Source organism: Bacteroidales bacterium (assembly GCA_012517825.1).
In the GTDB taxonomy this organism is placed as follows: Bacteria; Bacteroidota; Bacteroidia; order Bacteroidales; family JAAYUG01; genus JAAYUG01.
In genome coordinates this window covers 1-51672 of sequence record JAAYUG010000092.1, presented here as the reverse complement: position 1 = coordinate 51672, position 51672 = coordinate 1, and the positions used below count along the sequence as shown (strand labels likewise).

44 protein-coding genes are annotated in these 51672 nt (G+C 41.0%); 18 read left to right on the top strand and 26 right to left on the bottom strand.

The annotated features are described in order from the left end of the window. A partial coding sequence (locus GX419_06425; protein ID NLI24320.1) for a hypothetical protein occupies nt 1–213 on the bottom strand: 213 nt, incomplete at its 3' end. Between the two features lie 201 nt (nt 214–414). Here GX419_06425 and GX419_06420 point away from each other — a divergent pair. Next, nucleotides 415–1272, top strand: coding sequence for a cation transporter (locus GX419_06420; protein ID NLI24319.1), 858 nt, complete (start codon nt 415–417; stop codon nt 1270–1272). A 9-nt stretch (nt 1273–1281) separates the two neighbouring features. On the opposite strand, the gene asnB is transcribed toward GX419_06420, so the two are convergent. Continuing rightward, entirely contained in the window at nt 1282–2949 is a 1668-nt protein-coding gene (gene asnB, locus GX419_06415; GenBank protein NLI24318.1) for an asparagine synthase B, read from the bottom strand. A gap of 256 nt (nt 2950–3205) precedes the next feature. Here asnB and GX419_06410 point away from each other — a divergent pair, with 256 nt between their 5' ends. From GX419_06410 to GX419_06390, 5 genes are all read left to right on the top strand, one after another. After that, nucleotides 3206–4252: a DUF4271 domain-containing protein gene (locus GX419_06410; GenBank protein NLI24317.1), complete on the top strand. Its 1047-nt coding sequence runs from the start codon at nt 3206–3208 to the stop codon at nt 4250–4252. 19 nt (nt 4253–4271) lie between these two features. Then, complete coding sequence (locus tag GX419_06405; protein NLI24316.1) at nt 4272–5030, top strand: uroporphyrinogen-III synthase; 759 nt, start codon at nt 4272–4274, stop codon at nt 5028–5030. Nucleotides 5031–5068: 38 nt separating this feature from the next. Next, on the top strand, nt 5069–5458 hold the full coding sequence (rnpA, locus tag GX419_06400; GenBank protein ID NLI24315.1) for a ribonuclease P protein component: 390 nt from the start codon (nt 5069–5071) through the stop codon (nt 5456–5458). After that, nucleotides 5442–5663, top strand: a complete 222-nt coding sequence (gene yidD / locus GX419_06395; protein ID NLI24314.1) for a membrane protein insertion efficiency factor YidD — start codon at nt 5442–5444, stop codon at nt 5661–5663. Before rnpA ends, yidD begins: the two co-directional genes overlap by 17 nt. 151 nt (nt 5664–5814) lie before the next feature. Then, the gene (locus tag GX419_06390; protein NLI24313.1) at nt 5815–6225 is read left to right on the top strand and encodes a DUF2541 family protein; all 411 of its coding nucleotides are present in this window, start codon (nt 5815–5817) and stop codon (nt 6223–6225) included. A gap of 102 nt (nt 6226–6327) precedes the next feature. On the opposite strand, the gene GX419_06385 is transcribed toward GX419_06390, so the two are convergent. The 4 genes from GX419_06385 to GX419_06370 form a co-directional block, all read right to left on the bottom strand. Beyond that, nucleotides 6328–6561, bottom strand: coding sequence for a MoaD/ThiS family protein (locus tag GX419_06385; GenBank protein NLI24312.1), 234 nt, complete (start codon nt 6559–6561; stop codon nt 6328–6330). Between the two features lie 13 nt (nt 6562–6574). Beyond that, a complete protein-coding gene (gene polA / locus GX419_06380) occupies nt 6575–9418 on the bottom strand; it encodes a DNA polymerase I (GenBank protein ID NLI24311.1) in 2844 nt (947 codons plus the stop codon). Nucleotides 9419–9804: 386 nt separating this feature from the next. Continuing rightward, nucleotides 9805–10254 (bottom strand): 6-carboxytetrahydropterin synthase, encoded by a 450-nt coding sequence (locus GX419_06375; protein NLI24310.1) that lies wholly within the window; start codon nt 10252–10254, stop codon nt 9805–9807. A gap of 38 nt (nt 10255–10292) precedes the next feature. Continuing rightward, complete coding sequence (locus GX419_06370) at nt 10293–10643, bottom strand: helix-turn-helix transcriptional regulator (protein ID NLI24309.1); 351 nt, start codon at nt 10641–10643, stop codon at nt 10293–10295. Nucleotides 10644–10863: 220 nt separating this feature from the next. Here GX419_06370 and GX419_06365 point away from each other — a divergent pair, with 220 nt between their 5' ends. Next, on the top strand, nt 10864–11838 hold the full coding sequence (locus GX419_06365; protein NLI24308.1) for a polyprenyl synthetase family protein: 975 nt from the start codon (nt 10864–10866) through the stop codon (nt 11836–11838). 24 nt (nt 11839–11862) lie between these two features. On the opposite strand, the gene GX419_06360 is transcribed toward GX419_06365, so the two are convergent. From GX419_06360 to GX419_06305, 12 genes are all read right to left on the bottom strand, one after another. Continuing rightward, the gene (locus tag GX419_06360; GenBank protein NLI24307.1) at nt 11863–13092 is read right to left on the bottom strand and encodes a hypothetical protein; all 1230 of its coding nucleotides are present in this window, start codon (nt 13090–13092) and stop codon (nt 11863–11865) included. A 161-nt stretch (nt 13093–13253) separates the two neighbouring features. Then, nucleotides 13254–15059, bottom strand: coding sequence for an excinuclease ABC subunit C (locus tag GX419_06355; GenBank protein ID NLI24306.1), 1806 nt, complete (start codon nt 15057–15059; stop codon nt 13254–13256). 9 nt (nt 15060–15068) lie between these two features. Next, the gene (gene ade, locus GX419_06350; GenBank protein ID NLI24305.1) at nt 15069–16703 is read right to left on the bottom strand and encodes an adenine deaminase; all 1635 of its coding nucleotides are present in this window, start codon (nt 16701–16703) and stop codon (nt 15069–15071) included. 87 nt (nt 16704–16790) lie between these two features. Further along, nucleotides 16791–18665 (bottom strand): tRNA uridine-5-carboxymethylaminomethyl(34) synthesis enzyme MnmG, encoded by a 1875-nt coding sequence (gene mnmG, locus GX419_06345; protein ID NLI24304.1) that lies wholly within the window; start codon nt 18663–18665, stop codon nt 16791–16793. Between the two features lie 102 nt (nt 18666–18767). Further along, the gene (ybeY, locus tag GX419_06340) at nt 18768–19187 is read right to left on the bottom strand and encodes an rRNA maturation RNase YbeY (protein NLI24303.1); all 420 of its coding nucleotides are present in this window, start codon (nt 19185–19187) and stop codon (nt 18768–18770) included. Further along, nucleotides 19184–19585 (bottom strand): ATP-binding protein, encoded by a 402-nt coding sequence (locus GX419_06335; GenBank protein ID NLI24302.1) that lies wholly within the window; start codon nt 19583–19585, stop codon nt 19184–19186. The genes ybeY and GX419_06335 overlap by 4 nt, the downstream gene beginning before the upstream one ends. Before the next feature lie 57 nt (nt 19586–19642). Beyond that, complete coding sequence (locus GX419_06330) at nt 19643–20845, bottom strand: peptidoglycan DD-metalloendopeptidase family protein (protein ID NLI24301.1); 1203 nt, start codon at nt 20843–20845, stop codon at nt 19643–19645. Then, nucleotides 20823–21518: a DUF4292 domain-containing protein gene (locus GX419_06325; protein ID NLI24300.1), complete on the bottom strand. Its 696-nt coding sequence runs from the start codon at nt 21516–21518 to the stop codon at nt 20823–20825. The genes GX419_06330 and GX419_06325 overlap by 23 nt, the downstream gene beginning before the upstream one ends. Nucleotides 21519–21582: 64 nt before the next feature. Then, a complete protein-coding gene (locus tag GX419_06320) occupies nt 21583–23307 on the bottom strand; it encodes a tetratricopeptide repeat protein (GenBank protein NLI24299.1) in 1725 nt (574 codons plus the stop codon). After that, a complete protein-coding gene (dut, locus tag GX419_06315; GenBank protein NLI24298.1) occupies nt 23276–23713 on the bottom strand; it encodes a dUTP diphosphatase in 438 nt (145 codons plus the stop codon). Before dut ends, GX419_06320 begins: the two co-directional genes overlap by 32 nt. Next, nucleotides 23688–25193, bottom strand: a complete 1506-nt coding sequence (locus tag GX419_06310) for an oligosaccharide flippase family protein (protein ID NLI24297.1) — start codon at nt 25191–25193, stop codon at nt 23688–23690. Before GX419_06310 ends, dut begins: the two co-directional genes overlap by 26 nt. A 1-nt stretch (nt 25194) precedes the next feature. Next, nucleotides 25195–26064 carry a TIGR01777 family protein gene (locus tag GX419_06305; protein ID NLI24296.1) on the bottom strand — a complete coding sequence of 290 codons (870 nt, stop codon included), beginning with the start codon at nt 26062–26064 and terminating at the stop codon, nt 25195–25197. A 180-nt stretch (nt 26065–26244) separates the two neighbouring features. Here GX419_06305 and GX419_06300 point away from each other — a divergent pair, with 180 nt between their 5' ends. Genes GX419_06300 through GX419_06290 form a run of 3 tightly spaced genes read left to right on the top strand, consistent with a single transcriptional unit; the run spans nt 26245 to nt 28710 of the window. Beyond that, the gene (locus GX419_06300) at nt 26245–26943 is read left to right on the top strand and encodes a peptidylprolyl isomerase (protein NLI24295.1); all 699 of its coding nucleotides are present in this window, start codon (nt 26245–26247) and stop codon (nt 26941–26943) included. Between the two features lie 8 nt (nt 26944–26951). Further along, the gene (pheS, locus tag GX419_06295) at nt 26952–27986 is read left to right on the top strand and encodes a phenylalanine--tRNA ligase subunit alpha (GenBank protein ID NLI24294.1); all 1035 of its coding nucleotides are present in this window, start codon (nt 26952–26954) and stop codon (nt 27984–27986) included. Nucleotides 27987–27990: 4 nt separating this feature from the next. Further along, nucleotides 27991–28710: a Crp/Fnr family transcriptional regulator gene (locus tag GX419_06290; protein NLI24293.1), complete on the top strand. Its 720-nt coding sequence runs from the start codon at nt 27991–27993 to the stop codon at nt 28708–28710. 190 nt (nt 28711–28900) lie between these two features. Here GX419_06290 and ruvB read toward each other — a convergent pair whose 3' ends face one another. Further along, nucleotides 28901–29923, bottom strand: coding sequence for a Holliday junction branch migration DNA helicase RuvB (gene ruvB / locus GX419_06285; GenBank protein NLI24292.1), 1023 nt, complete (start codon nt 29921–29923; stop codon nt 28901–28903). Between the two features lie 6 nt (nt 29924–29929). Beyond that, complete coding sequence (locus GX419_06280) at nt 29930–31528, bottom strand: hypothetical protein (GenBank protein ID NLI24291.1); 1599 nt, start codon at nt 31526–31528, stop codon at nt 29930–29932. Between the two features lie 497 nt (nt 31529–32025). On the opposite strand from GX419_06280, the gene rpiB reads away from it, so the two are divergent. Beyond that, nucleotides 32026–32466 carry a ribose 5-phosphate isomerase B gene (gene rpiB / locus GX419_06275; GenBank protein NLI24290.1) on the top strand — a complete coding sequence of 147 codons (441 nt, stop codon included), beginning with the start codon at nt 32026–32028 and terminating at the stop codon, nt 32464–32466. Nucleotides 32467–32469: 3 nt separating this feature from the next. Next, nucleotides 32470–32886, top strand: coding sequence for an Rrf2 family transcriptional regulator (locus GX419_06270; protein ID NLI24289.1), 417 nt, complete (start codon nt 32470–32472; stop codon nt 32884–32886). Nucleotide 32887: 1 nt separating this feature from the next. Here GX419_06270 and vanZ read toward each other — a convergent pair whose 3' ends face one another. Continuing rightward, nucleotides 32888–33280: a VanZ family protein gene (vanZ, locus tag GX419_06265; GenBank protein NLI24288.1), complete on the bottom strand. Its 393-nt coding sequence runs from the start codon at nt 33278–33280 to the stop codon at nt 32888–32890. A gap of 68 nt (nt 33281–33348) precedes the next feature. On the opposite strand from vanZ, the gene hemW reads away from it, so the two are divergent. Beyond that, a complete protein-coding gene (gene hemW / locus GX419_06260) occupies nt 33349–34500 on the top strand; it encodes a radical SAM family heme chaperone HemW (GenBank protein NLI24287.1) in 1152 nt (383 codons plus the stop codon). Nucleotides 34501–34749: 249 nt separating this feature from the next. On the opposite strand, the gene GX419_06255 is transcribed toward hemW, so the two are convergent. The 5 genes from GX419_06255 to GX419_06235 all read right to left on the bottom strand — a co-directional run bounded on the left by GX419_06255 (nt 34750) and on the right by GX419_06235 (nt 43707). After that, nucleotides 34750–36999 carry a BamA/TamA family outer membrane protein gene (locus GX419_06255; protein NLI24286.1) on the bottom strand — a complete coding sequence of 750 codons (2250 nt, stop codon included), beginning with the start codon at nt 36997–36999 and terminating at the stop codon, nt 34750–34752. 104 nt (nt 37000–37103) lie between these two features. Next, nucleotides 37104–40523 (bottom strand): efflux RND transporter permease subunit, encoded by a 3420-nt coding sequence (locus tag GX419_06250; GenBank protein ID NLI24285.1) that lies wholly within the window; start codon nt 40521–40523, stop codon nt 37104–37106. A 28-nt stretch (nt 40524–40551) separates the two neighbouring features. Then, entirely contained in the window at nt 40552–41658 is a 1107-nt protein-coding gene (locus GX419_06245; protein NLI24284.1) for an efflux RND transporter periplasmic adaptor subunit, read from the bottom strand. A gap of 28 nt (nt 41659–41686) precedes the next feature. Beyond that, on the bottom strand, nt 41687–43075 hold the full coding sequence (locus tag GX419_06240) for a TolC family protein (GenBank protein NLI24283.1): 1389 nt from the start codon (nt 43073–43075) through the stop codon (nt 41687–41689). Further along, a complete protein-coding gene (locus GX419_06235) occupies nt 43072–43707 on the bottom strand; it encodes a TetR/AcrR family transcriptional regulator (GenBank protein ID NLI24282.1) in 636 nt (211 codons plus the stop codon). The genes GX419_06240 and GX419_06235 overlap by 4 nt, the downstream gene beginning before the upstream one ends. 240 nt (nt 43708–43947) lie before the next feature. On the opposite strand from GX419_06235, the gene GX419_06230 reads away from it, so the two are divergent. From GX419_06230 to GX419_06210, 5 genes are all read left to right on the top strand, one after another. Continuing rightward, complete coding sequence (locus GX419_06230; protein NLI24281.1) at nt 43948–46935, top strand: DEAD/DEAH box helicase; 2988 nt, start codon at nt 43948–43950, stop codon at nt 46933–46935. Between the two features lie 380 nt (nt 46936–47315). Then, nucleotides 47316–49703 (top strand): hypothetical protein, encoded by a 2388-nt coding sequence (locus GX419_06225; GenBank protein ID NLI24280.1) that lies wholly within the window; start codon nt 47316–47318, stop codon nt 49701–49703. A gap of 290 nt (nt 49704–49993) precedes the next feature. Further along, nucleotides 49994–50491, top strand: a complete 498-nt coding sequence (locus GX419_06220; protein ID NLI24279.1) for an RNA polymerase sigma factor — start codon at nt 49994–49996, stop codon at nt 50489–50491. 128 nt (nt 50492–50619) lie between these two features. Then, nucleotides 50620–51291: a hypothetical protein gene (locus GX419_06215; protein NLI24278.1), complete on the top strand. Its 672-nt coding sequence runs from the start codon at nt 50620–50622 to the stop codon at nt 51289–51291. 103 nt (nt 51292–51394) lie between these two features. Then, a partial coding sequence (locus GX419_06210) for a hypothetical protein (GenBank protein NLI24277.1) occupies nt 51395–51672 on the top strand: 278 nt, incomplete at its 3' end.

Genomic DNA, 51672 nt, shown 5'->3' with positions numbered 1-51672 from the left:
GAAAGGGGTGGATGCATGAATGAGCCATGGCCAGCGGTATCCGTTGTTCCGGTTCAGCATTTCGAGGTAAGCCAATAATATAATGACTGCCGCAATCAGAAAATAGCCCGAAAGAACCCGGTCAGATACCGTCCTGTTTTTCTTTGTAAGAAGAAGTACAGCAAGGAAAAAGGAAAGGAAAAATGCAGGAAGAATAAGATTAATAGCGGGCATGAAAGCATATTTTTTAACAAAGATAAAGTATATAATGCTATAAGCGCGATGAATCCATTCTTTTAAAAAACAGAAAACCGATAAAGAGGAGGTAAAAAGGAGAATGTAAAACAACTTAACCATCTTACAATAAAAAATAGCTACATTTTCATAATTTTGCGTTTTATATCCGGCGGTGAACCGTCCGGTTATGCAGGGTTTATGAATACACGAAAAACAAAGGTTGCAAGGCTGTCGGTAGCCTCCAACAGCTTTCTTATCATTATTAAAGTGCTGGCCGGTATTGTCACAGGATCGGTCAGTATTTTATCTGAGGCGATTCATTCTTCCATTGATCTGGTAGCTGCCGTAATAGCCTTTTTCTCGGTAAAAGTTTCCGATACTCCTCCCGACAGGAACCATCCTTATGGTCATGGCAAGTTTGAGAATGTGTCGGGAGTGATTGAAGCGGCCCTGATTTTTGTGGCAGCGGTATGGATTATCATCGAAGCCGTTAAAAAACTGCTTGGCGAAAGCACGATTGAGGCCATCGGATGGGGTGGGCTGGTAATGTTCATTTCCGCCCTGGTTAATTTTATTGTTTCGCGCCAGCTTTATAAGGTAGCAAAAGAAACTGACTCAGTGGCTCTTGAAGCTGACGCCCTGCACCTTAAAACCGATGTGCTTACTTCGCTTGGCGTTGGTACCGGTTTGTTGCTCATCTGGATAACCGACGTGCATTTGCTCGACCCCTTCATTGCCATTGCGGTGGCTGGCCTTATTATTTTCGAGGCCTGGCAGCTTTTGCGCAAAGCTTATTCCCCTCTGCTTGACAGTTCCCTTGGTGATGAGGATATCCGTACCATTCATAAGGTTGTTAATGAACACTCCTTTGAACTGCATAACCTTCGTACCCGCAAGGCAGGAAATTACAAGTTTGTTGACATGCATATTGAGATGGCGGGAAACAAAACACTGGATGAGGTGCATGAATACTGCAACCAGATTGAAGAAGACCTTAAGAAACGCATTCCGCACCTTGATGTGCAGATTCACGTGGAACCGCCAGGCAATAAATGAAATATCACCCTATTTGTAGGCATCCTTATGAACGTTTTTCACCGCTCTTCCTGAGGGATCAATATTTTTGCGCAGATCCTCATCCCAGGCCAGGGCTTCGGCCGTACTGCATGCTACCGAAGGAACCGAAGGAACGCAGGAAGCAGCCGAATCGGACGGAAAATGTTCACTAAAGACCGAGCGGTAAAAGTATTCCTCCTTGCTCATCGGGGTATTGATGGGGAAACGGTATCGGGCATTGGCCAGCTGCTGGTCTGAAACGGCTTTACTGGTCATATCTTTCAGGGTGTCAATCCAGTTGTAGCCAACCCCGTCGGAAAACTGTTCTTTCTGTCTCCAGGCGATATTTTCAGGAAGAAGATCCTCGAAAGCCTTTCTGAGGACCCATTTTTCCATCCTGCCCTCTTTGGGACGCTTGTCTTCAGGGTTCAGCCGCATGGCTACATCAAGAAATTCCTTGTCGAGAAAAGGGACACGACCTTCCACTCCCCATGCAGCCAGTGATTTGTTTGCCCTCAGGCAGTCATAAAGATGCAGTTTTTTCAGCTTCCTTACGGTTTCTTCATGAAATGCCCGGGCATTGGGTGCTTTATGAAAATAGAGATAGCCACCGAAAACTTCGTCAGCACCTTCACCGGAGAGCACCATTTTAATGCCCATTGATTTGATTACACGGGCCATCAGGTACATTGGCGTGGAAGCCCTTACGGTTGTTACATCGTAGGTTTCAATATGATAAATAACGTCCCTGATGGCATCAAGCCCTTCTTCAATGGTGAAGTGGATTTCATGGTGAATTGTTCCGATATGTTCTGCAGCTCTCTGCGCCGCAGCCAGGTCAGGCGATCCTTTCAGGCCGATTGCAAAGGAATGCAGGCTGGGCCACCAGGCATCTTTCAGGTCGTTTGTCTCGATACGCCGTGCGGCAAATTTTTTGGCCACTGCTGATACGATGGACGAGTCAAGTCCTCCCGAAAGCAATACTCCGTAAGGAACATCGGTCATTAACTGACGGTGCACAGCATCTTCAAACGACCTTCGCAAATCGCCAATGCTGGTTTCATTGTTCTGCACTGCTTCATACTCTTCCCAATCGCGCCCGTACCAGCGCTTGAGCTGGCCTTCCCTGCTGAAAAGATAATGGCCCGGAGGAAATTCCTTGTAGCTTGTACATACTCCCTCAAGGGCTTTCAGTTCGGAGGCCACATAGAAATTTCCGTGTGCATCCCAGCCCATATACAACGGTACGATACCAATGTGGTCACGGGCAATCAGATATGCGTCCTTCTCTTTATCGTACAGGGCAAAAGCAAATATTCCGTTCAGTTCATCCAGAAAGTCCGGCCCTTTGTCCCTGTACAAGGCAAGAATTACTTCACAGTCTGAATTGGTAAGAAAGGGGTAACTGTCTTTGTAACGGTTCCGGAAAGACTGATGGTTGTATATTTCTCCGTTAACGGCAAGAACCAGGTTACCGTCTTTACTGTACAGGGGTTGTTTCCCAGACTGAGGATCAACGATAGCCAGTCGTTCGTGTGCCAGCAAAGCCTTGTCACATACAAAAATTCCTGACCAGTCGGGACCCCTGTGCCGCAGCTTCTTTGACATGTTTAACACCTGCTGGCGCAGATCCTGAGAAGGAATTTTGAGGTCAAATACTCCAACAATACCACACATTTTGCAAATTTTTATTCTATCGGACAAAAATAATATTTTTTCAGTACAACCCCTCTGTTATTATTAATTTTTCAAATGAAATATATATTATTCTCCTTCTTTATCCCTATTTATTTGCATTTTCTTTTAAAGAATGTAAATTTATGCAATTGACAAATGAAGACAGGAGAGAAATCCTGATGGGATTTTCAGGGCCAATATTTGTTCTGTATTGAATTAATTTTTCTTTGTACCTTTGCGCAAAATTTAGCGGGTGATGGGTCAGGGAACGTTTTATATGAATATTCTTGATTTTCAATACCTTGCCCAAAATTCCGATACACTGGAAAAGGCTGAATCATTGCCTGCAAAACAGGTTTCTTTTGCCACCAAAGGAAACGACACTTCTCTAAAAAACACGTTACGGGACACAACCTATGCAGGATGGAAGGCTGTTCTGAAACAATCATCGGTTACGGTTCCTGCAAAGCAACCAAATACAGATACTCCTGTTCCGATTGAAAAGTATGTTCCTGAACTGCCGGAAGCCTTGCCTTCCGGTGCATTGAAAGACTGGATGGGATTTACCGATGGGCATTCCGCTTCGTCAGGCCTGCAGGTCTTTTCTTCTGTAAGTAGCGGACAGCCTTCTTTCAGAAAGGAAATACAAAGGAATCAGATACTTCCCGACTGGTTTTTTCTTTTGTTTCTTGCAGGACTTCTGGTGCTCAGCACTGCCAGAATGTTGTATGAACGTTATTTTAACCGTGTTCTCATGGCGCTTACCAACGAATACCAGGCGCTCAGCCTTTACAAAAGCCGGAATCTTTTCACCAGCCAGGTATTTTTTCTTCTGCTGCTGAACTTTATTCTCATTACTCCCCTGGCCATTTATCTTCTGCTGAACGGTGAAGGGGGAGAATACACCGGGCGGGTTGTCACAGCACTTGGTTTATCGGCCGTTGCTGCCGGAATCATTGTCCTGAGGCGCATTTTGCTGTATGTTACCGGAGAGCTTTTCCAGAGCAACAAGGTTTTCGGAGAGTATTACTTTTTTGTAAGGAATTTCTACATCAAAACCGGATTGGTTCTTCTTCCCTTTGTATTGCTCGGAGCTTATTTCCGGGGCATTTCTCCCGGAGTGTTTCTTGCTGCAGCAGGCGTACTGGTTGGAATCCTTTACATTGAGCGGCTTTACAGAGGCCTGCGCACCGCTTCCCGGTATCATGTACCAAAATTTTATCTGATTTTGTACCTTTGTGCCCTTGAAATTTTACCTGTTCTTTTAGGATATAAGATAGTCCGGGATCTAACCGGAATGTAAACCTTAAAAACAGAAAGCCTTGAAAATCAAATCCATTTTAGTCTCACAGTCCCAGCCAGAACATGAGAAGTCGCCTTATCAGGAACTGGCTGTGAAACATAACATTAAAATTGACTTCAGGCCTTTTATTCAGATTGAGCCTGTGACGGCCAAAGAATTCCGTCAGACACGGATCAACATTCTGGATCATTCATCTGTTATTATGACGAGCCGTACGGCGGTCGATCATTTCTTCCGTATTTGCGAAGAAATGCGGATTACTGTTCCGGAAACCATGAAGTATTTCTGTCTGACCGAATCCATTGCTTTTTATCTTCAGAAATACATTGTTTACCGGAAGCGAAAGATTTTCTACGGTAAAACCTGCTTTGCTGATCTGATGGATGTGATTCTGAAGCACAAAGACGAGAAATTTCTTCTTCCCCTGTCGGCAGAACATAAGAAAGATATACCGGAAACCCTGGAGAAGAACAAAATCAACTTTACCAAGGCGATTTTATACCGGCCTGTGAGCAATGACCTTTCCGACCTTTCGCTGTTGAATTACGACATTATCGTCTTTTACAGTCCTTCCGGCATAAAGTCGCTGCTGCAGAATTTTCCCGAATTCCAGCAGAATGAGATTAAAATTGCTTCGTTTGGAGCTGAAACCGCAAAAGCTGTCAAGGAAAGCGGGCTTCGTCTGGACATCCAGGCACCTGCCCCTGAAGCACCCAGTATGACGATGGCGCTCGAGAAGTATATCCGGGAAGCACAAAAAAACAACAACAAGAAATAGGTCTGTTTCCGGCCGTTCCGGAGATGAATAAGACCACTATGGCCACATTCAGAAAGCATGAGATTCTTCGGGGTAAACGGTCGGTTTCCAGGCTGTTTGAAAACGGAAAAACTGTATCGCGGCATCCGCTGAAGCTGGTCTGGGTATCATGCGACGGCCAGGGCCACTTATCTCCGGCGCGGGTTCTGATCTCGGTTCCACGGAAAACATTCCGCAAAGCGCACGACAGAAACCTCATAAAAAGGCGTATCAGGGAAGCATACCGCCAGCTTAAAACTTCCTTTTACGAAGAACTGGAAAAGCACACTCTTTGCATAGATATAGGCCTGATTTACACAGGAAAGGAAATTGCTACCTATCATGAAATCTCACAACAGATTGACAAACTTCTTGCAATGGTTGTACGGCATGCTGAAAAAGGGACTTAATGCCCTTTTCATTGGTATGGTGAAATTTTACCGGTATGCTATTTCACCGCTTAAGCCTCCTTCCTGCCGTTTCACGCCGACATGTTCGGAATATGCTGTCGAAGCGCTGAAGAAGCATGGCCCGTTCAAAGGCCTTTACCTGGCCATCCGACGCGTTCTGCGCTGTCATCCCTGGGGAGGACACGGATATGATCCTGTACCCTGATGCAATGAAATTGTTGCGTCGGACGTATGCCTTTCTCCTCTAAATAAGCCTCCTGAATGAATTTTACGGAACAATTTTTGTTGTTTATGCAAAACAAGATTAAACCCCGGCCATGATTTTTCATCCAACTTTTAAACAAATCATTACAAGTATGAAACGCTATCATTATCAACTACTGCTCATTCTTATGAGCTCGTTTCTTTTCATGTCGGTAACGGATCTTTCAGCCCAGAGAAGGGAACGCTGGGAGCTTCTCGGAAGCCGCACCGTGGATTTTCGCCTCGACAGGGATGTAATACCCGTCACCTGGAGGGAAGGAGCCTTTAATGCCATCCGGATTGTGGTAAAAGACGGTTCGCTGAACATGCACCGGTGCGTTATTCACTTTGAAAACGGAGACACGCAGGAAGTTGCGTTGCGGCATCAGTTTCGCCGCGGCAGTGCCTCACGCCTGATTGACCTGCCCGGAAACAAACGGCTGATTGAGAAGATTGTATTCTGGTACGACACAAAAAATTTCAGCGGAGAAAAGGCAACAGTGCTTGTTTACGGGCGGCATTAGACCGATCTTGCGTTGACGGATGAAACTACTTCTTAATCACCGGTGTGTCCCTTTGTCAAAGCTGTATAAGGGTGCACCGGTTGTTTTATTGGCAGAAAAAAATCAGCCGCCAGGAAAGGGGGGTATCAGATCGATGGTATCCCCGTCAGAAACCGGACTGTTGCCTGAAATGATCCTGTTGTTAACCGCCACACGGAAAACGTATTGCTTCGCCGCAGGATATTTTTCGTAAAACTGCTTCAGCAGGTTTTCTGTGGAGCGGACAGGGTCGTATTCATCGTCGAACCGGTGAGCTATGTCAGCCAGTATTCCATGATAATAAACCGTAACAGGCATATCAGAAAGAATTTCAATGTGCTTCAAGCCAGTTGGCGCCGGTACCGACATCCACAACCAGAGGAACCTTTAACCGGCAGGCATTCTGCATTTCCTGCACTGCTATCTCCTTCACAACTTCCACTTCACCTGGTGCCACATCAAATACCAGTTCATCATGTACCTGCATGATCATCCGCGAACGGAGTTTCTGCTGATGGAGGCGTTTGTTGACGCTGATCATAGCCAGCTTGATAATATCGGCGGCTGTTCCCTGAATGGGGGTATTAATAGCGTTTCGCTCGGCCATTCCTCTGATATTTCCGTTTTGCGAATTGATTTCGGGCAGAAAACGCCTCCGGCCGAACATGGTTTCAGCATATCCCTTTTCGCGCGCTTTACGGATAGCCTCCTGCATATACCGGTGAACTCCCGGAAAATTATGAAAATACTCCCGTATGAGTTCTTCGGCTTCCCGGCGGGGTATTCCCAGCCTCTGGGATAATCCAAATGCCGAAATGCCGTAGATAATGCCAAAATTGGCGGTTTTGGCTCTGTTCCTCATTTCACGGGTAACGTTTTCACGTGAAACCTTATAGATTTTAGCCGCTGTGGCAATATGAATATCCTCTCCCCTTTCAAAGGCCTCGATCATGGAAGGATCTTCGCTGAAATGTGCCATAATGCGCAGTTCAATCTGCGAATAGTCGGCCGAAAGAAGGCATCCCTGCGGGTCTGACGGGATAAATGCTTTCCTGATTTCCCTGCCGCGCTCATCGCGCACCGGGATATTCTGCAGGTTGGGATTTGTGGAACTCAGACGGCCGGTGGCAACGATGGTCTGGTTGTACGAAGTGTGTATCTTCCCCGTTTTCGGATTAATCAGCCGCGGCAACGTTTCAACATAGGTAGAAAGAAGCTTCTTGTAGGAGCGGTAGTCGAGAATTTTTTCCACCACAGGATGGGCACCTTTGAGTTCGAGTAAAACTTCTTCTGAAGTTGCATACTGTTTTGTCTTTGTTTTCTTTACGTTTTCAGCAATTTTCAGTTTTTCGAACAGAACCTCTCCCAGTTGTTTGGGCGATCCGATGTTAAAACGCATTCCGGCCAGGGAATAAATTTCTTCCTCAACCGAATTCATTTCTTTTGTAAGCAAAAGGGCATAATCGTTCAGGGCTTCCGTATCAATTTTCACTCCTGTACATTCCATTTCGGTAAGTACCCGCACAAGGGGCATTTCAATTTCACGGAACAGTTGCATAAGGCCGGCCTCTGAAAGAAGTTTTTCCAGGATGTGTTTCAATTGAAGGGTAACATCGGCATCTTCGGCAGCATATTCCGACACTTCTTCAGGCTTTACCTGGGCCATGCTCAGCTGATTTTTCCCCTTTTCTCCGATCAGTTCTGTGATGGGTACAGGATTGTACCCCAGGAATTTCCGGGCCAGAAAATCCATGCTGTGCCTTTCCTCCGGCTGCAGCAGATAATGTGCCACCATGGTATCAAACAGCTCTCCTTTCACATTGATGCCTCTGTGGGCCATCACAGCCAGGTCAAATTTCATGTTCTGGCCGATTTTCCCAATTTTTTCATTTTCCAGCACTGGCCGGAGAATTTCCATAATTTTCTCATTGTTCCACGTGTAAACAAACCATGCTTTACCGGGCTCGGCTGAAACCGAAATTCCCACCAGGTCGGCCGTATGGGTATCAAGGGAGGTTGTCTCGGTATCGAAACAGAATTCTTTCTGCTTTCCGAGAAAGTCAGCAAGTTGCTGTACGTCGCGTTCTGAAACAACCAGCCTGTAATCATGCGGAACATCGTTAATTGTTTTGAACACAGCACCGGAAGCATCCTGTTCAGAAGAATCCCTGCCCGCAAAGCCTGAGATCAAAGACTGCTCATTGTCGGCCGGAAAAAGGCTTGTCTGTGCCGGGTTTACGCTTACTGAACGTCCTTTTTCCTTTGCGGTACTTTCTTCGGTGAGTGGCGGATTCTGGCGGATGCGGTTCAACAGGCTTCTGAAATCGAGTTCACTATATATTTCGCTGATTTTCTGTATATCAGGATTTGTCATTTTAAGTTCCGGTTCAATAAATTCCACCGGAACACTGCAATTAATGGTAACCAGCTTTTTTGACAGCTCAATTAATTCTTTGTTATTTAATAAAATATTACGTGTTTTTTCAGGTAAAAGATGAATGTTTGCGTACAAATTTTCAATTGATTTAAACTGGCTGATCAGTTTGATTGCTCCTTTTTCGCCAATGCCCGGAGCTCCGGGTACATTATCGGAGGTATCACCCCAGAGAGCAAGGATATCAATTACCTGAGAAGGGTGGTCCACCTGAAAACGTTTGGTAACTTCCTCCGGCCCGATAATCTCAGCTTCTCCTCCCGACCGTCCGGGTTTCAGCATTTTAACCCTGGGTGTTACAAGCTGGGTAAAATCCTTATCAGGAGTAACCATGAGGGTATAAAAGCCTTTCTTTTCGGCCAGGCGCGACATGGTTCCAATCACATCGTCGGCCTCAAAACCAGGTACCTCAAGAATAGGGATGTTCCATGCCTCAATCACTTTTTTTATCCAGGGAACGGCCACTTTTATCGGTTCAGGAGTCTCCTCCCGGTTGGCTTTATAAGGAGGATAGAGTTCGTTGCGAAACGTGGGACCTGAAGGATCAAATACCACACCTATGTGCGTTGGTTTCTGCGTTCGGATTACATCTTCGAGAGCCGCTGTGAACCCGTAGATTGCTGATGTATTCAGGCCCCTGGCATTGGTCATCCGGCTGTTGATGAAGGCATAATAGGCCCGGAAAATCAGCGCATAGGCATCAACAAGGACGAGCCTGGGAGAAGTATCGGCCGCAGACATGGGGAAGAGTTTTTTACGAAGGTAGTAAAAATGTTTTGTGTTTCGAGTGAGGCGCATTCGTTTACCGCCTGAGGTCAGAAGCGCCGCCCTTTAGACCCCGGTTAATTTCTTTTCCCGACTTTAGCGTTGATCCTTTGCTGTAATTCCAAATATTCCGGCATTCATACCCTCCCGGGCTACCTGTTATGCTTGGGCGGCGGGCATGCGGCTCCAATTTTTCAGAAAAATTTCCTTTTAAACACGGTATGAATCCTGTATGGGTGTTCTTGCTTACTAAATCCTACATTTTCATAGGAAACCTGTTTAAAGGAACCGGAAATGTTTCTAACCGAAAGGGGGACAGGTATTTGGGTCTGATGTAAGACGGAAGGCCTATGGCTATGCCATCAGGAATTATCATCGGCATACCATTCAGCATACGAACCGGCTGTTTCGTAAAGCTTCAGGCTATGAAGCCTGACAGCAGAGGGAAGGCTCTTCCGCAACCGGTTAGCCATGTCGACAATCAGATTTTCGCAGGTAGGCTGGTAGTCGAGAAAATGAATTTTTCCGAAAAGGTCTTTCGCCTGTGCAGCAAAATCAGGTGGAGTATTTTTGTTGACCACCAGTGCATGGTCAAACTGGTCAACGATCTGTGTTTTTACTATGTTTTTGAGTTCAGAGAAATCCATAAGCATACCGTTTTTCGGATGGCCGGGATTCTGCATTGGTTCTCCTGAAATGGTGACAAAGAGCGCATAGGAATGACCATGGATGTTCCGGCAAGGGCCATCATAATTCCACAGGGCATGCGCCATTTCAAAATGAAACTCTTTTGTTATACGGATTACTGGCATATTCAAACTATCTGAAAAAACAATGGGCGTGCCAGGTTTCAGAGGCAGGCACACCGGTTGATACAGTCAATAATTCCCAGAAAGCCGGGATTTTTAATAAAATAGTAGGTATTTTTCCCTTCGCGTTTCGAGGAAAGAATGCCTTTATCGCGAAGTATTCCCAGGTGGTGGGATGCCACAGATTGTTCCATGTGAAGCATTTCGTGAATTTCTGTCACGGTAAGTTTTTTGCCTTCATTGAGCAGGTTCAGAATGGCAATCCGGGCCGGATGGGCCATAGCCTTGAGCATAACAGCAGCGCGGTCAAGTTGTTCCGAAGTAAACTGCTCGGCGGAGAAACCTTTTACTTCGTCAACCTTAAACGGGAAAGATGCGGGTCCTGAATCCATAGTAATGGTTTAAGATATGCAAATATATAAATATATTTGATTCCAAAGAGAAATAATTATAATATTTTGTTTTTCAAATTATTATATAAATAGTTCTAAAATAATTCCACGTTTGGCAACATTTTATTGGCCGCCTTGTTTATGGAAGTACACTGCTTGTGAAAGAACCGAAAAGAATTTGATACAGATAATTCCTATATTTGTCGCGATTACAAAACGTATGGGAGAGCTCGAAAAGATCAGAAAACCCGTTAAGCAGGAGCTTGCTGAATTTGAAAAAGTATTCCGGGAGGCATTAAAGGGCTCCATCCCTTTTCTTGATTTTATTACCAACTTTATTCTTCGAAGGAAGGGTAAGCAAATCAGGCCGCTGTTTGTTTTTCTATCGGCACGTCTTCACGGGCAGGTGAACAACAGTACCTTTGTTGCAGCTTCTCTTATTGAGTTGCTTCATACCGCCACTCTTGTCCATGATGATGTGGTGGATGAATCGTACGAAAGGCGCGGATTTTTCAGTCTCAATGCGTTGTGGAAATCAAAGGTCGCCGTGCTGGTTGGCGACTATTTGCTGGCAAAGGGACTGTTACTTGCTGTCAAACATAAGGAATACCGCCTTCTGGAGATCGTTTCGGATGCGGTGCGCGAAATGAGCGAAGGAGAGCTTCTTCAGATACAGAAATCGCGCCGGAATGGCATTACGGCCGAGGAGTATTTTGAAATTATCCGTAAGAAGACGGCGGCGCTAATATCTTCATGCACTGCCTCCGGAGCATATTCAGCCGGGGCTTCCGAAGAAATTGTCGAGCGGATGAAACAGTTCGGAGAATATGCCGGCATTGTTTTTCAGATAAAGGATGATCTGCTCGATTACCAAAAGACAGGATTAACAGGGAAACCAACGGGAAATGATATCCGGGAAGGAAAATATACCCTCCCTCTGATCCTGGCCCTTCAAAATTCTTCTTCAGGCGAAGCCCGGGAAATCAGAAAGATGATGCGCAGAAAGGATCTCAAAGGAAAGGATGTTTATACAGTCATAGAATTTGCCGAGAGAAACGGCGGCATTTCGCAGGCAACAGAAAAAATGAACGAATACATCCAAACGGCACTGACCCTGCTTCAGGATTTCCCCGCCAATGATGCCCGGAATGCCCTTTCAGAATTACTTTACTTTATCGCTTCAAGGGAAAACTGATCAGCACTTTATAGGTTACATTTTTCACGGAGCAGAAAGGGAAAGAAACCATTTTATGGTAGTGACTCCCCATGGTACCAGTGCCGTTTGATGATTGAGTCCATCCAGGAGATAAAGGGAAATATTTTCTTCAGAGGAACCTTGCCGGAGCATGTCCTCATGCATTAATACCGACTGTCCATAATACACATTATCATCGGAGGTACCATGATAAAAGCGCACCGGTATTTCGGTTCTCCATCCATATATTGAATTTTTATCGAGTTCATTCCGTAAACCAGCGAATTCTGCACCGTCGGTAAAATGGTTTTTCAGATTTTCGGTAACCAGCCTGGCCACTGTGTCGGTGAGCTGCTGGTTAATTTCATCCCCTGAAAAACGGCCGTTGAAAAGACCGGGTATACGGGAGGCATAGGGTTCCCTGAAAAAAAGAGAAAGGGGATCGGTGAGCATTCCGTTCTGCCTGTGCGATTCAATAAAATATGGCAGATAGTATGGAGTAGGATAAGTAACAAGGCTTAAAACATGCTCAGAGAAAGGGATCATCTGGTACGCACCTGCTCCGCATGAAACGGCTTTTGATGACATCCCTGAAGGCGCTGTTTCCTCAAAATATTTGCCCGCAGAAAGAGTTGCCCATCCACCCTGTGAATAGCCCATCAGAAAAATATTTCCGTTGCATCCGGCCTGTATATTGCTCTCGTTTGTAAGTTCCCTGGCAGCCAGAATAAGGTTTTTTACGGCCAGGTCGTTTGATTCCCTGTGGTAATACGGATGAACAATCTGTTCTGAAGAACCAAACCCCAGGTAATCGGCGATAACAACTATGAAACCATAAGAAGCGGCTGATTCAATGAGGGTATACAGACCATTGAAAATATCCCTCGAAGGAGCGGCATCATGAAGTGTGTTTGTTCCGTTCTGGAAACTGATGATTCCAAAGTTTCCTTTCGCTTCAGGCAGGCATACTACACCGGAGGCAGTTAGCGTCTTTCCCTGAAAATTTACAGGATAATTCACCAAATATACTGATACATCATACCGAAGATCGGCAGGAAGGGAATCAAGCGCGGAATATACCTGGCTGGCATTCTGTATAAACGACTGTATTCCGGGAACCGTCATTTGCTTGAGCAGTGAATAGCGTATAAGATATTCATGTTCAACATCTTCCTGTTTTGAACAGGCGGAAAAATAGAATAGACCCGCCAGAATCAGCGTCAGAAAAAGGATGCAATTTTTCCAGGCTTTCATGGTAACGAAAATTATGTTATATCTAATGGCGCATTAGAAGTGATAACGAACTAATGCGCAGTGCTTTATCCTTTTGCGGAGGTATCCAGGTTAACCCCGCCGAAACGCAGTGAAGCAGTCCCATGAGGCAGGTTGCGCATTTTTTTGATGCAAAATTTCGATTATTCTTTGTCTCGATGAAAATAATCATAGACCATTCGGGCCTTATTCGTGCCAATAATTTCTTCCAGATTACGTATTGATAATGTTCTAATTACACTTACTGATTTAAACTTTTCCATTAATTTCTGACGGGTTGATTCCCCTATTCCTTTAATATCGTCCAGTTCGGAATGTATAAAGGCCTTGCTTCTTTTCTGCCGGTGAAAGGTGATCCCGAACCGGTGGGCTTCGTTTCGTATATGTTGAATGAGACGCAGGGATGGTGAGTTTTTGTCAAGATACAGCGGGTAGGGATCGTTCGGAAAGTAAATTTCCTCCAATTTTTTTGCAATTCCAATAACTGCAATTTTTTTGTTTAATTTCAGTTTTTCAAGGCTCTTTATAGCGGCGCTGATCTGGCCTTTTCCTCCATCGATTACAACCAGGTCCGGGAGAGGCAGGTTTTCATCGAGCACACGTTTGTATCGGCGGAAAATAATTTCTTCCATGGAGGCAAAATCATCGGGATGATCAACTGTTTTGACATGATAGTGCCGGTATTCACCCGGAGCCGGTTTGCCGTTCAGAAACACCACACAGGCTGCCACGGGATTTGTGCCCTGAAGGTTGCTATTGTCAAAACACTCAATTCGCGTGGGCAAATTGTGAAGGTGTAAGTCTTTTTTCAGCTGTTCCAGAATTTCTTCCTTACGTCTAAGTTTTTTTTGCGACAGGGAAGAAATATCTTTTGATCTTTTATAAATTAGTGCATTGTTGAGAGAAAAGTCGAGCAGTTTTTTCTTGTCTCCTTCTTTGGGTATGGTGTACCTTACTCCCTGGATTTTTAATTCGGGCAAAATAGGGACAATAATTTCCGTGGCATTGCTCTCATACCTGGTTCGAAGGCTGGCTATTGCAAGAGCAAGGATTTCAGGTTCTGTTTCATCGAGCTTTTTTTGTATTTCAATTGTATGTGACTGTATTACAGAACCTTTAATCACTTTAATGAAATTAATGATGGAAGTATTTCCATCGGTTAAGATAGAAAACACATCGACATTGGTAATAGACGGATTAACAATGACAGATTTTCCTCTGAATTTAGATAAGAGCTCCAGTTTTTGCCGGATAATTTCTGCTTCCTCGAAACGATATTCCTTTGCCAGGTTTCTCATGGTTTCTTCGAGGTATTCAATAACTTCGTTAATGTGTCCTTTCAGTATTTTACGAATCTGGTCAATGGTTTGATTGTAATCATTTTCTCTTTGAAGTCCTTCGCAGGGACCTTTGCAGTTGCCCATGTGGTACTCCAGGCATACTTTGAATTTTTGGGCATTGATATTTTCTTCTGACAAATTCAGGTTGCAGGTTCTCAGTGAGTAAAGTTCCCGAATGAGTGCCAGAAGGGTTCGGACCATCTGCGCTGAAGTATAGGGTCCGAAATACGATGAGCCATCATTCACAATTTTTCTTGTAAGGAATACACGGGGAAATCGTTCGTTCTTTATGCAGATCCAGGGAAATGTTTTGTCATCTTTCAGAAGTACATTGTATCGTGGCTGATATTCCTTAATGAAATTGTTTTCAAGCAGAAGAGCATCGTGTTCAGTTGGGACAACAATGTGTTTAATTTCATGAACTTTCCCAACCATGACCTGTATTTTTCTGTTCTCGAAGGTTGTCCTGGAAAAATAGGAACTGACTCTTTTTTTCAGATTCTTGGCTTTTCCGACATAAATCAATTTGCCCGATTGATCGAAAAACTGGTATATGCCTGGTTTTTCGGGCAGGAGTGCGATGGTTTCTTTCAGGATTTCCTTATTCATACTATGAAATTACCTGAACAGGCTGGTAAAGGTAAAATTGGTAGCATCGAACAATCCCTTATCACTCAGTTTCAGTTCGGGAATAACGAGCAGTGCCATAAAGGAAAGGGTCATAAAGGGTGCAGAGAAGTCACAACCCCACGATTTTACAGTCTGATTTAATTTATTGTATAAAGAAGCTACCTCAGTGGCCGGAAGATCACTCATAAGTCCTGCATAAGGCAAAGGCAAAAACAGGGTTTCCTTTCCATTAACGGCGGCAAGGCCTCCTTTTGAAGCGATAACCATATTGATTGCGGCAATCAGGTCATGATCATTGGTTCCAACAGCGAGAATGTTATGGCTATCGTGTGCCACCGAAGAGGCGATGGCTCCTGCTTTGAGATTAAATCCCTTAATCAAGGCAACCTGAGGTTTATCGTTGGTATATCGCGAGAGATTTATCAATTTCAGAAGATCACGACTGCTGTCAGCTATGATTTCTCTTTCCCTGGTCAGTAAGGGTTTTTCGGTAGCTGATTCTGTGATCAGGCTTTTGTCTCTTGCAACTATACATACTATGTGTGAAGCATTTTCCGGGAGATATATTTTAATCTCATCGGATAAAACAGGTTGACGTTGAAAATTGTTTTTATATGGAGGGATTGTTATTTCCCTGACGCAGTCATTTTCTTTGGAGAATACCTGTTTACCGTTTATCCATGTTTCCAAAACATTGCAATTTTTCGGAGAGTCAACAACGATAAAATCAGCATAATCTCCTTTCTGAAGCAATCCTACGGGGAGTTTATAATGCAGGACGGGATTAATACAGGCAGCCTTAATTATGTTCTCAAAAGGAATTTTGTAATCTATGGCTTTTTTAACCATTTTATCGATATGCCCTTCCAGCAGTTCATCGGCATGGCAATCATCCGTGCAGAACATAGTTTTATCAGGAAAATCATGAAGAAGGCTGATAAGGTTTGTCAGATTTTTTGCAGCGCTCCCCTCCCTGATAATAATATGGCAACCATACTTAATTTTTTCAAGGGCTTCTTCAATTGATTCACATTCATGATCGGTAGATATTCCAGCGTCAAAATATGTTCTGGACTGTTCTCCTCTGAGGCCTGGAGCATGACCATCGATGATTTTACCAAAAGATTTCGCTATGTTTATTTTCTCTATCAGACCAGGATCCTGAAAGATTACGCCGGGGTAGTTCATTACTTCGGCAAGATGATAGCAGGTTTCTGAGGCCAACAGGTTTTTGATATCATTGGCAGTAAGAATTGCTCCGGATGTCTCGAAATTTGTTGCCGGAACACAGGGAGGTGCGCCGAAGAAGAATTTTATCTCAGCCTGTTCTGTATTTTCCTTCATAAATCGGATGCCATCAGCACCAAGAACATTTGCAATTTCATGAGGGTCTGCTATCACAGCAACTGTACCATGAGATATGGCTGCCTGGCTGAAAAATGAGGGCAGAAGCAAACTGCTCTCAATATGTACATGCGAATCAATGAAACCTGGAAGAATAAAATTTGTACATGATTTTGAGGTTGGCATAATATCGATGATGCGATCTCCCTGAATTAAAATTTCGCCTGGAAAAAAAGTTCCTGTACGAACATCAAAGATATTTCCAACAATGCTGTTCATTTGAATTTAACTGATTTTATAATTAACGTTCCACGTGGAACAATGTTAATAACTTCCGATTTTACATTTTTTGTTCCACGTGGAACATTATCTTCCTAAATGAATTAATAGAACATTAATGTCAGCTGGTGAAACACCAGGTATTCTACTGGCTTGTCCAATATTTTTAGGTTTTATCCTGTTAAGTTTCTGTCGTGCCTCTGTTGATAACGATTTTATTTTCCCATAATCAAAGTCTTCGCGCAAAGTAATATTCTCGAGCCTACGGCATTTTAATGCAATGTCCTTTTCACGCTCAATATATCCAGCGTATTTTATATTTATTTCCAATGATTCTAATACTTCTTTACCGAGCTTTCCAGCTTCTTGCACGAAATTATTCAATTCATTAACATATTTAATTACGTCATAAATTCCAACTTCAGTTCGCATTAATATATCTTTAATTTTTACAGACTGTTTAATAAGCGAACTCCCTTTTTCCTTTAGTAGTTGATTAATTATATCAGGCTTAACACTCTTCTTATATAATATTTCTAACCCATCTTCAATTAATTTTCTTTTTTCTACATATAATCTATACCTATCTTCAGTTACACTTCCTATTTTATAGCCTTTTTCTGTTAACCGCTCATCAGCATTATCCTGACGCAAGAGAATTCTATATTCAGCCCTGGAAGTAAACATTCTATAAGGTTCATCCACGCCTTTTGACACAAGGTCGTCAATTAATACCCCTATGTAGGCTTCATCCCGATTCAAAATGAATTCCCTCTCTCCTATTATTCTCAAATGTGCATTCATACCCGCAATAAGTCCTTGGGCTCCGGCTTCTTCATAACCGGTTGTACCATTAATTTGTCCAGCAAAAAATAAATTCCTTATTCTCTTTGTCTCCAGAGTATGCTTTAATTCTGTTGGATCAAAGTAATCGTATTCTATTGCATAACCAGGTCGCAACAGCTTAACATTTTCAAGTCCCGGAATTAACTTAATAGCTTCATACTGTATTTTCCAAGGTAATGAAGAAGAAAATCCGTTCAGATAATATTCATTTGTTAGCTCGCTTTCAGGTTCTACAAACAAGTGATGGCTCTTTTTATCCGCAAATGTTACGATCTTGTCTTCTATACTCGGGCAATATCTTGGACCAATACTTTTTATTATGCCAGCATATAGGGGAGAATCCTTAAATCCTCTTTCCAAAACAGAATGTACTTTCTCATTTGTTTCAGTAATATAGCACGATCTGTGGTTTCCAATGAATGTGCCCGTATCCAGAAATGAAAACTTCCCTCCTTCAGGGTCACCTTTCTGCTCGATCATTTTGCCAAAATCAATAGTTCGTCCGTCTAATCGTGCAGGGGTTCCAGTTTTCATTCTTCCTGCTCTGAATCCTAGTTCTTTTAATTGCTCAGTCAAACCTTCAGCGGCCGGTTCTCCTATTCTTCCACCCTTTTGATGAGCTCTCCCAACATGAATTAATCCATTCAAAAAAGTTCCATTTGTTAAAATAACGCACTTAGCATTAAATTCAATACCTAGAACAGTTTTTATTCCTTTTACAGTACCATCTTCAATTTTAAGCTGTACAACAGAATCCTGCCATAAATCGACATTTTTATTCTTTTCCAGAAATTCCCTCCAGTACCAGCTGAACTTAACTCTGTCACATTGTGCTCTTGGACTCCACATCGCAGGACCTTTGCTTTTATTAAGCATTCTGAATTGCAACATGCTTTTATCAGTAACTATTCCAGCTCCACCTCCGAGAGCATCTATTTCACGTATAATCTGACCTTTGGCTATTCCCCCCATGGCCGGATTACAGGACATTTGTGCGATTTTTGTCAGATCCATACTGACCAGAAGTACTTTAGATCCCATTACACCGGCAATATTTGCCGCCTCAGCACCTGCATGCCCAGCTCCTACAACTATAATATCATATTCCAAATTCAGCATACTACCATCACATTATAATAAGGTTTATTTATATTTTTAAGACAGAACCCAAATGTTACCTATTTTCGTACTTTTTTTTTAAAACACCTGGGTATCTTTTCATGACCATAAATCAAGCATACTATCTTCCATCCTTCTCATTTCTTCCTTTTCCTTATCTGTACCATCGTTATATCCAGATAAATGCAGCATTCCATGAGCTATTACTCTTCGTAACTCATCTTCAAAAGAAACATTAAATCGCTTTGCGTTCTTTTTTACCTGGTAAGGGCAAATGTATATTTCCCCTAAAATTTCAGAATCTTCTTCGTACTTAAACGATATAACGTCAGTTAAATAATTATGACCCAGAAACTCCCTGTTTATTTTAAGAATGGTATTTCTTCCTACCAAAATAATATTAATGCCTCCCTCCTTATCCAGTCCAAGATTCTTCGAAATTCTTGCAATCCATTCAATATGCTTTTTCTTTCGCCTTAATTTAAATTTTCCAACATCATTAAATAAATTAATCCTCATTTATCAAGGTAAAAAATTAGTTCAGCTTTTGTACCGTTTTCATCAAATATAAGCTTATCAGAAAGCTTCCTCATAAGGAATATTCCACGTCCGCTGATATTCTCGATGTTTTCCGGTGCCGTAGGATCAGGTACATTTTCATAATCAAATCCTTTCCCCTGATCTTTGACCACAATGTGTAATTCACCTTTTTCAATAGTTATGTTTACAATAACATCCTTTTCTTCATTTTGTTTATTGCCATGCACAATAGCATTATTCACAGCTTCAAGGAATGCAATAAGAATATTTCCATAAAGCTCATTCTTAAGTTGAAACTTAGTAGCAATTTCATCAACCACCTTTTCAACTTCCCTCAGGTTTTCAATCTTTGATGCTATTTTCATTGTCCTTTTCATTTTTATCTTATTCGATACTTTATACTCATATCTCTTGTTTTTTGTTTCAAAATTACTTCATTTTATTCTTATCCATTCCTCCGGATCCATTCGTTCAAAATCCTTCCATATTTCAAGATGTATCACAGGATTATCTTCACCTTCCATATTTATAACCTTTCCTATTTTCTGTCCTGTTTGTACTTTTTCCCCATTTTTCACCAATACATCATCAATATTTTGATATACAGATAAGTAGTTACCATGTCGAATAATAATAGTAAATTTTGCGCCCAAAATACTTACAATCTTTGTCACAACACCCTCATAAATAGATCGTACATCAGAATTCTTTTCCGTTTCAATATCAATTCCATTGTTCCTTACTTTTACATTTTTCAGGACAATGTGGGGATGCTCTCCGAATTTATCAATTATTACTCCTTTTTCAACCGGCCAAGGTAACCTTCCTTTATTTCTTTCAAAATTTCCTGCTATAATTTTTTCCTCGGCCGTTAAAGAAATAACATTTTTTCCTTTACTTCTTTTTATTTCTTCCTCAATAATCTTCTTCATTTCCTTTTCAAGCTTTTCAGCAATACTTTTTTTCTCAGTGATTTGTTTTCGTATTTCACCTTGTTCCTTTTTCAACTTTTCCAATATAATTATCTTCTGCTTTTTATTTTCTTCAAGCTTTTTTATCTCTGATTCTTTTAGTTTCATTAAATTTATTCTATCATTTATTAAAATCTGTGCTTGTTTCTTTTTATCACCAATTTCATTCAATAATTCCTGAATGCTTTTTGCCTTATATTCCATTTCCTTTATATACTGTCTATAATATAAAAATCTTCTTTGAGATTGGACCATGTTATCAGCTGCCAAAAGATAAACCCAAAAATATACCTTGTCCCGTTTTAAATAATAATTTCTCAATGCAATTCCATAGGACATTTTCAGCCCCTCCAACTTTTCAGACAAATTTTTCAAAATTCCGTCGTACTCTTTTATAATTCTCTCAAGATTTCCTATCTCTGATTCCAAAGCAAACACATATTTCTCCTGCGAATTTATTTTTCTTTCAACCAAGCTAATAGTACTAATATAGTTCTTCTTTTCGCTTTCTCTTTTTTCCAGCAAACCATTCAGATATTCAATTTCTTCCTTTATTTCATCAATTTTTTTGCGTATTGTTTCTTTTTGCTGACAGTATGTTATTCTTTCAGCAAAAAATAACAATGCAAAAAGAAAAAATATTTTATAATTTTTCCAGAAATTCATCAAGATCAATATTATCTATTTTATTATAACTTTTCGGAATCAGGTATATATTATCTCCTTCTTTTTTTTCTTCATAATCATCAATCTTTAATTTAATATTCAGCTTTGTATCTCCCTTTTTTAATTCTATATTAATTTGATCACATATCTTTATATCAGAACCTGAATATGTCTTATAATTAATTAATAAACTCATATTTTTTCCAGCGTAATAAATTTCCTTAATTTTATAATATCGCCTATCTATGTATATATATGCTCGCTCTTCATCTGTAATATTTTTAATCCATTCTGAATATTTTTCATTGTTATCCGTGATATTTGCAACATATTTGTATTTCCGATAATAGTTATTAAGCAAAATGCTGCAGTATATTTTATTTAATTCCACCCGACTAATACCATTATTTTCAAAGATATTTTTTTCATAAATTTTCTTGCTTTCCCTATCAACGATTTTTAGATTATTTCCGTCCAAAAAAATTCTAAATGCTTCAAAATTAACATAAGGAATCAATGAAATAACAATTCCTTTCCTCTTGTTTAAATTTATTATGCATTTTGAAGATAGATTTTTCCGTTCGTTAATAGTTATATCAAAAGTACTTTTCTTTATTACTATATTATCAATTTTAACGTTATTTTTAACAATTCTTCTCTCATCATAATCCACACATTTTCGTTTATCTTTGAGATGGACGCATGATGAAATTAGTAAAAAAACAATTATGATAATTTTATTCATTTATCTTCCTTTCATTTTCCAATTTTTCTTCTAAACTGAAAATACAATTTTTCAATTCACAACTCCTTTTCCATGCATTTTCTGCCATTTTTCTCTTTCTAATTTTGTACAGAATATATCCGTAATGATCCCATATAATATAATTACCTTTATCAATTTCTATGGCCTTTTCAATATATTTAACGGCTTCTCTGTATTTACCTTGCTTATATAATATCCAAGCATACGTATCAAAAAATGAAGCATTATTTTTTTCTCTCTCAATAGTATATTTGCTTAAATCTTCAGCCTTATCTAATCTTTTTTCTCTTATTGCAAGATAATATGCATAATTATTACGTGCGGTCAAATCATTCGGATTATATTTTATAACCTCTTCAAAAAGTGAATCGCTAAATTCAAAAAGTCCTAATTTGTAATAAACCTCAGCTAATAATCCCTTTACCATATATTTAAAATCATCATTTACATACGAAAGAAGACATGATTCCAGATTTTTCTTTGCATTCTCATAATCCGACATCTGATAAAAAGCCAAACCCATAAAATAGTTAAATCGTATATCATCTAACCCAATATTCTTTGCATCCTTACAAATATCCACTACTTTTAACCACTTGTTAGAACTGTAGTATGTTTCTATTAATCTAAAGTAAACAAAAACATTCGTTGCATCAAGCCTACGAAGAATTTCCAGCTGAGCTATGAGAGAATCCTTTAATTCTATTTTATCATAATAATCAGCAAGGGTAGCATAAAATTGAGTTTCAGAATCTTTATAGCAATAATTTTTTAACTTATAAATAAATTCTTCTAAATTAATCTCTTTCAAGTTGTCCTTTGATGTTTCATTTATGATAAATTGAATCAACCATTTCTCAAATTCTATATCTTTAATATTATTTTCAATTAAATCCTTTATGATATCGGTTTTAGAATCTTTTCCATTTTTTATAATAATTTCAGCAATTTCACGTTTAAAATTAGAATTTAAATCAGATCCATTTTTAATTAATGCCTTCAAACTATCATTTTTTTGTAGCTCTGTGAAAATTTTGGCTTTTAGCTTATTTTTTTCCTCACCATCTATATAACTTGAACTATTTAATATCAGTAAAACATTTTCATAATTCTCTCTTTTCATTTCAAAGGCAATATTCAATCTATTAATCAAATCATCAGTTAATATTTTATGGTATTTTCTCATTTCCTTTTTTGCTAATCTTAATTCATTTTCTTCAATAAACGAATTAATATATTCATAGATTAATTCATTATCTAATACGCCTTCATTTAATCTTCTTTTTATAATACTATTTATAATTTTTCTATTTCCAGTAATTTTTAAAATATTAATATAGTTTAATAGATATGTATTATTATCGCTAATTAAACACGCTTTTTCCGCATAATACTCAGCACTTTTTGCGTCTCCTTTAATGAGTTTTATTTTCGATAACTGAAAATAAGCTGCGGCTCCACATTTCTCATATTTTACAGCTTTTTCATAAATACTTTCAGCCATTTGCATATTACCGTTTAAGAGAAATCTGTATCCTTCAACAATAAGATAATCATAGTCGAGCTGATTCTTTATATAACATGAATCTACATTCACAGTATATGCCTGTAAGGTATTTATAAACTTATTTATAAATACTAAAAAAATTATAAACTTTTTCATTTTATTCTTTACCGCTATGTCCAAATCCACCATCAGCACGTTTTGTCGATTCAAGTTCACTCACATTAATCCATTTAATTTTTTCATATCTTGTAATAACAAGTTGAGCTATCCTATCGGCGTTTTTGACGACAAAGCCCTCGTTCGACAAGTTAATCAAAATGACTTTAATTTCTCCCCTATAATCAGAATCGACCGTTCCAGGAGTATTCAATACAGTTATACCGTCTTTTAAAGCCAGCCCCGACCTTGGTCGCACTTCAGCCTGAAATCCATCAGGTAACTGGATATATAAGCCAGTAGGTATTGCAACCCTTTGACCAGGCTTAAGCAAAATATCATCCTTCAAATTTGCACGAAGATCCATTCCAGCACTACCTTCAGTAGCATATTCAGGATTTGGATTTCCTGATTCATTTCTGATCTTTATATCTACCATATCTACTAAGTTTAAATGCTTCTTTCCTTAACTGCTTATCAAACGTAATAATGATAAATACATACAATATAACTATACTGTTAGCATAAATAAACCAAAATCTGCTCTCATTCAGCTTCAAACTTGAAAAAAGAATAAAAAAGAGTATGCTTAGTGTAATAGCCAGAAATATTCCACTCCATCTATAGGGAATAAAATACTTCTTATTTCCGAGATATATAGTGATTGCTGCCATTAAGCCAAAGGTTAACAATCTTGTTACAGCTGCCCCATAATAACCGAATTTCGGTACCAACATATAATTAAAAACAATAGTTAATATAGCACCAATAGCTGTAATATAAGCCCCAACCATTGTTTTCTTTGTAATCTTATACCATATGCTTGCATTATTTTGTATACCTATAAACAAATAACTCATCATTACAACAGGTACTATTTTTAATCCTTCATAATAATTACGTCCTATAAATAATTTAAATACATTCAAATTCAGCAGAACAAATAAAAATATAAGCATTCCAATAAATACAAAAACTTTCATCACATCCGCATATAAATTTTTTGCGTTTTTATCATACATATTTTCAAAATAAAAGGGTTCAGCAGCATATCTAAACATCTGAACAAACAACATCATAATAACAGAAAGTTTAATGTTTGCACCATAAATGCCCAGTTGGTACATTGCATCTGATCCATCTTTTATTAAATGTTTCAGAAGAATTCTGTCCATTGCATCGGTTAACGAACCACCTATTCCAGCAATAAGCACAGGCAAAGAAAATTTCAGTAATTCTGTAAATATTTTAATATCAAAACGAAGCTCTGATTCATAAATCTCTTTAAATAACATAATAAGCACAAAAAAACTGGCAACAATATTTGCAATAAAAACATATTCAACCTTATATTCCGGAACGTATAAAGCACAAAGTATTGAATTTGTGTTTTTCAAACAATATGCAGGGAAAAAACTTAAAAATCCAAAAACAAGTATTAATGTAATAACCACATTTATTATTTTTATTATTGCGAACTTCATTGCTTTTCCTTCCATTCTCAATTTAGCAAATGGAATAGCTGAAAAAGCATCCATAGAAACAATAAGTCCAACTGCAAAGATTAAAATAACCTTATTTTCGTAACCTAATACATTTGCAATACTTTTACCCAGTAAAAAGGTTACAATAATAAATAAAACCGATGTGAACAGCACGGAAGTCTGAACGATACTATATATAAGTCCTTTTCTTTTTTCATCTCTACTGAAACGGAAATATCCCGTTTCCATACCATAAGTGAGTAATACTTGTAATACAATAATATAGGCGTACAATTCTGTAATTATACCATATTCATCAGGTTTAAATATTCTTGTATAATATGGAGTAAGGATAACGAAATTTAATAGCCTTGGTATCATTGTTCCAAGACCATATATTAATGTCTGTCCAATAAGCCTTTGAATTTTTCCCACGCTATTTATACATCAAATTTTCAGCTATTGCGTTGAAATTATCAAATTTAAATTTAAATCCATTTTCAATCAGTTTCTTAGGATAAACGATTCTATCGTCCAACAAAAGACAAGACATTTCACCAGCAAAAGACTTAACGATCCATTTATTAATTTGAATTTTAAACTTCTTTCCATATTTTTCACTAATCTTTTCAACAATATCAATCTGTCTGCAATCAAAGGGAGCAACTACATTAACAGCACCGTACAAAGTCTCATTTTCTAGAATAAATTTCATTGCCGAAAAGACATCATAAATATGCACAACCGGCATATGTTGCCTACCATTTCCGAAAACAACACCAACAAATTTTCTTGTATTTTCATTAAAAATTTTAAAAACCCCACCATCTTTCCCTAATACAATACCAAACCGAGTTTTTACAGTTCTTACACCAAGCTTATTCATTTGATCAGCTGTATTCTCCCATTCACTAATTACATCCGACAAAAAAGAGTTATTCTTTTCTGTACAATTTTCATCGCAAATGCGTGATGGTGGATAAATATCAACTCCACTGGCATTGATGAAAACATCCGGCCGTTTTTTTGACATTTCCACAGCGCTAACAATCAAGGTAGTTGATATTATCCTGCTACTTCTAATTAATTCTTTATTCTTTTTATTCCATCGCCGATTAATAGAAACTCCGGCCAGATTAATAACAGCATCACAACCATCTACAACACGAACAATTTCATCAAGATTTCCCTCGACTATATCCTTTTTTTGTATTCCTAAAACTTCAAATCCGCTTTCCTCAAACATTGGTACAATATGTCTTCCAATGAATCCAGTATAGCCGGCTATGCATAATCGCTTCTTCATAGTAACTGTTAAAAAAGAAATACAATTTTAATACATTTGCACCTCAAAAGTTGACGTATTATGCTTTCCAAGTTCTATATCTTATTAACAGGAACTCTTCTTATCCTCGTTCCTAATTCCTGCAAAACTACTACAAATACACAAAATTCTGATATACGGATTGACACGGAATTTGGGTCAATGTATGTTAAGTTATATACAGATACACCGAAACACCGGGAGAATTTCCTTTCCCTTGTAAAAAACCACTACTTTGACGATCTTTTGTTTCATCGTGTGATTCCTTCCTTTATGATTCAGGGGGGTGATCCTGACTCAAAAAATGCCCCTGTCGGAGCTCTTCTTGGTAATGGAGGACCTGATTATACGCTCGAACCAGAAATAGTTTCATCCCATTTTCACAAACGAGGAGTTCTTGCGGCAGCCCGAGAAGGTGACGCCTCAAATCCATACAGACTTTCCAGCGGCTCACAGTTTTACATTGTCACCGGGCGGAGTTACACTGACGATGAGCTTAATAAAATAGAGAACTATATTCAGCAACAAACTTTCCAGAATCTTTATTTTCGTATCCTGGAAGAGCAGAAAAAGCTGGCAGAACAATCAGGTCAGACGCCTGATCGTAATCTTCTTTCAGCCATAGCTTCAGATTCAGCCCGAATCAGAATGTCTCAACTGCCTCTATTCCGGTTTTCTCCAGAGCAACGCACGGTATATAAAACGATAGGAGGAGCACCCCATCTCGATAATTCATACACAATTTTTGGAGAAGTTGTTCAAGGTATGGAAGTAGCCGATAAGATAGCTTCCCTTGAAAGGGACAAAAATGATCGTCCCCTTCATGATGTCAAAATGAAAATATCCTTAATAAAGAAATAGAATAACATATGAAAGATCTAATTAACAATTACTTAGAAGAAATTCATTCTTTTCACCCCGGTACATCTTCTGAACTTGAAGAATTTCGCTTACGCTTCCTCAGCAAGAAAGGTATATTGTCGGAGTTATTTGATCAATTCAAACACCTTCCTCAGGAACAAAAGAAAGAAACAGGCCGTCTTTTAAATGATCTAAAAAACGCAGCTGTTTCAAAATATGAACAATTCCAGGAATACTTAAAACAAACAACCGGACCTATTTCAAAAGTTTCTGATCTTTCCCTGCCCGGACAAAACATTCCTTTGTCTTCGCGGCATCCAATTTCCATTGTAAGGAAAGAAATATTAGAGATTTTTTCCCGTCTGGGTTTTACTATTGCTGATGGTCCGGAGATTGAAGACGACTGGCATGTATTCAGTGCCCTCAATTTTCCACCTGAGCATCCTGCCAGGGACATGCAGGATACCTTCTTTATCGAACAAAATCCTGATATTCTTTTACGAACACACACCTCCTCCGTCCAGGTAAGAGTTATGGAAAACACACAACCTCCGATACGAATGATCATGCCCGGACGAGTATTTCGTAACGAAGCAATATCTGCGCGTGCTCATTGCATTTTTCATCAAGTTGAGGGTTTATACATTGACAAAAATGTATCTTTTGCTGATCTCAAGCAGACATTGCTATATTTTGCCCGTGAGATGTTTGGACAAAATACAAAGGTTCGCCTTCGGCCTTCCTTTTTTCCTTTTACGGAGCCATCAGCTGAATTTGATGTATCCTGCACCATATGCAAGGGAAATGGCTGTAATATTTGCAAATATACCGGCTGGCTAGAAATTCTTGGTTGCGGAATGGTAGACCCCAATGTTCTTTCACTTAATGGGATTGATCCATCAATTTATTCAGGATACGCCTTTGGAATGGGAATTGAACGGATAGCACAGCTCACATTTCAGGTGCGCGATCTTCGTCTTTATTTTGAAAACGATATCCGCTTCCTTCACCAGTTTTCGCCTCATCTACATTTTACGTATTGAATAAATGCAATGGTTTATGAATCAACATCCTGTTGAAAGTTCACAAATTTTTCCGATATTCGGCTTACCTAACTCGGTTTTCCGTCATCTTCCACCGATCAAGATAGATGAAATTATTACAATTTCTGAACAAGTTACATATCAGCGCAATAAGCTTATTTACCGCCAGGGTAACAATATATCCGGTTCCTACTTTGTACTTCGCGGGATTATAAAAATTTTCAAGACAGGAGCAGATGGCAAGGAGCAGATCATACGTTTTGCACGACCAGGCGATATAATAGCTTTCCGTTCATTATTCAGCAATGAACCCGCCTGTACCAGCGCTCAGGTTCACGAAGACAGCACTCTTCTTTTTATTCCAGGTTTTTTCCTTATACATCTTGTAAAGGCAGACGGCACCTTTGCCCTTGATTTAATACAGCTCATCTGCCAGGAATTAGGCGAAGCCAACGAGTATATAACTGACATTGCGCAAAAAACGGTAAGAGAAAGGCTGGCTGAAGTTCTCCTTCATATTGAAAAGACTTTTGGTACAGATTCTCAGGGATTTATTAATCTTTCCCTTACGCGGGAAGAAATGGCCAACATTGTGGGCACAGCAACAGAGTCCACAATCCGACTGCTTTCAGAATTCAAAGATGATAAACTAATAGATTTGTCGGGCCGGAAGATAAAGATACTTAATCGTCCTTTTCTTCAGAAGTTGGCCAATATGAGCTAATCTTCAGCGAATTTATTAATAAGTATAAAGAATACCAATCCCAACAGCATCAAACTAATACCAACAACAAGAAGTGAATTTGAAGTTTCAGACTTTATCTGATGAATCAACAGGGCAATTACTCCCAGTATGTTTAAAACAATTCCGGAAAATTTCATAAAATTTCTCATATTCTAAATTTTTGGCAATATTAAAAAAGTTTTCCATTTCTTATTTCACTTTTCAGGTTAAAATGCCTATACGCCAGTTCTGTAACTTCTCTGCCTCGTGGAGTTCGCTTCATAAAGCCTTCCTGAATCAAGAATGGTTCATAAACTTCCTCAATTGTTTCTTCGTCTTCTCCAACAGCCGTAGCAATCGTCTTTAATCCAACAGGGCCTCCTTTAAATTTCTGAATTATCGTCATTAAAATTTTATTGTCCATAAAGTCAAGACCGTGGGTATCAATATCCAAAGCATTTAATGCATATAAGGTAATTTTCAGATCGATTTTTCCATCGCCTTTAATTTGTGCGAAGTCTCTAACCCTTCTTAAGATGGCGTTTGCAATTCGCGGTGTTCCTCTGCTTCTTCTTGATATTTCTTCAGCAGCCTCGTCGTCAATTTCTATTCTAAGAATTTTCGCCGATCTCAGAACAATATCCTTCAGGACATTCGCCTTATAATATTCCAGATGCAAATTTATTCCGAATCGTGCACGCAATGGGCTAGTGAGTAAACCAGACCTTGTAGTAGCCCCAACCAGTGTGAACCGATTAAGTTTCAACTGTACTGATCTTGCATTAGGACCCTTATCCAGCAATATATCAATGCAATAGTCTTCCATGGCTGAATAGAGGTATTCTTCCACTACGGGTGAAAGTCTGTGAATTTCATCGATGAATAGTACATCATTTTCTTCCAGGCTGGTAAGTATTCCCGCAAGATCACCAGGCTTATCAAGTACCGGACCTGATGTAGTTCTCAGTCCGACATTCATTTCATTTGCAATGATACTCGCCAAGGTTGTCTTTCCCAGTCCCGGAGGCCCATGCAGCAGAACATGATCTAAAGACTCCTTCCTGTTTTTTGCAGCCTGCACGAAAATCTTCAGATTGCTTACAATATTTTCCTGCCCCTTGAAATCCCCAAAATTTGAAGGACGCAGTTTGTTCTCAAAATCGGGATCACTGGTCTCAAGGCTAATAATTTTTCTTTCATCCTTTTTCGCCATCCGATACTATCTTATAAGTTTTATTTCCCTTTCCGAATCTTCAACTTTTACACCGTTTATTCTCACCTCTACATCTTCGGCATAGGTAACCGTAAGAACAATATTTCCCTGTCTGTCATATTTCTTCCAAGTCTTTTCTCTTATTCCGTTAATATAGTATTGCTCCTCCATGATTTTCCCATCGTCATAAAACCATTTAACTTTTCCATCCAGGTTACCTTGAACATATCTTCCTTCGAACTGCAAATTTCCATTTTCGTAATAATATCGCCAAATGCCATCTCTTAGACCGCTAATATACTTTCCTATTTCGCTATGATCTCCAACATGATAAAACCACTCCCCTTCCTTTTCTCCTTCTACGAAAACTCCTTTTGCAATGATTTTTCCCCCGTTATCATATTCCATGTATTCTCCATCTTCTTTTCCATTCAGGAAAGCTTCCGTCCTTTTAATAGTCTGATCCGGATAGTACCATGTCCATAATCCATTTGGCATATCATTTCTGAACTCACCTTCCTGCTCCAAAACTCCATTTATTCCATAGAATTTCCATCTGCCTTCCCTTTTGTTATCCTTATACTCACCTTTTGATAATATTTTCCTATCAGGATAATAAAAAACAGTCATTCCTTCGCGTTTTCCTTCATTATCAATTATTCCTTCCGATATCAGTTTTCCGTCCGTACCATAGAGCTCAGCCCGAATCACCTTACCATCCTTGTTATACCACCTATGGATGCCCACAGGAACAGAGTCATCAATAAAAGCCCCGTTGAATTCGACCCATCCTTCACTATTTATTTTTGTCTTAACTTCAGCAGCTTTTTCCAGTTTTGGATTCTCTTCAACTATGCGACCGTCTTTATACAGCAATGACAGAATCAATGCACCTTTTTCATTGAATCTTTTCATTATTCCATTATAGACTCCATTTTTATAAACAGCTTCTTCTTTAATTTTGCCATCCGGGAAATATTCTCTCCATATCCCATCTTTTCTACCGAGAGAATCATACCTGTTCAATCTTTCCAAAAGTACCGGAAAATCATTTCTGTATTCTCTTATTTCAGTAAGCATGCTGTCTTTGTTAAAAACAAACGTTATTCCATCTCGCTTCCCTTTTCTATATTTTACAATTTCCCTCAGATTTCCCTGCTTGTCATAGTAGTAGCTGTTTCCCTCTTTAACATCATTAATATATAACTCCTTCGCCACTATTATCACTCTTTCCTTGCCTACCCTATCGTTTACGTAACCATATTTTAAGCTATAACCATTCTTTTTTCCCAGGACATAAGAAATTTTCTCTGCTGTATCGCCTAACTGATTATAAAACACCCAAATACTATCAAGAAGAAAATTTTTTCTGTTTCCTTCAGACTTTTTTGTACCATTCGGATAATAGGATATCCAGTATCCATCTGGTTGACCATCACGCATATAGCCTTCGCTGGCTTTCGCGCCGTTCGGATAGTACAGAACAGAATATTCTTTCTTTTCCTGAGCTATAGTTTCAGATGAAAAACTGATAAGTATTTCAAGGAAAAACAAACAGTACCATCCGTATTTTTGCATATTTCCCAGTCTAAATCCCTTTTCCATCAGATAATTGCATTTATTCACATTTAATTCATTAACAAAATTACATATAAAAGAATTTTGAATTCCTATTACTATATGATTATATGCTGTTAGTTCTGTTAGCAATATTTTTCAAAGGTACTTGCATTTGTTGTTATAAACCTTATAAAAACATATTTTCAACCAGAGTAAAAATCTTTACTTATTGAATTACAATATATTAAGTGGAATTAGTAACATTTGTTAATATTTGTGCCTGTTAAAAAAATAGGCTGATTTGTGGTATGCAGAATGGAGCTTTTTTGTTGATATACCTGCGGACAAGATTATGGTAAAAGGTGAAAAAATCCGGATTTTATGTTTGTAACGCAATATCAATATAAAATGAACAGGTATTTAACATTTTTTTGTCATCTGGGGGTAAATGAGTGTGTTTATTGAAGCATAAGATAAAAAGGTCTTTTTTATTTTAAATCTTTTGCTTTTATTACTTTTGGAGCAACAAAACAAACGCGAATATGGAGAAAAAGATTGCTATTGCATCCGATCATGCAGGGTATTTTATGAAGCAGAGGATCATTGAGTATTTGAAGAATATGGGGTATACGGTGAAGGATTTTGGTGCATACAACAGTGATTCAAGTGACTATCCTGATTTTGGGCATCTGATAGCGGAGGCTATTGAAAGAGGTCAGTATCCTTTGGGGATCACCTTATGCGGAACCGGAAACGGGATCAATATGACAGCGAACAAGCATCAGGGTATCCGCTCGGCGGTATGCTGGAACGAGCAAATAGCATCTCTGGCGCGTCAGCATAACAATGCGAATATATGTGCTTTGCCTGCGCGCTTTATCAGTGAAATGGAAGCTTTTAAGATTGTCAAAGCGTTTCTGGAGGCATCCTTTGAGGGAGGAAGGCATGAACGTAGGATACAGAAAATTCCGGTTAAATCATAGTGTATGTTATCAAATACCAGCAAGTATGCCATCAGGGCAATGATCTATATTGCCAGTCACAGTTCAAAAAGCAAGCGGCTTGGCATAAAGGTTATTGCAAAAGAATTGCAGATTCCAGCCTTTTTCCTGGGGAAGATTCTGCAGGTTTTGGCGAGAAAAAAGCTGCTGGATTCAATGAAAGGTCCTACGGGAGGCTTTACTCTGGGGAAGCCGGCTGAAAAAATTACTTTGCTTCAGATAATTGAAACAGTAGACAATACGGATTTTCTCAATCAGTGTATTATTGGCAGTGCACGTTGTTCCATGCGTCATAAACCCTGTGTGCTGCATGAAAAGTATGCACCGATCAGGGATACGTTCAGGGAAATGCTGGCTAATGAAACCATTGCCGATGTTCTGAAGGGTGAAGAAACGATCTGAGTTAGCCCAACCAACGGATTTTTATTTTACGAATCTGGTAGAAAAGCAAAGTTCCGACTATTGCACCACCCATGTCGGCCAACAGATCATAAAAACTTTTGGAACGTCCGGTCAAAGGCTGAAGGAATTCGATCAACAGACCGTAAGACAGGCAGAGGAGTATGGTCATGATTCTGATTTTCAGTTTGCTCGTTTTCAATTCCTGAAACATGGTATTGGAGAGGAAGATTGCCAGGATAACGTAGAATAAGGCATGCAGCACTTTATCCATACCTGGTATATGAAGAAAACTCCAGCCGGATAGTTCAGAGGGAGGTAAAAGAGAAAGAATGCCAATTAAAATTATCCATACCAGTGATGCAACCCACCAGAAGATATTATCCTTGTTGTACATTACAGTGTATTTTCCGGGAATTAATGTGTACAAAGTAAACATATTTCTTTATTAAGAGTTACAGGAAAATGGCCGGAATCTATTTTCATATTCCATTCTGCAAATCATCCTGTGTTTACTGTGATTTTTACCATACTATTGATTTGAGGCGGATGCAGGAACTGGGCGAATGCCTGCAAAAGGAAATGGAAGAACGAAGAGGTTATCTCGGGAAGGAGGCAGTTGAAAGTATCTATTTTGGAGGAGGAACTCCCAGTCTGATGGCTCCCGATTTTTATAAAAAGTGCATTGACAATATAAAGAACTGGTTTCAGGTAGATTCCTGTCCGGAAATTACCCTGGAAGCCAATCCTGATGATATCAGCAGGGATTTTGTGCAGGCGCTCAGAAGAGCAGGAATCAACAGGATAAGCCTGGGTGTACAATCTTTTCAGGATTTTGTCCTGAAGTTTATGGACAGAAGGCATACTGCAGGCAAAGCCATGGAAGCCATTGATATCCTCCGGCAGGAAGGGATTCCCAGCATAAGTATTGATTTAATTTATGGTTCCCCGGGATATACAGCGGATCACCTTTTTCAGGATCTGCACATACTGGAACGTTTTGATATTCCTCATTTTTCAGCCTATTTACTAACCCCTGAGAAGGGAACGGTTCTTTATCAGGATATTGTTGAAGAGGAGGTTAGTTTGCCCGGTGAAGAAGAACAATTTGAACAATACATGATGCTGTGTGAATTTTCGGCCAGCCTGGGGTACCGGCATTATGAAATTTCCAATTTCTGCCGCGAAGGCTTTATGGCAAGGCATAACAAAGGATACTGGGAGGGAAAGATATATTGTGGTATAGGACCTTCAGCGCATTCCTACAATGGGATTTCACGAAGGTGGAATATTTCCTCGCTTTACCATTACATACTGGCAATAAAGGAAGGCAAACGATATTATGAGGAGGAGCAATTATCCGACAAGGACCTGTACAATGAATACCTTTTAACGGCACTTCGAACTGATGATGGGGTGACTGAAGAGGAAATCAGAGAGAAATTCGGAGAAGAACTTGCAAGGTATTTTATCAAAGGCATTTCAAAATATGCCGGAAAGGGTCACATCGAAGTTAAAAGAGGCAGGTACAGGTTAACGAATACCGGAATGTTCATTTCAGACACCATTATTTCTTCCTTATTTATTCCAAATTCGTCAATTGAAAAACTCAATTGATGAATCGACTAACAAAATCTAATCAGATTTTATCAGTCGGGATTACCTCGATAAGTCAATAGAAACAAGTTGTTGAAATGTTTTTTGTGTTTCTATTGACTTATCTCGTTCTATTTCCTGAGATTTTTTGAATACGATAAGCCCCTGTTGCGCATCAGGAAAGCAAGCGAACTATTGTGCAGTGGGTGGGTTATTGTGAAAGCATCCGGGTCAACCCCGCTGAAACGCAGAGGAAGCGGCCCTTGCGGATCAAAGTCTGTATCCAAAGCTCAGGAAAAATCCGGGAGCCGGATGGATTTCACTGGAATGGACTGAAATAATAAGAGGACCAACTACGCTGTTATAGCAGTAAGAAAGACAGACACCGTAAAACGGGCGGTTCACCAGGAGATTATATATTGATTCCTGCGCACTACCCATATTTCCCTGGGCGATAATATAATGATTCTGAAACATCTGAAACTGAAACTGCACATTCTGAACAAAGACAGCCTGGCCTGACCTTTCGAAATATTCTATGCCAGGGAAAGGGAAAGAACCTTCATTTACAGGGTGAATGCTGTTACCGCCTATATACAGGCTGTAATCAGGAACAGAGACCGGCTTAAAATTATATCCGATCATTGTCTGCGGAGAAAGGACCAGTTTATTTCTCACAAGGGGGAGGGAAATGCTCCATTTTCCAATAAGGCGAACGATATCTTCAATATCATTTTTCCCGGAAGAGATATCCTGAATGGCTTCAGCACGGAGAAAGGTATATAATCCTCGGTTAGGCACAAAATACGAATCGCGGGTATCGACAAGCAAAGTTGTTCCCAGGCTGGCAAAGAGATGAGAATATGACTCGCTCAGGTTATAGGTAACGAACTTTGCGTCGGTAGCAGAATAATCAAGAGACAGGTCGGAACTAAGTGAAACAGAATTGCTGAAATTATTGGTTGATTTCAGCTGAAGGTTAGTTTTTGAAATGTTATAGAGAGCGGATTTGATATTGCCGGAATAGGTATAATAATTATAGCGGCTGAATTCTGTTGACAAGGTGACATCAGGGAAGACAGCGAGAAGCCAGGGAGCATTGATCCATTGCTCTCTTCGTGCCGTATGAAGTGCGGAGTGGATGGTATAAGCGGCTTTTATGCGGGAAAGATCTCCCAGGCGAAAATCCAGGGTTAGCCGAGAACCCTTCAGAAAAAGATTTCGGAATGTTGTATTAACCAATAAAGTGGCTTTGTATTCCGAGTCATATTTTCCGCCAACCCGAAGGAGATCGTAATCGATTTCATCCAGATCAAAGATCAGGTTGACGCCGGAATCAGGGTTTTGCACAAGGGCATATTCAACCTTGCTGAAGAATCGTGTACCGTAAAGCAGTTCTACGGCGTTTTCAATTTCCTGAATACTGTAATAACCAGGAACGTCAAATTTTATTTTGTTAAGTACAAAGCTTTTGGAAACATTTTTCAGGCCGTTTATATTAATGCTGGTAATATCTAAGAATTCAGGCGTTGGTGGGAGGGAAGGAGGGGAGGATGGCTGGTATTTTGCAAGGCTGTCGGCCAGTGCTTTCAATTGGGGCCATACAGCACGGGCCGCGCGTTCGCCTTCGGCAATCAGTTTGGCTGCTTCATTAAAGCTGGCGGCAGTAAAATTCTTATAGACATCAGGCTGAATAAGAATATCAACCAGTTTTTGATTCTGCTTGTTGCGTTCAGCGGCCCTGAAAAATACTGACTGTTCCAGTATGGAAGAGAGGGAATTCAGTTCATTTTCTGAATGAAGGCGAAAGCCAAGATTAACTCCGATGATAATATCGGCACCCATTTCCTTCAGGTGGTCTGCAGGGAAGTTGTTAACGATACCACCGTCGACGAGCAGGTGGTTATCGATTTGCACGGGTGTAAAGACCGAGGGAATTGCCATGCTTGCCCGCAGGGCCTGGGCGAGGTTTCCTTTTCGGAGCACTACTTCATCGCCGGTGACAATGTCGGCGGCAATACAGAGGAAGGGTCGCGGCAATTGGTTAAAATCGGAAACGGAATAGGCAGGAAGGGTGAGCCGGTTCAGGAACAGGGAAATATTCTGTCCGGTTTTTAGTCCGCCCGGCAAGCGGGGTCGAAGATCTTTTACGGGAAAAGAGACCATGTATTTGTCGAATTCGTCTTTTTCATCATTGGAGTAATTGTCCCGGGATACTTCGTCAAGGAGCAGGGCAGCCCAGTTTTGAGAAAGGGCTATTTTTTCAAGGGAATCGGCGGAATAGCCCAGTGCATAGAGTCCGCCCACAATACTGCCCATACTGGTACCGGCTACCATATCAATGGGAATTCCTGCTTCTTCGAGAACTTTGAGAACTCCAATATGTGCAAGTCCTTTGGCAGCGCCGCCGCTCAATACCAGGCCAACCCGCGGACGGTTCGGAGAATTCTGTGCTTTCAGGCCGAAGGCCTGCAGGCAGAGTATCAAACTCAGGAACCATATCTTAGAGCGTAGATGCATGTGCTAAAATTAGTAAAAGTAAGCCGTGCAATTCTATCAAATAATTCAGGCGATTCACAGAATATGCGAACCGCCTGAAAAATATGAAGGTTTGAATTTACATTTTAATAAAGTTGTTCGAGATCGACATTCTTTTCAGGCCGGAAGGCTGCATTGAACCTTCTTTTAATTGCTGCGCCGCCATGATACAGGATATAGTACATAACGGGAATGAAGATGAGTGTGAGGAAGGTAGCGAAAGCAAGACCGAATACGATGGTCCAGGCCAGGGGTCCAAAGAAGGCAACGCTGTCGCCGCCAAGATGGATATGGGGATTGAGACGGGCAAACAGGGAGCCGAAATCGATATTCAGACCGATGGCCAGAGGAATAAGACCGAGGATGGCAGATGTAGCTGTAAGAAGTACAGGAGTAATTCTTGTTTTTCCGGCCTCAACAACAGCTTCTTTCATTTCCATACCGCGTTCCTGGAGCACGTCAGTAAATTCAACGAGCAGGATCCCGTTTCGTACAACAATGCCGGCCAGAGCCACAATGCCCATACCGGTCATAATAATCGAGAAAGTCATGTTGAAGATGTCGAAGCCCAGAAGAACCCCGATAATGCTAAACAGTACTTCAAGAAGGATGATAATTGTTTTTCCTATTGAGTTGAACTGGGTAATAAGAATGAAGAAAACGAGGGCAAGGGAGATCAGGAGTGCTTTGCTCAGGAACTGCATAGCTTCGAGCTGGTCTTCGCGTTCCCCGGTAATATCAATTGTAACGCCCTCGGGTGCAGGGAGGCTTTTAATAACCTCCTTCAGCCGGGCGTTGATTTCGACAGGGGTATATCCGGAAAGCACGTTCGAATAGACCGTAATGATACGTTGTACGTTTTGTCTGTTAATGCCTCCGTATGTATTCTGGTATTTAATTGTAGCTACAGAGGAAAGAGGAATCTGACGCAGGAGGCCTGTGGTCATATCGCGGTATGTGATTTTGAGGTTCATCAGACGGTCGATATTTTCTCGCACATAGTCGTTATAGCGAAGAACGATCGGATATTGGTCTTCCTGATCGCGGAACTTGGAAATTTCTTTTCCCTGAATTGCGGTACGAAGTTCCATGCCAATCTGACCGGAAGTAATTCCTTCATGGTTAGCCCTCTGACGGTCAACTTCGACAATCAGCTCCGGTTTACTGCTTTCAAAATCGGTTTTCAATTGTTCAATACCGGGGATTTTAAGGGAGTCGACATACTGAATAAACCGGTTGGCAGTATAGATGAGGTCGTCGAGGTCATCTCCCTTAATTTCCACATTGATAGGTTTGCCGGTAGGAGGTCCCATCTGATTTTTTGTTACGGTAATTGTAGCTCCGGGTATATCTTTCAGAGCTTCTCTTATTTTTTCAAGATAAGGTCCTGTTTTCGCCCCTTTACGCTGGGCATATTCAACAAAGTTCACCGTTATTTTTGCTTTGTTGGATGTTTTGGTGCCGCTGTCGAAAAAAGACTCGGAAGCACCGAGAGCCACGTTTGTGACCACCGACTCAACAAGCGGGTTATCGGGGCCGAGGGTCTTCAACACCCGTTCCTCGGCGATACGGGCGATGGAATCGGTATATTTTACATCTGTTCCAACCGGAAGTTTGATATAGGCATAAATGCTGTTTGGCTGGTTTTCAGGGAAGAAAACGACCTTTGGTTTCCGGACGGCAGTGATCATAAAGGATGTGATCAGCAGGAAGGCGAGGGCAGTTACGAGGTAATAGGGCCTTTTTCCCACAAGGGTCCAGCGCAGTAAACGTTCATAATTATCAAGGGTTTTGGGAATGATGGTTTTCTGAAACCGAAGCAGGATTTTATATCCATAGGTATTATGCAGAATGTAAACCAGGCTGGCGAAAAGAATGAAATTGGGTATTCCGAAGCTGATCTTTCCTGAAGCTGCGAAAATGTAAAAAATTCCTGCTACAGCGGCGATGATGCCACCTATGCGGAAAGGGTTTTTCCGGTGTGCTGTGATGGCTTCGTCATCTTCACGTTTCATAAAGGTGACAGCAAATACAGGATTGAGGATATAGGCAACGATGAGGGAAGCAAAAAGGGCAATGATAACAGTGACCGGGATGAAGTACATGAACTTTCCAACGACCCCTGGCCAGAATGCAAGAGGGAAGAAAGGAGCCAGGGTGGTGAGTGTACCTGAGAGAATCGGCACAAAGACTTCTCCTGCTGCAAATTTGGCGGAGGTCTTAATATCCATTCCTGATTTTTTAAAAATCCGGTGGGTATTTTCAATCACCACTATGGCATCGTCGACAATAATACCCAGGGCAAAGATGAAAGAGAACATCACCAGCATGTTCATGGTAAATCCGATGGAAGGAAGAACTATGTAGGAAAGGGCCATGGCGAGAGGAATGGAAAGGCCGACGAAAATAGCATTGGTCAGGCCCATGAAAAACATCAGCACAATTGTAACCAGAATGAATCCGATGATAATGGTGTTATTGAGGTCAGCAAGGGTAGAGCGTGTATAACGGGACATTTCCCCGGTGATGACCACGTTAAGGTCGTTGGGGAAGGCAGTGGTTTTCAGTTCTTCGAGAGCTGCCTTGATTTTATCGGAGGCATTCAGGAGGTTCTGGCCGCTTTTCTTGATAACATTGACGGTAATTACGTTCTTGTTGTTCAGGCGGGCAAAGCTTTCCTGTTCCTTAAAAGAGTCTTTAATATCAGCAATGTCGCTCAGTTTGACAAGGGCTCCGCTGGAAGAGGAGATCATTACGTTTTTTATGGTTTCCAGATCAGGGAACTCTCCCACTACGCGGATGCTTCTCCGCATTCCGTCAAGGGTCATGGTTCCTCCTGAAACAGTCCGGTTTTCTGCAGCTACAGCCCGTTCAATATCAGAAAAGGTTACACTGGCTGCCTGCATTTTGTACATATCAACATCGATATGGATTTCCCGGTCGAGGGCACCCACAATATCGCAACGCGTAATTTCCGGGAACGATTCTACGCGGTCTTTCACCATATCGGCGTATTTTTTGAGCTGGTTCAGATCATAATCGCCGCTGATATTGATATACATGATGGGAATTTCGGAGAAGTCAATTTCGTTGACCGAAGGGGGCTGAGGAAGGTCGTTCGGTAATTCTCCCTGGTTCCGGGTTTTGTCAACGGCATCCTTTACCCGCTGTTTTGCTTCTGTAACATCAATTCCCGTGCGAAATTCCACGACAATGGAAGAAAAATCCTGAAGGGAGTTACTGATAATTTTTTTGACCCCGTTGATTGATTTCAGGTTTTTCTCAATGGGTTTTGTGACCAGGTTTTCAATATCAGAGGGAGAGGTACCCGGATAAACAGTGTTTACGAGAATAGTGGGAATGACGATTTCGGGTATTTGTTCTTTCGGGATGCTGGTATAACTGATGATGCCGAAAATGGCAAGAAAGACAGCCAGCACGTATAAGCTGGTAGTATTTTCTACTGCCCAGCTGGTGGGTTTAAATTCTTTAAATTTCTTTTCCATACCTTGTTTGCTTAATCTTCATCGGTTGTTAATACTGAACAGGATCTCCGTCGCGCAGATTCTGGTATCCGACAGTGATGACCTTTGTTCCGGGTTCAATTCCACCGGTAATTTCAATCATTCCGTTATAAGTCACTCCGGTTTGAATGTAGATTTTCCTGGCCTTCGGAGCAGAATTGGAAGCGACAACATAGACAAAATTGCCGTTTTGGTCTTTGTTAATGAGATTGGACGAGAGAACCAACGCTTTCGGGTTGGAATAGTCGTTGATTTTCAGTACAGCTACCATATTGGCTTTAAGGCCAGGGATAGGTTTTTCGACCGATGCTTCAACCGTAAAGGTGCGGTTAACCGGGTTGATATACCGGCTTACAAAAGAAATTTTGGTTTCTATTTCTGTCTTCAGATCAGGGAAATAAACCTTTGCCCTGTCGCCCGGATTGACTTTGCTGGAATAGGTTTCAGAGACATCGGCCACGACCTTGAGTTTGGAGAAATTGACAACCCGAATGAGCGGAACGCCCGGGCTGACTACCTGGCCGATTCTGACGGATATATCTTCAACGGTTCCATTGACAGGAGAAGTAATAGCCATCATTTTAATCTGGTCTTTGAGGGCAGCGATGGATTTTTCAAGCGATTCCTTGTTGGTTTTTGCCTGGAGATACTGCACCTCGGAGCCAACGTTCTGTTCCCAGAGCCTTTTTTGTTTTTCGTAGAGTTCAGTCACCATCTGCAAGTTGGTTTCCATCTGCTTCAATTGCTGCTGAAGCACTGCATCGTCGAGTTTGGCCAGCAACTGACCTGTGGAAACATTCTGGCCCTGCCGAACATAAATTTCCACTATTTTACCGAGCGCCTGGGCTGCTACACCCACATTTTCATCTCCATCGAGTTTACCCTGTACTTCAATGAAATGGTTAAAAGAAACTGGTTGAACTTCCGCAATACGGACCAGCTTTGGCTGAATAGTAACCGCCGTATCGGCTTGTTGATTCAGCTCTGCTTCCAGCTTCTGAATCTGTTGAGTAAGTTTTTCCTGTTTCTGTTTCAGTTTATTCAACTGGCTCTGTTTGTTTCCCGAACATGCCACCATGGCAAGCGCCAAAAAAGCGATGAAAATTTTTGTTTTCATTATAGTTTGTATTTTATTGATTTTCATATTAATTGGTTTCAAGAAGTTTTTCCAGTTTTGCCTGGGCATTAAAGAGAGAGAGAACGGCGTTGTAATAGTTCGATTCCGTTGTAAGGAACTGATTTTGGGCCTGTGTGAGTTCCATGCCGGAAGCCATGCCCTGACTGTATTTAAGGAGTGTTTTACGATAAATTTTATCTGAAAGGTTCAGATTTTCTTTCAGTGTAAGATAATCATTAAGCGCTTTGTTATAGGTATTTCTGGACTGTTCGAAGTCGATCAGAAGGCCGTCGCGTACCTGATTTTTGCCGATGGTGGTCTTTTCCAATGCAAGCCGGGCCTGGGCAACTTTGGAATTTCTGCCGCCACTGGTAAACAATGGCCAGCTGATGCCTACACCGGCAATGTCGGGTATAGTGAAATTGAACTGGGGTTTTTTCAATTGCTCCTGATGCTGGTAAAAGGCGCTGACAGACGGAAGAAACTTAGATTTTTCGCGTTGCAGGTTTAGCATCGAAAGAGCCTCATTGGTCTGCATGATTTTCATGTCGATGTTTTTCTGTACGTCGAATTCATCCTGCGACCAGAGTTTGAAGTTCCCCTGTGCGATCAGCTCATCCAGTTTGTCGGTCAGTTCAATGGGTTGATTGACATCAAGGCCCATCTGGAACTTAAGAAGCCTGTAAGCTATCTGAACCTGTTCCGTCACTGAATTGACCAGATTTTCGAGGTTCAGTTTATTGATTTTTATCTGGTCCACGTCGGTTTCCTCCACAAAGCCCTGTTTAAACATAGCTGTAACATCATTGAGGGTTTTATCGATCAGCTGAAGGCTTTGACGGAGGATGGAAAGGTTTTCCTCACCGGTCAGTATCATATAATAGGCTTTGGCGACAGCCTCTTTGGTTTCGTTTTTTGTTTTCAGAAGGTTGCGTTCGGAGAGTTCCTTGAAGGTACGCGAAGCCTGAAGTCCTACAATATATTCTCCGCTGAAAATCAACTGGTTCACAGTTATGTTCCAGGTAAAATTCTGTTGAACGCCCAGTTTTACAGGCTGTCCAGGCTGATAGGTGCTCAGAAGATCGCCCTTTGTGATCGGAGTACCATCGGGGAGGAGGCGATAATCGTAAAATCCGCCAAATGAAAATTCCGGAACCTTGAATATGTATTGATAATTTCCGGTTGCGGTAACCTGGGGAAGCCCAATGGCTGTGGTTTCCCAGATTTTTTTCCTTGCCGATTCCAGGTCAATGGAAGCACTCTTCACTGCAGGACTATTTTGCAATGCATAGTCCTGTGCTTCTTTCAGAGAGAATTTCATGGCTTTGCCATCGGATGCGGAAATCGTATCCTGAGCTTCAGCAAGCCATGGCATCAAGGTAAAAAGAATCAATAACCAAATTTTCATGCACTTCATATTATTTGTTGTTTATTGCTTTCGTTCAGTTTTTTCAGATTTTGTTCGAGGATTTCCAATCCTTTCTGATTGGCAATTCCCCGGATATGATAGACAAATGCTTCCATGATTACTGAGGGTGAAAAAAGCTCTTCCCGCGAAAACATGGAATTTTCAGGCATGTTCATTATTCGGGTTACGTGCATTTTCGCAATAACTTCTTCGTTCATCTCCTGGCGGTAGATCCCCTGCTCTTTTCCTTTTTTCATGTTTTGGAGGACGAGTTCATACATACGGCGGCTTTTGATCTGATGAATGCGCTCAAAAAGAGCAGGATAGTACTTTTTCAGATCGTATTCGGTAGCCGGGCTGTATTCTTTGAGCATGTTCATCATCAGCCGGTTAACTTCAAAAAGCTCGTCAATGGCATTTAAATTGCTGGCAAAGACCTTATCGAATTCCCTGTTACGGAGTTCAATTTCATGATCGATTATTTTGGTAACCAATTCTTCCTTGTCAGCAAAATACTGATAGAGAGTTTTTTTGGAAATGCCAAGTTCGCGCGACACGTCGTCCATTGTGACGCTTTTGATGCCGTATTTTTTGTACAGGCAACTGGTTCGTTCCAGGATGGATAGATATTCTTCGCTCATGCCGCAAAGGTAAAAACTTTTTAAACGCAGAAAACTTTTTTTACATTTAAAGTTTCCGAAGTTTAACAATTTTTCACATTTTTTGTTTATAAACCCGTGGCAAAAAAAACCATCATTTAACTGATCGCCGTCTGTTTTTCGGTAACAAAGCTGATTTTACCGGTAGAAAGGTCATTTTTCGTGCCGGAGGTTTACAGAAAAAAAAGAGTTATTACCTTTGATATTTTGTGTTTTCTGAAAATGAGTCTGAGAGAAAAGGAAGAGAATAGAACGTCTCCCGTTGAGCGGAAGCTGATTTTTGCCATTACCGAGCATGAGGCGCTGGGCATGCTGATTGAGGGTTTTGTTGTAGAAATAACCAGGTTCCGGCAGTTTAGTCTTTCGAGCCGCCGGGTCAGCAGTTTTACCGCGAAGGATTACATAGGTACGTTAACTGAAGGAGAACGGCAAATACTGAGCATCATTGACCAGTATTCAGATGAAGAAATTCTGAAACGATTCGGAAAGCGGTTTAACAAACCTTCCGAGTTTTACAATTCAATGCCTGAAGAAGTTTTTCAGGAGCATATACGACCCTATATTGACCGCCGCATAGCCAGGGTGCTTCAGATCATGGCAGGTTGGAATATGGTTGTTTACCGAAAGGGAAAAAGACGGGAGCCGGTGAATGAGCATCCGTTAAAAATTAATCCTGTACCGGCTGAAGTGATTTTCCATTTCAGTAAAACCGATGATGGAATAGAATACAGGCTTGCGGTGACATCAGGCGGAAAAGAAATTCCGATTACGGGAAAACCATGGAGAATCATCAGCACAAAGCCCTGCTGGATAGTGTGTGATGACAGTGTGATGACCGTGGATGAGCGGGTTGACGGGAACAAGCTTCTGCCCTTCTTTACGAAGGATTTCATTCATATTTCTGCTGCGGCTGAAAGTAAATACTTTGAAACCTTTGTACTGAATGCTGTAAGGAATTTCAAAGTAATTGCCAAAGGGTTTACGATTGATGATATTACAGATTTTCAGCAGGTTTTTCTGACCCTGGAACAGTTGCCTGACGGGTTTCCGGGCCTTGCCCTTTCGTTTGGTTACGCATCAGCGGAAGTATTCTGCGGGGAAACCGCCCATACGATGGTAAGACTTTTGAAGGACGAACACGGATACCATTATTTGCGTGTTATCAGGAACCAGGCAAAAGAAGATGAGGTGGCCGGATGGCTGAAAGCGAAAGGGCTTACCAAGCATCTGGGAGGATATTTCCGGGTAGAAGCCAGCGTATTGGCTGAAGAGAGTTTTCAGGTATCGGAACTGATCGAATGGATTAACCTGAATACGGCAGAGCTGAATGAAAAAGGCATCATCATCCGGCAGAAGGGAAACTACCAGTATTTTACCGGCACCATACGGATATCCCAGTCAATGCTCATCAAATCCGACTGGTTTGATTTGAAGATCATGGTTCATTTTGGAGATATTTCCATACCGTTCATAAAGTTAAGGCAAAATATACTGAGCGGGAACAGGGAATTTCTTCTGCCTGACGGAACAATTGCAGTTCTGCCAAAGGAATGGTTTTCAAAATACCGGGATCTTGTTCAATTAGGCAATCCGGGAACTGATTCATTCAGGGTGCGAAAATGCCATCTCCATTTGCTGGACGAGAGCATAACAGGTGAAAAGATACCTGTTGCAGAAAGGATGAAGGAAGGGCTAAAGAGCTTATCCCTTAATGAGGTTCGCATACCAAAAGGCATAGAAGCACAGCTGAGACCTTATCAGCTGGCCGGTTTCCAATGGCTGAATGTTTTGCAGGAACTGGGATTAGGGGGTTGTCTGGCAGATGATATGGGCCTTGGGAAAACATTACAGGCTCTGGCTATACTGGCCGACAGCAAAGGGAAAAAGAGTGTATTGCACATTGAAAAGACCGGAGGACCGGGGCAGCAGCTGGATCTGTTCGGAAGCCAGAACAATGCGGGTGAGGTAGAGGCTATTACTTCGCTTATCGTAATGCCTTTGTCACTTATCTGGAACTGGGAAAATGAAATAAGGAAATTTGCCCCGCGTCTCAACGTATATAAGCATATTGGCGTGGGACGAATAACCAGCCCGGACGATTTTTACCGGTACGACATCATTCTGACAACTTACGGAATTGTAAGAAATGATCTTGAACTCCTGAAGAAATGCGAATTCAGGTATATTATTCTGGATGAAAGCCAGGCGATTAAGAATCCTTTTTCAAAGATTTTCAGGGCGGTGAGGCAGTTGCACTCCCGGTACAAGCTGGTTCTTACCGGTACTCCGATCGAAAATTCCCTTACCGATTTATGGGCGCAGATGACTTTTCTTAATGAAGGAATTCTCGGGAATCTTGCCTATTTCAGAAATGAGTTTCTGGTGCCTATTGAGAAGAACCGGGATCCGGAGAAAGAAGAAAAGCTAAAGAAGATTATAGCTCCTTTCATTTTAAGGCGCACCAAGGAAATGGTGGCACAGGACCTGCCTTCACTCACAGAGCAGGTTTATTACTGCGAGATGGATGATGATCAGAGGCAGATTTACGAGACCAGAAAGTCAGAGATCCGGAATGTTCTGATCGAAAGTATTACGAAAAGCGGGATTGAAAAGTCGCGTTTTATCATTCTTAAGGGTTTGATGGAACTTCGTTTGCTGGCCAATCATCCAGTGCTTTTGCCATGGTCACCGGAAAGTTCATCGGGAAAATTTGAGGAAGTGATGCGCAGTGTGGAGAATATCATAGCGGAGGGGCACAAGGTACTGGTTTTTTCTTCTTTTGTACGGCATCTGAATGTTTTTGCCAGAGCCTTTGAAAAGGAGGGCTGGAAGTATGTTATGCTGACGGGACAGACGCATTCAGCAGACAGAATGACCATAGTGAAGAAGTTTCAGGAGGACGGGGAGACGCCGATATTTCTTATGACCATGAAGGCAGGGGGTGTGGGAATTAATCTGACAGCAGCCGATTATGTTTTTATTCTGGATCCCTGGTGGAACCCTGCTGTTGAAAATCAGGCCATAGCCCGTGCACACAGAATCGGGCAGGAAAAAAAGGTTATGGCATACAAATTTATCACCCGTGATACGATTGAGGAAAAAATCCTTAACCTTCAGCAACACAAGTCTGACCTGGCTGAGCTTTTTGTCCGCCGGAATGATCCGCTTCAGTTTATAACCAAAGAGACAATTGTAAAACTGACGGAATAGGCAGATAGTTCTAATGGTTTGGTTTTACGCATTCAGCTATTTGTAATCGGTATCTTTTCCGGATATATAAGGCAATAGTCTCAATCAGGGAGAAGGGAACAGTGTTGTGTATTAGTTGAGGGAAGACTGAATGGCATTTAGTAATACATTTATGAAAAGTTTGACAGAAGAAAAATTTTGGCAGACAGAAAGGTAAAATTTGTTGGTATAATTATTTTTTTTAATAAAAAGGGATACAATTCAACTATCTAATTTCAAGAAAAACAGTAACTTTATACGTGATTTTGCGTATCTATCAAGGATTAATCAGACAACTCGTTATCAGGTTTTCGAAATCCAGTACACTTCATATTTGAGAAACCAGTAAAAACCTTTATCCTATGAAAAAGCATTTTCTTCTGGTGATGTTTTTTCTGCTGGCAGGATTATTGCCGGCGCAGTTACCTCAGTCATTCCGTTATCAGGCAGTGGTTAGGGGGAGTGATGGTTATCCCCTTAGGGAAAAAACTGTAGGAATGAGAATCAGCATTTTGGCAGGGAGCGAAACAGGAACTGTGCTCTATTCGGAGTCGCATGTTCTGGTTTCGAATGCCATGGGCATCGTAAATGCAGAGATTGGCAAGGGTACGGTACTTAAAGGGAATTTCGGGGAGATTGACTGGAGTGCCGGACCTTTTTATATGAAAACCGAATTGGATATTGCGAACAATGGCAGCTGGGCTGATGCAGGCACCACGCAACTTCTGCCTGTGCCATTTGCCATGTATGCTGAAAAGACAAATACATCGGCAAAGTTTGAGATCAAGGGCCGGGCGGATCTGCCGTCTGATACTGCCTTGTTTGAAGTTAAGGACCGCAACGGAAATACGGTGTTTGCCGTTTATGAAGGTGCGGTAAGAATGTATGTATCGGAAGGTGGAGTAAAGGGCGGCCGTGGCGGCTTCGCTGTCGGGGGAAGGACGGGTTCCAAGGGTTTTGATACGCTGATGATTGTGACACCTGACAGTATAAGGTTTTACATTAATGAAGAGAGCAAAGGCGGACGAGGGGGATTTGCCGTTGGAGGAAGAACTCCGGAAAAGTCGTTTACCAAGGAAATATTCCGGATTACTCTGGACAGTTTGCGCATTACGAGTCCGGATATGAAGATAAATATACCTGAAACCCGTTTGAACACAAGCGGAGGTTTTTCCGTAGGCAAAATTTCCACCATAGGGAAAACCAAAGATTTTTTCAACATCAATCCGAAGGACGCTGCCCAGATTGTAAACCCTTCGGAAGCAAGGGTTTTGTGGTATCCGCAAAAGGAGGCATTTCTGGCAGGCCGTGTATTGGTGGAATCGCCCGACAGTGTTGGAACCAATTCGGTATCTTTTGGATATGAATCGAAGGCCATCGGAAACTGGTCGCAGGCATTTGGTTACAAAAGCATAGCCAAAAAGAATTATTCGATGGCGATTGGCTGGCAGTCGAAAGCTCTGGGGTTATCCTCCTATGCGTTTGGCAAGAGTGCGCAGGCTTCCGGTGAAGATGGATTTGCTTTTGGTTCCGGAGCCCTTGCTTCAGGCGACAAAAGTTTTGCTCTGGGTTCTACGGGTATTGACACTTCGGGAGCAGTAACCGGGACACCAACAAAGGCCAGCGGAAATTACTCCTATGCTATCGGACTAAGTTCACAGGCAACAGCTGATGGTTCAATGGCCATTGGATCAGTGGCTTCGGCCAGCGGATTGTATTCCATTGCTCTGGGCAGTTATGCATCGGCTTCCGAAAAACAAAGCATGGCATTAAACGGAATAGCATCAGGGCCTTATGCTTTGAGCATCGGAGGCAGTGCTTCAGGGTATCGTTCCAATGCTTTTGGTTACAGAACACAAGCTGTGGGAGACTATAGCACCGCTATTGGAAGTGGATATTATATGAAATTTTTATTTCCTCCAAATCCTCCGGTAACGGTCAATAATCCCACCATAGCAAGTGGTTATTATTCAATGGCCATTGGAGCTTCAGTAGAGGCACGTGGCAATTACGCAACAGCCATGGGATACCGTACCATTGCCAAAGCATTCAATTCCTTTGTCATAGGGCGTTATAATAATATTAATGGTGATTCACTCAATTGGGTAGAGACAGATCCGTTGTTTGTCATTGGAAACGGAACATCCTTCAGCAATCCGCATAATGCATTTGTTGTCAGTAAAAACGGTACTGTAACGATAAATACGGATGCTGTAACTTACTCCTTAAAAATAAATAATACAAGTAATGACGGACTTACATATGGTCTTTACAGTCAAGTAAGCGGAAGTGGAGGCACGACACATTATGGTGTGGTTGGCTCAGCCAGTGGAGCAAGCACAAATTACGGGGTATATGGTTATGCACCAACCGGTAGCGGGTATGCAGGTTATTTCAATGGAAATGTATATGTTACCGGAACAATTTCGCAATCTTCCGATAGAAACCTGAAAGATAATTTTGTTCCGGTTAGCGGTTCGGATATATTGCTGAGAATTGAAAAGTTACCGATTTTTCAATGGAATTACATAGCAGAAAATCCTTCGGTAAAACATATTGGACCGGTGGCTCAGGATTTCCATGCAATCTTTGGCGTGGGGAATGATGACAAATCAATTTCCACAATTGATCCGGCGGGAATTTCGCTGGCCGGAATTCAGGAGCTGATCCGGCAGAACAGGGAAATGAAGGAAGAACTTGAACAACTGAAGCAGTTGGTGAATGCGTTAAAGGCGAGACTGGAAGAATAAAAACAGAGGAAAAACAGGAATTGAATAAAGAGTCGGTTAGTGCCGGGGGTGCCTGCCGGCTCTTATTTTTTTGCAATTCTGAGCGTTGCCTTTGCTTGCAGTTTGCCTGCCGGTGGAATTACCCGGAAATGCCTGACCCACTTGCAAGTGAAGGGCTATGGCGACCTGAAATTTCTTATATTATTGAAAAACAGGCGCAATGGATTTATATCCAAAGAATTGTGAAAGGGAATTTGAATTAGTTTTACTTTTTCAGGTTTCGAGCGTATTATAGGTAACACCGGACAGAAATGACGTTTACCGAGGCATTTGAAGCATATCATCAGCAGGCTTTCAGGCTGGCATACAGAATCCTCGGGAGTCGTGAAGAAGCAGAAGATGCCGTACAGGATGTGTTTCTTACCATCTGGAGGTTATGGGGAAAATATGATCAGAAGAGGAATTTTAAGAGCTGGATGATGAAAATACTTGTCAACCGTTGCATTGACAGGTTGAGACACCAAAAAAATCTGTTCTTTGACACCACAGAAAACCCTGGTACAGTGAAAACCACAATTGCGAGAGAAAGTACTCCTGATCAGGTACTGGAAAACCAGCAGTTGGCTGACTATGTTAAAAGTCTTTCTGCTCTGCTTCCTCCGAAACAGAAAGTTGTATTTGTGCTGCGCGATTTGGAAAACTATGAAATGGAAGAAATTGCCATTCTGACCGGTATGCCGATGAACATCATCAAACAGCATTTATACCTGGCCAGGAAATTTATCAGGGAAAGAATGAGGAAGCAATAAAAGGGAGATGCAATGTTCCATGTTTAGTAGCTGAGGTTTTCTTGTTTGGTAAGATTTAGGTGCATTACAGGAATAAAGGATATTGTTTCAAAAAGAATAGAATGAATTGAAGAAAATTCATAGGTTTCATGAAAAAGCAAGGCAATAAAATTGTTTCAGAGTGCAGTGAGGAACTGGTTTATCTTTACAGGAGTGGTGAACTTACTGAAAAAGAACAGGAGTTGCTGCATGAGCATCTGAAATTATGTTCCTCCTGCAGGGAAATTTCTGAAGGGTTAATGAAATATGATGAAGCAGTGAGATGCATATCTTCAGAAAACCTGGAGCTGAATACAGATGCATTGAGGGGAGCGATTTTTGCAAAAACCGTCCGGTCAGAAAAAAAGGAAAGGGAACACAAAGCGGTCTATTTGTTATTCTCACCTCAAATACAGTACCTTGTGGCATCAGTGGTAGTATTTCTTGTACTGTTGTTTTTGTACCAGAATATCATGATGGTACACAAGCTTACGCGGCTTGAAAAGCATCTGGTTGTTTCAAGCAGGGTTTATGAGCCACCTTCGGCCATTGATTTATCAAAAGCACTTACCTGTCTTCCGGTACTTCAGGATGGAGAAGCAAGAATTATTGTACAGAAGCTCAGTCCGGAATGCCGGAGAATACTGCGCGAAATTAAAAGGAATACTCTTTTTCGGGAGTCAAGCTGGCCTGCATTTCTGAAATATCAAGCTCCGGACAAGTTACGCGGAATTATCATGCAATCCTATAGCAAGGGCAAGATGATACGACTTATTCAGTAAAACAGAAGTTATGAAACCCACATGTTTCACAAACACAAATACAGCGGTAACAAAATGATGAACATGCGGGTTCCATTATACCTTAGAAAATTAAAATTATGTTATGATGAAAAAACATTTGCCAGTTGCAGTTATTTTCCTGATTTTTTTTCAGGGGTGTCTTGAATATGACTTTACCACCCGTGTAAACTCCGATGGATCAATTGACAGAACTGTTGTCATTGCAGGAGATTCATCGGAAGTTATCACACAAAAAATAATTCAGCCTTTGGATTCCAGCTGGAGTACGAATTTCAGAAAAGATACAGGGGATGAACGCCGGTGGGTTCTCATTGCTGAACGATCGTTTAAAAGTGTAAAGGACATGAAAACCTATTTTTT

Coding starts and splice junctions, on each gene's coding strand:
- GX419_06420 (NLI24319.1), top strand. CDS start 415: ATGAATACACGAAAAACAAAGGTTGCAAGGCTGTCGGTAGCCTCCAAC.
- asnB (NLI24318.1), bottom strand. CDS start 2,949: ATGTGTGGTATTGTTGGAGTATTTGACCTCAAAATTCCTTCTCAGGAT.
- GX419_06410 (NLI24317.1), top strand. CDS start 3,206: ATGGGTCAGGGAACGTTTTATATGAATATTCTTGATTTTCAATACCTT.
- rnpA (NLI24315.1), top strand. CDS start 5,069: ATGGCCACATTCAGAAAGCATGAGATTCTTCGGGGTAAACGGTCGGTT.
- GX419_06390 (NLI24313.1), top strand. CDS start 5,815: ATGAAACGCTATCATTATCAACTACTGCTCATTCTTATGAGCTCGTTT.
- GX419_06385 (NLI24312.1), bottom strand. CDS start 6,561: ATGCCTGTTACGGTTTATTATCATGGAATACTGGCTGACATAGCTCAC.
- polA (NLI24311.1), bottom strand. CDS start 9,418: ATGTCTGCGGCCGATACTTCTCCCAGGCTCGTCCTTGTTGATGCCTAT.
- GX419_06375 (NLI24310.1), bottom strand. CDS start 10,254: ATGCCAGTAATCCGTATAACAAAAGAGTTTCATTTTGAAATGGCGCAT.
- GX419_06370 (NLI24309.1), bottom strand. CDS start 10,643: ATGGATTCAGGACCCGCATCTTTCCCGTTTAAGGTTGACGAAGTAAAA.
- GX419_06365 (NLI24308.1), top strand. CDS start 10,864: ATGGGAGAGCTCGAAAAGATCAGAAAACCCGTTAAGCAGGAGCTTGCT.
- GX419_06360 (NLI24307.1), bottom strand. CDS start 13,092: ATGAAAGCCTGGAAAAATTGCATCCTTTTTCTGACGCTGATTCTGGCG.
- GX419_06355 (NLI24306.1), bottom strand. CDS start 15,059: ATGAATAAGGAAATCCTGAAAGAAACCATCGCACTCCTGCCCGAAAAA.
- ade (NLI24305.1), bottom strand. CDS start 16,703: ATGAACAGCATTGTTGGAAATATCTTTGATGTTCGTACAGGAACTTTT.
- ybeY (NLI24303.1), bottom strand. CDS start 19,187: ATGAGGATTAATTTATTTAATGATGTTGGAAAATTTAAATTAAGGCGA.
- GX419_06335 (NLI24302.1), bottom strand. CDS start 19,585: ATGAAAAGGACAATGAAAATAGCATCAAAGATTGAAAACCTGAGGGAA.
- GX419_06330 (NLI24301.1), bottom strand. CDS start 20,845: ATGAATTTCTGGAAAAATTATAAAATATTTTTTCTTTTTGCATTGTTA.
- GX419_06320 (NLI24299.1), bottom strand. CDS start 23,307: ATGGTGGATTTGGACATAGCGGTAAAGAATAAAATGAAAAAGTTTATA.
- dut (NLI24298.1), bottom strand. CDS start 23,713: ATGGTAGATATAAAGATCAGAAATGAATCAGGAAATCCAAATCCTGAA.
- GX419_06305 (NLI24296.1), bottom strand. CDS start 26,064: ATGAAGAAGCGATTATGCATAGCCGGCTATACTGGATTCATTGGAAGA.
- GX419_06300 (NLI24295.1), top strand. CDS start 26,245: ATGTATGTTAAGTTATATACAGATACACCGAAACACCGGGAGAATTTC.
- pheS (NLI24294.1), top strand. CDS start 26,952: ATGAAAGATCTAATTAACAATTACTTAGAAGAAATTCATTCTTTTCAC.
- GX419_06290 (NLI24293.1), top strand. CDS start 27,991: ATGCAATGGTTTATGAATCAACATCCTGTTGAAAGTTCACAAATTTTT.
- ruvB (NLI24292.1), bottom strand. CDS start 29,923: ATGGCGAAAAAGGATGAAAGAAAAATTATTAGCCTTGAGACCAGTGAT.
- GX419_06280 (NLI24291.1), bottom strand. CDS start 31,528: ATGGAAAAGGGATTTAGACTGGGAAATATGCAAAAATACGGATGGTAC.
- rpiB (NLI24290.1), top strand. CDS start 32,026: ATGGAGAAAAAGATTGCTATTGCATCCGATCATGCAGGGTATTTTATG.
- GX419_06270 (NLI24289.1), top strand. CDS start 32,470: ATGTTATCAAATACCAGCAAGTATGCCATCAGGGCAATGATCTATATT.
- vanZ (NLI24288.1), bottom strand. CDS start 33,280: ATGTACAACAAGGATAATATCTTCTGGTGGGTTGCATCACTGGTATGG.
- hemW (NLI24287.1), top strand. CDS start 33,349: ATGGCCGGAATCTATTTTCATATTCCATTCTGCAAATCATCCTGTGTT.
- GX419_06255 (NLI24286.1), bottom strand. CDS start 36,999: ATGCATCTACGCTCTAAGATATGGTTCCTGAGTTTGATACTCTGCCTG.
- GX419_06250 (NLI24285.1), bottom strand. CDS start 40,523: ATGGAAAAGAAATTTAAAGAATTTAAACCCACCAGCTGGGCAGTAGAA.
- GX419_06245 (NLI24284.1), bottom strand. CDS start 41,658: ATGAAAACAAAAATTTTCATCGCTTTTTTGGCGCTTGCCATGGTGGCA.
- GX419_06240 (NLI24283.1), bottom strand. CDS start 43,075: ATGAAGTGCATGAAAATTTGGTTATTGATTCTTTTTACCTTGATGCCA.
- GX419_06235 (NLI24282.1), bottom strand. CDS start 43,707: ATGAGCGAAGAATATCTATCCATCCTGGAACGAACCAGTTGCCTGTAC.
- GX419_06230 (NLI24281.1), top strand. CDS start 43,948: ATGAGTCTGAGAGAAAAGGAAGAGAATAGAACGTCTCCCGTTGAGCGG.
- GX419_06225 (NLI24280.1), top strand. CDS start 47,316: ATGAAAAAGCATTTTCTTCTGGTGATGTTTTTTCTGCTGGCAGGATTA.
- GX419_06220 (NLI24279.1), top strand. CDS start 49,994: ATGACGTTTACCGAGGCATTTGAAGCATATCATCAGCAGGCTTTCAGG.
- GX419_06215 (NLI24278.1), top strand. CDS start 50,620: ATGAAAAAGCAAGGCAATAAAATTGTTTCAGAGTGCAGTGAGGAACTG.